The sequence below is a fragment of the Lentzea sp. NPDC059081 genome, from assembly GCF_042738015.1.
Lineage (GTDB): Bacteria > Actinomycetota > Actinomycetes > Mycobacteriales > Pseudonocardiaceae > Lentzea.
This window is the reverse complement of the sequence record NZ_JBHYGW010000014.1, coordinates 56,538-114,208: the sequence shown is the minus strand read 5'-3', so window position 1 is coordinate 114,208 and position 57,671 is coordinate 56,538. Positions and strand designations below refer to the sequence as shown.

Genomic DNA, 57,671 nt, shown 5'->3' with positions numbered 1-57,671 from the left:
GGTTGATGACGGATCCCACCGGCCCGACCCGGTCCGCCGCGCCGAGCAGCTCGAACCAGTAGCGCCACGAGTCCGCCGGCGACGCCAGGAACCCGAGCGCCACGGTGACCGCGAAGCCCGCCACCGACCAGGCCGCCGCGGCGAACCGGCGGGTGGCGAGGAAGTACAACGCGGAGATCGCCGGGGTCAGCTTGAGCCCGGCGCCGACGCCCACACCCAGTCCGGCCACGGACTGCCGGGTCGCGACCACCGCCGCGAACACCCCGGCGACCAGCGGCAGGTTGACCTGTCCGAAGTCGAGGGTCTTGCGCACCGGTTCGGCCCAGACGAACAGCGCCGTCCACAGCAGAGCGCGCCGCGACCACGTGACGTCGAACGGCTGCTCCAGCCTGGCCGCGACGAGCTTCAGCGCCGTGCGCACCAACCACCACAGGCACGCGAGGGACAGCACCTGCCAGACGATCTTCGCGGCCACCCAGGGCAGTGCGGAGAGGGGAAGGACCACCAGCGCGCCGAAGGGCGGGTAGGTGAACGGCAGCGGGAAGTCCGCCGTGAACGGCATGCTGATCGAGTAGAGCTGGTCCGTCAGCAGGTTCGGCGCGAGGCTCCAGTAGACCTTGAGGTCGATCATCTGCCAGTCCGCCGGGTTGCCGAGCACCCGGAGGTGGATGCCGATCGACAGCACCAGCAGCACCGGCGCGAACCTCAGCGCCCGCTCCTCGACCACGCGTTCTTCCCCCACGAAGGAGCAACAGCGAGCCCCAACCTACAGGGGTCACTGACTGCTGATGCTCGCGACCAGGTTGATCGTCGTGGCGAGGACGCCGGTGCCGAAGAGGTACGACAGCAAGGAGTGCTTCAGGGCCGTGCGCCGCATCTCCCTGCCCGAGAGACTGGTGTCGGACACCTGGAACGTCATGCCGATGCTGAAGGCGACGTAGGCGAAGTCGCCGTAGTCGGGCGGTTCGGGCTGGTTGAAGTCGATGCCGCCGTCCGCGCCGTAGTAGTAGAGGCGGGCGTAGCGCAGGGTGAAGATCGTGTGCACGACCGTCCACGACAGCACCACGGACAGCACACCGAGCCCGACGCGCAGCAGTTCGGACGCGCCCGTGGTGTGCGCGGCGCGGGCGAGCACGAACCCGACGGACACGAGGCTCGCGAGGGCGGCGACGATCAGCAGCACCTCGGCGACCCGGCGCGTGGGGTCGTTGCGGACGGCGTGCTGGGCGGTCTCCTCGGCGTCCATCGGCCAGATGACCAGCCACGCCCGGACGAGGTAGACCAGGGTCGCGACGTCCCAGCCGGCCAGCACGCCGAACTCGGCCTGGCCGGCGGCGGTGACGGCGATCCCGCACACGAGCCCCGCCACGACGGCGACCACGACCAGCGTCCGGTCGAGCACGAACCGGTCGGTCGGCGGGCGGGACGGCAGATCATCCGGCATGACCGGCGAAGCTACCGCAGCCGCCCGCCCTGGACCTCTTTAGACGTCGCCGCCCCACGGCACGAGCACCGCTCGGCCCAGCGTGTGGCCGAGGATCGAGAACGACAGCATGGCCGGCGTCGACTCGGGCCCGACGCCCAGCGGGACGACGGACTCGACGTCGAGCGCGTGCACCGCGAGGACGTACCGGTGCTTCGTCCCGGCGGGCGGCGCGGCGCCCAGGTAGCCCTGCACGCGGGCGTCGTTGGCGACGGCGAACGCGGGGCTCGGCGGGGTCGCGCCGGACTCCAGCGACGTGACGCCGACCGGCACGTCGGCCAGCACCCAGTGCCAGAAGCCGGACGGCGTGGGCGCGTCCGGGTCGTACATCGTGACGACGAAGCTCTTCGTCCCGTCCGGGAAGCCGGACCACGACAGCTGCGGCGACACGTCGGCGGCGCCGGGACGGCCGCTCATCGCCGCGTACTGCCCGGCGGGCAGCGGGCTGTCCGCGGCCACGTCCGTGCTGGTCAGCTCGAAGCTCGGGACGGGCGGCAGCGACGCGAAGGGATCGTGCACAACTCACTCCAACTTTTGATCGGCCTTTGTACTTTTAAAAGTTAGCAGCGTTGTCAACTGTCGTATGATCACCTCGTGACCGCCTCCGCCACCCGCAGCGCCAACGTCCAGGCGCTCATCCGCTCCGACATCCTCGGCGGACGTCTGCGGCCCGGTGAGCGGCTGAAGTTCCCGCAGCTGTCCGAGCGCTACGGCGTGAGCACGGGCGCGGTCCGCGAGGCGCTGCTGCGGCTGTCGGCGTTGCGCCTGGTCACGTCCGAGCCGCACCTCGGCTTCCAGGTGCGGAACATCTCCCAGGAGGGGCTCGCGCTGGTCTGCGACGCGCGTGCCGAGCTGGAGTCGCTGGCGCTGCGCAGGGCGATCTCCGACGGCGGCCTGGGCTGGCAGTCGCGGCTGATCGCCGCGCACCACACGTTCCGGCACACCCCGTACGACCAGGAGAGCCAGGACTGGCTCGACGCGCACACCGAGCTGCACCACGTGCTGCTCGCCGGGTGCGCGAACCCGTTGCTGCGCGAGGCGGCCGAGGCGCTGCGCGACGAGGCGGAGCTGTACCGGCGCTGGGCCCGCCCGGTTCCCGGCGATCCGGACCTGCCGGACCCCGAAGGCATGGCGCGGATCCACCAGGAGCTGGTCACGGCCGCGGTCGACGGCGACGCGGACGCCGCCGAGGCCCACCTCCGTTCGATGATCGCGCTCACGGCCCGGCTGAAAGTCGTGCTCGACGACCTCATCTCATCCTGAAGTCTGGTTTAGACCGTCCGGCGCAACGTCCGCGCCCGGCGGCACGTCACCTGATCATGAGCTGGAAAGCACTGAGCACGACCGGTGTGGTCATCGGCGCGGTTCTCGTGGCGGCGACGCCCGCCCACGCGGCCGGCCAGGTCGTCACGCAGGTCCCGGAGACCGACAGGGCCGCGGCGCTCGCCCACTGGACGCCGGAACGGATGAAGGCGACCGGCGAGGGCGACGTGCCGCCGGCCGAGACGATCTCGCAGCCGTACGCCGGACCAGCGCCCGCGGGCGTCGGCAGGCTGTTCGCGTCGACGTCGAAGGGCCAGGACCTCTCGTGTTCGGCGACGGTCGTGCCGAGCGCCACCAAGGACGTGGCGCTGACGGCGGGCCACTGCGTCAACGGCGGCCTGGACCGGTGGGACAACCCGATCAAGATCGTGAACGTCGTGTTCGTGCCGGGCTACGACCACGGCAACGCACCGCACGGCGTGTTCGCGGCACGGGCGTTCGCCTGGTCGGACACCTACACGGGCCCGACCAGCGGCAAGGACGACGACGCGGTGATCGCGCTCGACCCCGCCGACGGCAGGCACGTCGAGGACGCGGCCGGTGCGCAGGACATCTCGTTCGACGAGGTGTCGTCCCCGGCCGCCACGACCACGCTCGGCTACCCCGTGTCACAGCTGAACCGCGGCGAGGCCCTGGTCTCGTGCGGGCAGCCGGCCACGCTGAAGGTCAACTCGGTCGTGTCGTCCTGGCAGACCGGCTGCGACCTGGCAGGCGGGTCGAGCGGCGGCCCGTGGCTGCGCGGCTTCGACCAGGCCACCGGCCGGGGAACGATCTTCTCCGTCACCAGCCGCGGAACGATGAACGAGGACCTCGTGACGACCGACCTGACCGGGTCCGCGTTCACCGACGCCGTGCGGGCGCTCTACGACAGCGCCGACCGGCTCTGAAGTTCACCTACGAGGGAGGGCAAGAGATGAACAGCAAGACCAAGGCAGTGACCGGTGCGGCCGCGTTGTTGGCCGCGGCCGCGCTCCCGCTCGCGGCCGGCGTCGCGTCGGCCAACCCGTCCGACACCCCGTGCGGCCCCGCCGACCTCACCGTCTCGGTGACGGCCGACCCGTCGTCCTCGGCGGGCCAGGAGGCCTACGTGATCCGCTACGACGCCGCCGGCCAGAACACCAACTGCCGGCTGGAGGGCGTGCCGACGGCCGTGACGTTCACGAAGGGCAGCGGGCACGGCGAGGGTGACGGCAGCGGCATCGAGGTCGTGCCGGACGCGCCGCAGGCAGACCCGGTGCCGGTCAACGTGCGGCCGGGGCACTCCGCTCAGTCGCGGATCCTGATGTCCTCGCAGGACCCGGTCACGTTCGTGCCGGATGTGGTCAACCTCAACCTGCCGACGACCGACGGGTACACGGTGACCGTGCCGTGGCCGGCCGGTGGGCCGCTGAAGGGTGAGTCCGTCGAGGTGACGGCCGTGTCCGCGGTCTGAGATCCTCATCCGGTGCCGTGGAGGAAGTTCCCGTGCGGGGACTTCCTCCACGGCACCAGCGCGCTGAACGGCCAATACGAAACACCATCGGACACGAAAAGAATTCCGCCCACTTCCCCGTCCAGTCCAATTCGGACGGTTGATGGCACTCCCCCGCGCCCGCCGTTCGATTCGCGCGGGCACCTGTCCGAATTCCGGACGTCAACGCGCGCAGTAGGCCGCACATACCCCGCACCAGGGCCATCGGACCCGTGTTGGGCAGGTCCAGACAGCCCAGAACATCTTTTTATTACATCAACTTCGTATGCGTGGATTGTTCGTGTTGACTACTCTCGATAGGGTCCGCGTATCACTGCGGGCATGACGTGAGGCGGCATTCTTTGATCGGGCAGCGACCGCCCTCGGACTCGGATCTGATCGACGCCGTTCGTGAAGGCAAGGTAGAGGCCTACGGCAAGCTTTACGAACGCCACGTGCGATCAGCGAACATCCTCGCGATGCAACTGTCGACGTCGTCCGCCGACGCAGACGACCTGGTCGCCGACGCGTTCGCCAAGGTCCTCGCCGCGCTGCGGTCGGGCGGGGGGCCGGGAACCGCTTTCCGGCCGTACCTGCTGACAGCGGTGCGGCACGCGGCGTACGACAAGACGCGCAAGGAGAAGCGGCTCGAGCTGGCCGGCGACGTCGAGGAGGTGCCCGGCGCCACCAAGGCGACCAGCGTGCCGTTCCGCGACAAGGCGGTCGAGGACCTCGACCAGGCGCTGGCCGCCAGCGCGTTCGCCACGCTCCCCGAGCGGTGGCAGACCGTGCTGTGGCACACCGCGATCGAGGGCCAGTCGCCCGGCGAGATCGCGCCGCTGCTCGGGCTGACGCCCAACGGCGTCTCCGCGATGGCGTTCCGTGCGCGCGAGGGTCTGCGCAAGGCGTTCCTGCAGGCGCACGTGCAGCAGGAACCCGCGGAGAGCTGCCGCGCCACCGTGACCAAGCTCGGTTCGTGGACGCGCGGTGGCCTCAAGGGACGCGAGGCCGTGCAGCTCGACGCGCACATGGACGAGTGCGCCGAGTGCCGCAAGCTGGCCAGCGAACTGGCCGATGTCAACGGCGCGTTGCGCGGTCTCGTCGCGCCCATCGTGCTCGGCACCGGCACCACCGGCTACCTGGCCGCGGCCGCCACGGCGACCAAGGGCGCGGCGATCACCCTCAGCGCGTCCTCCTGGCTGGGCGTCGCCGCCTCGGCCGCCGCCGTCGTGGTCGTCGCCGCCTCGGGCGTGGTCTCCTCCGACGACTCCGGCGCGTCGACCCCCGGCGCCGCCCCGCAGCTCACGTCGAGCACCGTCGCGGGTTCCGCGCAGCAGGAACCCGGCCAGCCGGGCACCACCAAGAACGCGAGCAACGCCCCCACCGCGGGCTCGAACGGCTCCGCGGCACCGGGCACCGAGTCGAACGCGAACGGCGGCACGGACACGGCGGTCGTGGTGGTCACGACGACCACGACCGCCGTGTTCGTGCCCGCCAACAACGCCCCGCTGTCGGGCAGCGCGCCGGAGAGCATCTCGATGACGACCGAGGGTCCCGCCAACGAGATGAACATCAGCATCACCAACAACGGCTCCGCCCCCACGACGCTGCCGACGCTGACGCTCACCATGCCGGACAAGATCAAGACGGTCGGGCCGGGCAAGGTGAACGCGGGCTTCGTCGGCTGCCCGGCCGGCAAGGGCACGGTGGTCTGCGACGGCGGCGGCCAGACGCTCGCGCCGGGCCAGACGCTCACGTACCGGGCGCGGCTGCAGGCGGGTCCGAAAGCCGGCAACGGGGTCATCAACGGGGTCGCGGGCCCCGTGACGGTGAGCATCCCCATCACGATCAGCTAGCGGCGCAGGAGGGTGCCGGCGAGAAGCGGCTGCCGTCGTCGGCCGCGGACTGCTGCAACGAGGGGATCCTGACGCTGACCACTTCCTGCGTGGTCAGCGGTCCACTACCAATGTCGTGTGGAGCACCTCTACTGGGATCTCGGATCATTCGCAGGCGGCGCTCGCTTTGAGGTGACGTTGCGCGGCTCTGCGGCGCGAGTTTGCCTCATGGACGTCGACCACTACCAGGCGTACCTCGACGGTGACGAGTACGAGTACCACGGCGACTTCTGCAACGTCAGCCCCGTGGTGCTGGAGGTGCCCTACGACGACCGCTGGTACCTCGTCGTCGACAGCTACAGCAGTCGGATCAAAGTCGAGGTTGACCAACTCTTCGATTGATCCGGCACGCCCATCGTGACGCAGCCTCGCACCAGCCGTCGCGGAGCTGTGCCCCGTCGGGCGCCCGCCGCGCCGCCAGTCCACTTCGGACAGCGGGAAACGCCTGCACACCGCACCATGGGCGGGTGGAAGAGCTGACGGCGGCACTCACCGGCCTGGAGGCGCCCTTCCGCACGCTCGTCGACGACTCGGAGTGGGCGCACGCGAGCGTCGAGGGCCTGGTCCTCGACCTCGGCACGTGGTGGACCGCCGACGCCGCGACGCGCCTGCAACCGCAGGTGACGTTCAGCGACGCGTTCAGCGAGGCCGCACGGCACCAGGACGGCGTGTACGTCGAGGGCTACGTCTGGCTGGACGGCGCACCGACGCCCGCCGCGTGGTGCGGAAGAGACGGCCGGATCATCTACGGACCGCGTGCCGACGCCCACCTCGGTGTGCCGCTGTCGCCCCACTTCTGCCGCCGCGTCCAGCAGCGCAACGGCACCGCGGCGGTGCTGATGAGCAAGCACCCCAGGCTGTTGCCGTTGTTGCGGGACGGGCTGCCGCGCGGTGCCGTTCTTCCCGGCGGCAGGCCCGGTCCCCGGTCAGGTGCCTAGCGCGGCGAAGCGGGCGTCGGCCTCCTGCTGGTGGCGGGCGGCCTCGGCCGGGTCGGCGACGGCGCGGGCGAGGTGCTTGTGCGCGTTCGCCGCCTCGCGCGGGTCGTCGATGCGTTCGGCCAGCTCCAACGCCTCGCGCAACGGCCCCACTGCCTCCGCCGGGCGTCCGGCTGCCGTGAGCACGTCGCCGAGGTAGTTGAGCACCACCGTCTCCGTCGTGACGTCACCGATCGCGCGCACCGCCGCCAGTGCCGACGTCAACGCCTCCAACGCCTCGGTGTGCCGGCCCATGGCGTGCAGGATCATGCCCAGCGCGCTCTGCGTGTCCGCCTCGTCGCGACGGCTACCCATTTCGCGCATCAGCGCCAACGCCGACGTGCACGCCCGCAGCGCCTCGTCGTAGCGGCCGGCGGCGCTGTAGATGTTGCTGACGTTGCTCATCGCCTGCGACTCGAGATGCCGGTCGCCGAGCTCGCGGGCCACCGCGATCGCCTGTTCGAGCAGCTCGGCGGCCTCGGCGTTGCGGCCGATGCTGCGGTAGACCAGCGACAGGTTGTTCAGCGTGCCCGCCACGCCCTGGAGATCGCCCAGCTCGCGGAGCATCTCGATCGCGCGCTCGTTGTAGTGGATCGCCTTCGGGTACTGGGCGGTCTGCCAGAACACCATCGCGTAGTTCTTCGTGGTGATCGCGAGCGCCGCAGGGTTGCCCTCCGCCGCCTTGAGCCCCAGCTCGTTGATCGTGGCCCAGTCACGCGTGTGCCCGCGCACCATGCAGAAGAACGTCAACGCGCGCGCGAGCTGCCATGTGTGCGTGTGCCACCCACCTTCGAGTGACAACGCTGCCGCTGCGACGAGCGTCTGCCGTTCGGTCTCCAGCCACTCCACCGCGTGGTCGTAGTCGCGCAGCACGAGCCGCGACGCCGGGCGGTAGGTGATGTCGACCTCGTACCGGCGGGCGGCGGGCGACATCAGCCGCGTCGCCTGGTTCGCGGTGTCCAGGAAGTGGTCGAGCAGCCGGGTCAGCGGCTCGCGTGACGAGTCCACCTGCGACTGCGCGTACTGCCGCAGCAGGTCGTGCATCCGGTAGCGGCCGAGGGTGGTCGTCTCCAGCAGGTGCACGTCGACGAGGTCCTCGAGCATCCCGTCGCACTCCAGCAGGTCGAGCGCGCCGAGCGCGGCCGCCTGGTCGACGTCGAAGTCCGTGCCGTGGTGCAGTCCCAGCAGGCCGAAGAGCGCCTGGTGTTCCGCGGGGAGCTGACCGAACGACAGCGCGAACACCGCGTCCAGCTCGGATAATCGTCCCTCGCGCAACCGCGTCGCGAGGTGGGCGGTCGTCCAAGTCGGACGGCTGCGCAACCGTCCCGCGGCCAGGCGCACGGCCAGCGGCAGCCGGCCGCACAGCTCCACGACCTCGCGGGCCGCCTCGTCCGTGCCGCGGTCGTCGCCGACGATCGTGGCGAACAGCTGCAACGCCTCCGCCTCGGACAGCACGTCCAGCGTGAGCGTGGACGTGCCCTCCAGCTCGACCAGCCGCGCCCGTGACGTGACCAGCACCAACGACCCCGGCACACCCGGTAGCAGCGGCCGCACCTGGTCGGCGCTCGCCGCGTTGTCCAGCACCACGAGCAGCCGTCGGCGCGACAGCTCCGCACGCCACATGGCCGCGCGTTCGTCGAGGCTGACCGGGATGTCCTCCAGACCGAGCGCGCGCAGCAGCACGTCGAGCGCGTCCGTCGGTTCGATGGGCGCGCGTCCGGCCGTGTGTGCGTGCAGGTCGATGAACAGCTGACCGTCCGGATATTCCAACCGGTGCGCGAGGTGCACGGCCAGCGTCGTCTTGCCGACGCCGGGCATGCCGTCGATCGCGGAGATCACGACCGCCGACTTGCCCGTGACGGCCCTGGTCAGCCGGTCGATCTCGGCCGTGCGCCCGGTGAAGTCGGCGACGTCGCGCGGCAGCGTGTTGAGCGTCGGCCGGGGTTCGTCACCGCGCAGCAGCCGCTCGTGCAGCTCCCGCAGGTCGGCGCCCGGATCGGTGCCCAGCTCCTCGGCCAGCAGCACGCGCACGTCCTCGAACGCCTGCAACGCCTCGGCCGGCCGGCCCGTCCGGTGCAGCGCGTGCATCAGCTGCAGCCACAGCTGTTCGCGCAACGGGAACTGCTTGGTGAGCCGCCGCAGCTCGGCGATCAGCCGGTCGCCCTGGCCCAGCTCGATCGCCAGGCGCGCGTGCTGCTCGGCTACGGTGAGCCGCCGTTCCTGCAGCAGCGTGAGCTCCGCGACCAGGCGCGGCCCGACCGCGAGACCGTCGAGCGCCGGGCCACGCCACAACGCCAGCGCATCCCCGTACTTCGCGACCGCCGTGCGGTGGTCCCCCTCCTTCACCGCGGCGTCGGCGGCCGCGCGCAGCTGCTCGAAGACGCCGACGTCGATGTCGTCGGCCGGCACCTTCAGCCGGTACCCGCCGGGCACCGTCACGAGGTCGTCCCCCACGAGCTTGCGCAGGGCCGCCACGTAGGTGCGGATGTTGGAGTCCGGTGCCGCGGGTGGGGACTCCCACACCGCCTCACTCAGGTGTTCGACGCTGACCGTCTCGTTGGCGTGCAGTGCCAACGCCGCCAGCAGTGCTCTTTGCCGGGGTCCGCCCAGCCGCAGTTCCACGCCCCCGCGCCAGATCTGCAGCGGCCCCAGAAGCCGATACCGCAACTGACCCTCCTCGGGGACGCATGGTGCCAGAACTGGGCCAAGCTGTGCGGAATTTGTGCGGACGATCTTCGAAACTTGTGCGACGCCGCTGTGAAGAGGGGGAACCGAGATGAACCGCCGCCGTGTTGCGAGATCGTGGACGGGCCAAGCGGCCTAGGATGACCGCATGACCGAGACGGCGAAACGACGTCCCGGCCCGCGGATCGAGGAAGTCGCGCGGGTCGCGGGAGTGTCCAAGTCGACCGTCTCGCGCGTGATCAACGACGAGCAGTACGTCAGTGCCAAGTCCCGCGAGGCCGTGCACGCGGCGATCGCCCAGCTGGGCTACTCCCCCAACCAGGCCGCGCGGGCGCTGGCCGGCAACCGCGCCAACGCGATCGCCCTCGTGGTCTCCGAGCCGACCGGGCGCGTGCTGAACGACCCGTTCTTCGCGGGCGTCCTGCGCGGCGTCCACTCGGAACTCGCCGGGCGCCACGTGCAGCTGCTGCTCATGATGAGCCAGCCGACCGACACCGAGGACCTGGTCTCGTACCTGAGCAGCGGCCACGTCGACGGCGCGCTGCTGGTGAGCCTGCACGGCGAGGACCCGCTGGTGCCCATGCTGGCCGAGATCGGCCTGCCCGTCGTCTCGGGTGGACGGCCGCTCGGCAGGACCGTGCCGTTCGTCGACGCCGACAACTTCAGCGGCGCGCTCGAAGCCGCGCGCCACCTGATCTCGTTGGGGCGCAAGCGCATCGCCACCGTCGCGGGCCCGAAGGACATGGCCGTCGGCGCCGACCGGCTGAGCGGCTTCCGGCGCGGCCTGAGCGAGGGCAAGGTCGCCGGCGACCTGGTGGCCCACGGCGACTTCACGCCGGAGAGCGGCGCGCGGGCCATGGAACGCCTGCTGCGCAAGGCACCCGACCTCGACGCGGTGTTCGTCGCGGCGGACATCATGGCCCTGGGCGCGCTCCAGGTCCTGCACGCCCAGGGCAAGCGCATTCCGGAGGACGTGGCCGTGGTCGGCTTCGACGACTCGGTGTTCGCCGCGACCGCGACGCCGCCGCTCACGACGATCCGCCAGGACGTCGAGGAGCTCGGCCGCACGATGACGTGGCGCCTGCTGGCCGAGCTCGCGGGCGAGGCGGGCCTGCCGCCGTCGCTGCTGCTGCCGACGTCCCTGGTCCGGCGGGCGAGCGCCTGACCTCCTGGCCGGGTGCGGCCTTCGGTGCATCGGCGCCCTCTGTAACGCGGTGAGCGCTCCCTCGATGGAACTGGCCGTACCCGTTCACGCCAGAGGGAGCTGCGACAGTGATCGAGAACTCGGCCGCCGGTCTCGTGATGGTGCCCGGCGAGGTGCCGGTGACCGTCACCGGCGAGGAGCACCACCAGCTGACGCTCGCCCGCTACGCCGTGCCGTCCGGGGTCACGCGGCAGGTCGCCGTGCACCTGACGTGGTGCGCGATCTCCGGCGGGAAGTACCGGGGCAACCGGGGCATCGAGGTGCGGCTGGACGGGCAGCGGGTCGGTGAGCTGACTTTCCTGATGTCGCAACGGTATGCGCCGCTGCTCATGCAGGTGGAGTCCGGTGGCGGGTCGGTGGGCTGCACGGCACTGGTCCAGCGCGGGGCGAACGGCGTGCTGCAGGTCGTGCTGCGGATGCCCCGCGAGGTGCCGCGGGGTGCCGTGGTGCCGGTGTCGAGCTCGCCGTCGTGGGTGGCGCCGGTGGCGATCGGCGCGGCGAGCCTGTTCGGGTTCTTCCTCGTGATGGCCCTCATCGGGGCCGTGGCGGGTGGCGGTGCTCCGAACGTGGACAAGGCGGCGGCGCTGACTTCTACGGCCGCGCCCACCACCACTACGACGACCACAACCACCAGTGCGCCGACGAGCACCACGACGTCGACCACGACTTCCACCACCACGACCGCGCCCACCACGACGACAACCGTCGCGCCTCCGGTGGCTCCGCAGCCGAAGCCGCAACCACAGCCGCAACCACAGCCCCAGCCACAACCCCAGCCCCAGCCCCAGCCGCAACCTCAGCCGAACCCCCAACCGGCGCCGCAGACGGGCTGTCACGCGAGCTACAGCCCGTGCGTCCCGATCGCGTCCGACGTCGACTGCGCGGGCGGCAGCGGCAACGGACCCGTCTACGTGACGGGCCCGATCCGCGTCATCGGCCCTGACGTCTACAAGCTGGACAGCGACGGCGACGGCGTCGGCTGCGAGAACTAGTTCTCGCCGCGCTCGTAAGGGATCTTCTCGCCGGCCTCGACGCCGAACGACAGGTGGTTGCCGGCCGGCGGCAGCGGGCAGGTGGCGAAGTCGGTGAAGGCGCACGGCAGGTTGGTCGCGCGGTTGAAGTCGAGCAGCACCTTGCCGTCGACCGAGGCCGCCGCCAGCGACCGGTTGGCCGCGTAGGTCGTGACGCCGCTGGTCTCGTCGGTGAAGAGGATGTTCAGGTCGCCGTTGCGCCCGTTGAAGGCCGTCAGCGTGTGCTCGGTGCCGTTGTGCGTGAACCGCACACGGCCCGGTGCCTCGTACACGTGGCTGAGACCTTCGACGACCGCACCGACGGTCGTGGGCACGGGGGCGTCGAACGGTTCGTAGACGCCTTCGAGCACCCACTTCTCCTGCGGCTCGTACGACGGCACGCCGTGGAAGTTCTTGAGCACCTCGGCCTTCGGGTCGTGCACGCGGATCAGGTACCCACCGCGGCGGGCGACCTCGACCTCGACCTCACCGGCCGCGATCCGCGTGCCGGAGCCACTCTGCACGAGCTCGAACCGCTGCGGCTCCTTGCCGTCTTCCTGCCAGTACGCCGCGTCGTCGTCCTGCCACCACACGCCCGGAAGGCCGTCATAGGCGCGAGGGGTCGTCTCCAGCCAGTCGAGCGACACCAACGCCAGCCAGCCGTACGGGTCGGCCAGCGCGTTCTCCCGGTCCGTCTTCCAGGTCTGCCAGTCCTCCGCGAATCCGCTCATGTCCCTGTCAACGACGGGCCGGGCGCGGTGCTTCCCCGTTCCACTGCATGGGACACGAGGGCGTCGCCGAGCTCGGACCGCGCGTAGACGACGCTGCGGCCGTGCCGTTGCGAGACCAGCAGCCCGGCCGCGTGCAACGCCCTGAGGTGCTGGTTCACCGCGGACGTCGTCACGCCGGCGCGGCGCGCGATGTCGGTCGACGACCGCGGCTCCCCCAGCCCGGCGAGGAGGTCGGCCCGCACCTGGCCCAGCACACCCGCCAGTGCGGCGGGTCCCGGCACGCGGCCCGTCTCCCACACCGTGCCCGCTCCACGGGCGGCGTAGATCAGCAACGGCGGCGCGCCGCGGTCGACGGGCACCGCCGTGCGCCGGGCGAAGACGCTCGGCACCAGGGTGAGCCCGTGCCCGGCGGCCTCCGTGCGCCGCGGTTCGGCCCCCGCGATCCGCACCCGCACGACCGGGCCGGCGAACGTGATCCGTCCGGAGATGCCGGACAGCATCGCGCCGAGTCCGCCCCTGGCAGTCTCGCGGCCCCGGTGGGCGATGTCGGCCTCCAGCACCGCGCGCATCCGCTCCCAGCGGGGTGCGAGCGCGACGTCCCAGTACGTCCGCAGCGCCTCGATCACCCGGTGGCGGTCGCGCAGGACCGCCGGCACGTCCCCGAGCACCGCGCGGAGGTCGCGGCGCATCGTGCGGGTGGACACCTCGGCGAGCGCGGCGAGCTCGTCCTCGATCCGCGTGAACGGCGTCCGCGGGCGCGGGCTCAGGAAGTCGGGCGTCCAGCCGCGGTCGTCGGACAGGGCGAGCAGGACCTCGGCGTCGACACCGGAGACCCGGCGCGCCCACGGCAGGTGCAGCGGGTACTTCGCGGGGTCCTTCAGCACGCGCAGGCTGAGCGTGAGCTCGTTCAGCGGGGACACGGCGAACCGCACGTCCGCCAGGTCGCCCTCGCCGAGCACGAACTCGATCATGTAGCACAACGCTACATCAGTTACGGGCGAGCGGGGCCGCCGACAGGCTGGACGACATGTGGACCGACATGTGCCTGGCGCTGCGGATCGTCCGCGAGGCGGCGGAGCTCACGCTCGTCGCGGGCGTGCCGGAGGTGCGGTACAAGGACGACGGCAGCGAGGTCACGCCGACCGACCTCGCGGTGGAGGACCTGATCCGCGCACGACTGGCGGAGGCGGTGCCCGACGACGGCGTGCACGGTGAGGAGAGGCCCGGCAGGATCGGGACATCGGGCAGGCGCTGGCTCGTCGACCCGATCAGCGGCACCGCCGACTTCGTGCGCGGACGGCCGACCTACTCGGTCGACCTGGCCCTGGAGGGTGCGCTGGCGGTCTCCGCGATGCCGGCGCTGGGCATCACGATGGCGGCGGGGCGGGGCATGGGGTGCCGTGTCTTCCGCGCCGGGCACGAGGAAATCGCCAGAGTGTCCACACAGGACTCACTCGACCTCGCACGCGTGTGCCTGCACGGCAGGAGGAAGCCGGCGCTGGAACGCGGCGAGGTGGCGGACAACGCGCAGTCCTTGCTGCACCTGATCACCGGCGAGGTGGACGCGGTCATCGCGGCGGGTACGGGTCTCGACGAGTTCGACCTGGCGTGCCTGCCGGTGCTCGTGGAGGAGGCCGGCGGCCGGGTGACGATGGTCGAGGAGGACGTCGTACTGGCGTCCAACGCCGTGCTGCACAACGCCTTCCTCGACCTGCTGGTCGCGCGTCCTGGTGTCGAACCAGGCACCTCGGGCTCATGAGGCCCGGGTGATCGCCGGATCCCGCGCGTGGGGTGACCGACCGGACTCGCACCGGCTTCGACCAGGACCACGGCCTGGCGCCTCGACTGCTTCGGCTTCGGTCACAGCTGCCCGTCGAGGACTCGAACCTCGATCTCCGCGTCCAGAGCGCGGCGTCCGTGCCGATTGGACCAACGGGCATCAAAAAAGCCGCCTCGTCGCGACGGCGACGGGACGGCTCCCCGGGGCATGAGGTCAGCTCATGCCGAGGAGCACCAGTCGTGCTGATGGCGCATGGGGTGCTGCATCACGGCTGGCTCCTTCCTCCGGTTCGGCGAGATCCACTCTGACGGATGACGTCAGGCGTCCGCAACGCATTATCGAGCGTTGCAAAAGTTTGCAGATATTCGTGTCGATCTCCACCAAATCTCAAGCCGACTTGCGGAAAACTTTTGCAACGTCTTTCCTGGACCGCTGACACACCCCACCCGGAAGGCATGGACATGTCCCAGGACTGGTGGCGACACGCCGTCATCTACCAGGTCTACGTGCGCAGCTTCGCCGACTCGGACGGCGACGGCGTCGGCGACCTGCCCGGCATCCGCTCACGCCTGCCCCACCTGCGCGACCTGGGTGTCGACGCGGTCTGGATCACGCCGTTCTACGCCTCGCCGATGGCCGACGGCGGGTACGACGTGGCCGACTACCGCGCGGTCGACCCGCGGTTCGGCGACCTCGACGACGTGCGCGCGCTGGTCGCCGACGCGCACGCGCTCGGCATCAGGGTGATCGTCGACATCGTGCCGAACCACAGCTCCGACCGGCACGCGTGGTTCCAGGAGGCGCTCGCCGGGCACGGCCGCGAGCGCTACCTCTTCCGCGAAGGCGTCGGCGACCAGCCGCCGAACGACTGGGAGTCGGTGTTCGGCGGACCGGCGTGGACGCGGGTCGCCGACGGGTCCTGGTACCTGCACCTGTTCGCGCCGGAGCAGCCGGACCTCAACTGGGAGCTGCCGGAGGTGCGCGCGGAGTTCCGGGACGTGCTGCGGTTCTGGCTGGACCTCGGCGTCGACGGGTTCCGCGTCGACGTGGCGCACGGCATGGTCAAGGCGCCCGGCCTGCCCGACATCGGGCACGCCGACCAGCTCAAGCTGCTGGGCACGGAACCGTTGCCGTTCTTCGACCAGGACGGCGTGCACGAGATCCACCGCGAGTGGCGCGCCGTGGTCGACTCCTACCCCGGCGAGCGCGTGCTGGTCGCCGAGGCGTGGACGCCCTCCGCCGAGCGCACGGCCCTGTACCTGCGTCCCGACGAGATGCACCAGGCGTTCAACTTCCACTACCTCACGGCGTCGTGGGACTTCGACGCGCTGCGCTCGGTCATCGACTCGTCACTCGCGGCCGTCGCCCCTGTCGGCGCGCCTACGACGTGGGTGCTGTCGAACCACGACGTGCAACGGCACGTGACGCGCTACGGCGGTGGAGAGACCGGTGTACGCCGTGCGCGCGCCGCACTGGCGTTGATGCTGGCGCTTCCGGGGTCGGTGTACCTCTATCAGGGCGAGGAACTCGGTCTGCCCGAGGTGCTCGACCTGCCGGACGCGGTGCTGCAGGACCCGATGTGGGAACGCTCCGGCCACACCGAACGGGGCCGCGACGGCTGCCGGGTCCCGCTGCCGTGGACGAGCACCGGCCCGTCGCTCGGCTTCGGCACCGGCGGCTCGTGGCTGCCGCAGCCGGCGGACTGGGCCAAGCTCAGCGTCGAGGCGCAGGCGGGCGACCAGGACTCGATGTTGTCCTTCTACCGCACCGCCTTGCGCGTGCGCCGCGAGAACCCGGCCACGGGCGCCGGCCTCACCTGGGTCGACGGCCCCGCGGACGTCCTGTGGTTCGAACGGGACGGCGTCGCCTGCGCGGTGAACCTCTCCGACGCGGTGGTGGAGCTGCCCGACCCCGGCTCGGTCCTGCTGGCCTCGTCCTACTACGGCGTGCGCGGCGACCGGCTGCTCCTCCCGCCGGACACCGCCCTGTGGTGGAGGCTCTGACCAGCGGGTTCGCTTGATCGACAAAAACTGTCAGACCCCCTGGGTACGGTCCACGGACATCAGTTCCCGATCGGATCCAGGGGGTTTCGCGGTGCGCAGGTGGGAGCTCGTCGCCGAGGGGTCGGCCAAGTACTGGGAAGTGGGCCAGGACGGGGCCGCGGTGACCGTCCGGTTCGGACGTCTGGGCACGGCGGGCCAGACCAAGACCAAGGACCTGGCGTCGGAGGACGCGGCACGGGCGCACGTCGCGAAACTGGTGGCGGAGAAGGAGAAGAAGGGCTACCAGGCCACAACGGACGCCGCAGCGGACGAGGCCCGGTCCTCCACCGCCACGGCTTCGGCCGACACCGCGTCACCCGCTCCCGCTTCGGCCGCACCGGGCCTCCCGCAGGCCACCACGGCACCGGCGACCGCCGCCACGCCGAGCCCGGCTTCCGTCGCCGCTTCGCCCACCCCCTCCTCCCCTGCTCCTGTCCACGACGAGGACACCTGGGTGATGCCCGAGGAGTGGCTGGCCAAGGCCATGCGCCGCCGCGACGTCACCCCGCTGCCCGAGTTCACCACCGACCCCGCCCTGGCCCAGGACCTCCGCGACCAGATCGCCAAGCACCAGGACAAGCTCGCGGAAGTCCTCGGCAACCCGGCATCGAAGGACACCCTCGTCCAGGCGCTGCGAGCGCACCTCGACGGCACTCCCGACCCGCTCGGCGCCGCCGCGCTCGCCAGGGTCGCCACCACCGAGACCTCGCCGGTGCACTGGTGGATCGAGGAGTTCGGCCTGCCGTTCGCGGCGGCCGCCGCCGTGCACCACCCGTCGATCCAGGTGTACAACCACCGGGACGGGCGGACCGGCGAGTGGTCCGGCAACACCCTGCTCTGGGCACCGCAACGCCACTACGGCGACGACGTCCACAAGTCCGCCGCACTGGTCGAGGTGCGCACGGCACTGGCGGTCGCGGACCAGGAGACGTACGACGAGGCCGTGGCGGAGCTGGAGAAGCTCGGCGCCGACGCGTTCAGCCTCGCGGCGCGGGCCTTCCTGGTGCCGACCCGCCACGACTGGTTCGAGGAGGCCAACGCCGCCGAGTGGGCACCGTTCTGGATGGTGCTGTGCTCGGCGAGCACCTTGGAGCACCTGGACGACCTGCGCGTCGGGCACGTCATCTGGTCGCCGGTCGGCACGTACACCGCGCTGCACGTGCACGGGCCCGCTCTCGCGCGGCGGCTGGACGCGGACCTGCGCGCCAAGGTCGAGTGGGGCGCGGACAGCCGCAAGCTCGGCCTGAACGCGCTCGCGGCGCTGCCGTCCGACGAGGCGTTCCTGTTGCTGCTGAACAGGATTCGGGAGCGGTACGTGCGGCCGGCGCTGCTGTCCGCGATGGCGGCCTTCCCCGCGCGGGCGGCCCGGTTGCTGGCACCGCGGGCCGCCGACGACGCGGACGCGCGCAACCTGCTCCGGCTGCACCTGCTGACGCATCCGGAGCTCGACGGGTACGCGCCGCCCGTCACGGTGCCGGACGCGCCCGCCGAGGCGTTGCCGCGGGTGCTCGCCGAGCCGCCGTGGGAGCACCGCCGCCCGCAGCCCCAAGCCGTGGTGCTGAAGAACCTCCCGGTCCCCGCCTCACACGTCACGTGGCTGCCGGGCGAACGCGGGGAGTGGGCGGCGCTGACCGGGTGGTGGGCCAGGCAGGACTTCACCTGGGAGGCGATGGCCGCCCGCGGCCGTGCCAAGCACGACTACGACCACCGGCTGTTCCTGGCGGGCCCGGAGGAGCTCGTGCGCCCGCTGCTCGCGGAGTGGGTGCCCGGCGACAGCTGGCAGGGCGAGGACTGGGGCCGGCGCATCGCGGCCCGCTTCGAGCTGGCCGCCCAAGCTCCCCTGACGCGGCTGGTCGCGAACAACCCGCACGTGTCCGGCGGCGTCCTGCTGCCGTACGCCACTCCCGAGGTCGCCGCGCTGATGGCCGACTGGTTCGTGCGCCTCAAGACCGCCCGCGGGTTCGCCGTGTCCTGGCTCTCCCGCCACCGGGAGGCGGCGGCCAGGCTGCTGCTCGCCCCAGCTCTCGGTGCGGCGGGCCCGGAGCGCCGCAACGCCGAGTCCGCCCTGCGACACCTGCACCTGGAGACCGGCGTCGACGTCATCGCCGTCGCCGCGGCGGTCTCCGCCGAGGCGGGCGCGGCCGTCCGCACGCTGCTCGACGTCGACCCGCTCGACGTGCTGCCCGCGAAGCTCTCGGTGATCGGCGACTGGGCCGACCCGCGGCTGCTCCCCCAGGTCCTGCTGGCGAACGGTGCCGGCGCGCTGTCCGCCCAGGCCGCGCACAACCTGCTGATGACCGCCGCACTGTCCAAACCGGACGCGACCTACCCCGGCCTGCCGCTCGCCGTCGAAGCGTGCGACCGGGCGTCACTCGCGGAGTTCGGCTGGGCGGTCTTCGGCCGCTGGCAGGACGTGGAGGCGCCGGCGAAGGACGGCTGGGCCCTCACGGCGCTCGGCTGGTTCGGCGACGACGAGACGGTGCGCCGCCTCGCGCCCCTGCTCCGCGCCTGGCCGGGCGAGAACCAGCACGCCCGCGCCGTCACGGGTCTCGACGTGCTCGCCCAGATCGGCAGCGAGGTGGCGCTGACCCACCTGAACGGCATCGCCGAGCGGGTGAGGTTCAAGGGCCTGCAGGCCCGCGCCAGGGAGAAGGTGGCCGACATCGCCGCCTCGCTCGGCCTGAGCCGCGACCAGCTCTCCGACCGCCTGGTCCCCCGCCTGGGCCTCGACGAGGCGGGGACGTCGGTGATCGACTACGGCCCGCGGCAGTTCACCGTCGGCTTCGACGAGCAGCTCAAGCCCTACGTCCTCGACCAGGACGGCAAGCGCCGCAAGGACCTCCCGAAACCCGGCGCGCACGACGACCAGGACCTGGCACCGGCGGAGCACAAGCGCTTCGCCGCGCTGAAGAAGGAGGTCCGCGGCATCGCCACCACGCAGATCCACCGCCTGGAGCGCGCGATGGTCGACCAGCGCACCTGGACCGCCGAGGAGTTCCACGCGGTCCTGGCCGCGCACCCGCTGCTGTGGCACCTGGTGCGCCGCCTCGTCTGGATCACCGACACCGGCCTGTCGTTCCGCCTGGCCGAGGACCGCACCCTGGCCGACGCCCACGACGACGAGGTGACCCTCCCGGCGGACGCCACCGTCCGCGTCGCCCACCCGGTCCACCTGGCGGAGCCCCTGCGGTCGTGGGGCGACGTGTTCGCGGACTACGAGATCCTGCAGCCCTTCCCGCAGCTGGGCCGCCCCACCCACGCCTTCGCCCCCGGCGAGGACGTCGTCCCCCAGCTGCAGAAGTACGTGAAGCGGACCATGCCGGTGGGCAGGCTCCTCGGCCTCACCGCACGCGGCTGGGAGCGGTGCCAGCCCCAGGACAACGGCGTCGAGCCGTGGATGACCCGCCCACTGCCGTCCGGTGGCGCGCTGGTGGCCTGTGTGGACCCCGGCATCACCGTGGGCGTGGTCGACATGGTCCCGGAGATGGAGTTCAGCTCGCTGTGGTTCTCCCCCAGCGGCGAGGGCGCCTGGTTCGCCCCGAACGGCGGTGGTCCCGCCACGTTCGACGTCGACCCGATCACCGCCTCCGAGCTGCTGTCCGAACTGGAGTCATTGCACGCGTGACACCGGGAACGGCCGGCTTCCCGGCGACGTCAGACCGGCACGGAACACCTTCAAGGTCAACACAGTCACGGATCGAACGCAGGGAGTAGTCAGTGCGCAGGTGGGAGCTCGTCTCCGGCAGTTCGGCCAAGTTCTGGGAGATCAGCAGGGACGGCGCCGCGGTGACCGTCCGCTTCGGACGGCTGGACACGCACGGCCAGACCCAGACCAAGGACCTGGCGTCGGAGGAGGCGGCCGAGGCGCACGTGGCGAAACTGGTGGCGGAGAAGGAGAAGAAGGGCTACCGGGCCGTCGCGGACGCCGCCGCGCCCGCTCTCCCGCCGACCACCGCCGCGCCGGCGACGGACGCCGCGCCCGCGGTTGCGCCGAGCCCCACTGCACCCGAGTCGGCGCCCGAGGCCGTCGCAGCGGACGACGACCCGGCCGCCACGGTGAACCCGGCGGCCACCGGATCCGGTCAGGACGGTGCCGCGGGCACGCCCACCGTCTCCCGACCGGACGCGACCACACCGACCGGCACCGCGGACACCAAGCCGCTCCCCGCCGACGAGGACACCTGGGTCATGCCCAAGGTCTGGCTGCGCGACGTCGTCCGCCAGCGCGGCGTCGACCCCGCCCCGGTGTTCACCGTGGACCAGGGGCTCGCCGAGGAGGCCCGGCGGCGCCTCGGCGAGCAGGCAGGCACCACCGTCGAACGGATCCTGTCCGAGCCGAAGTCCGAGCCCGACCTGGTGCGGGCAGCACGCGAGCACCTGGCCGGCCGGCACAACCCGGTCGGCGCGGCGGCGCTCGCGGCCGTCGTCGCCACCGCCGAGCAGTCCGTGCACGCCTGGATCGCCGACCACGGCGTGGTGTTCGCGACGGAGGCCACGATCGCCTTCATGCGGCTGGTCTCCACACGGGAATGGCTCCCGCAGCAGCGCACCTACGGCGCGGAGTGCCTGCAGTCGCGCGGGGGCTACTTCCACATCATCCTCGACCGGCCGGAGGGGAAGATGCTCCTGGCGCTGCGCTACGCGCTGGCGGTCGCGGACGACGCCGAGCGGGCGGGCGCGGAGGCCGTGCTGGAGCGGCTCGACGCGCTGGACGTGGCGCGAGAGCACACCATCATGCTGGTGCGGCCGTTCCTGATGCCGGGGCGCGCCGACTGGTTCGCGGAGGCCGCCAAGACGTCGTACTCGGGCACGCGCTGGTGGATGCTGCCGTGCAGCGCCACCACGGCCGAGGAGTTCGACGACGCCCAGTCGTCCATCACCAACTCGGCGTTCGTGCTGCACACCGCGCTCCACGTGCTGGGCCCGGCCGTCGCGCCGCTGCTCGCCCACTCGCTCGACCACAGGTACCAGCGCTCGGACAGCCGCAAGCAGGTGCTGAAGGTGCTCGCGACGCTGCCCACGGACGAGGCGTTCACGATCCTGCTCGACCGGATCGAGACCAAGTACGCCCGCCCGGCGCTGTTGTCGGCGATGGCGGCGTTCCCGGCACGGGCGGCGCGGCTGCTCGGCGAACGCGCGGAGGGCGACGCCGGGCTGCGGCAGCTGCTCAGCGTGCACCTGAGGACGTACCCGCAGCTGGAGGCGCCGGAGGGCTTCGTCGAGGTCGAGTCCGCGTCGGTGCCGGAGGCGGCCGTGGACGAGCTGCCACCGATCCTCGCCTCACCGCCGTGGCGCAACCGCAAGCCCGCCGTCAAGGCGGTCGTGATCGAGGACCTCCCGGTGCCGCGGCCGTCGCTCGTGTGGCAGCCGGGCGAGCGGGAGCAGTGGCTGAACCTGGAGCGCTACACGCACCAGCGGGTGACGTGGCAGGAGCTGATGAAGGAGTTCCACGGCGACCGCATCGGCTACCGCATGCGGGACCTGTTCGCGCTCGCTCCCGAGGAGGAGGTGCGCCCGCTGCTCGCGGACTGGCAGCCGAAGCTGGGCTGGAGCGCCGAGGCGACCGGCAAGATGCTGGGCGCGCGGTTCGGGTTCGACGCGCTGCCGCCGCTGCTGCGGATCGTCGAGGGCAGCGCGGGCTCGGCCGTGGTCGTGCTGCCCTTCGCCACGCCCGAGGTGGCCGCGCTGATGGCCGGCTGGCTGGTGCGGCTCAAGCAGGTCCGCAAGGTCGCGCTGGAGTGGCTGGCCCGGCACCGCGAGATGGCGGCCCGGTTCCTCATCCCGCCGGCGCTGGGCAAGGCGGGTGCCGACCGCCGCAACGCCGAGACCGCCCTCCGGCACCTGCACGGCATGGGCGTCGACGTCGTGGCCCTCGCCCCCACCCCGGAGGCGGCCGCCGCGCTGGAGGCGTTCCTGGCCGTCGACCCCGTCGACGTGCTGCCCGCGCGGCTGCCGACGATCGGTGACTGGGCGGACACCCGGCTGCTGCCGCAGGTGCTGCTCGCCGACCGCAAGCACGCGCTCTCATCGGAGGCCACGCGCAACCTCCTGATGACGGCGGCGCTGTCCAAGCCGGGTGACGTCTACGCGGGTCTGCCCCTCGCCGAGGAGGCCCTGGACCGCGACTCGCTGGCGGAGTTCGCGTGGGCCGTGTTCCAGCGCTGGCAGGAGGTCGGCGCGCCGTCGAAGGAGAGCTGGGCGCTGTCGGCGCTCGGCTGGTTCGGCGACGACTCGACGGTGCGCGCGCTGTCGCCGCTGATCCGGGTGTGGCCGGGCGAGAGCCAGCACACCAGGGCCGTGTCCGCGCTCGACGTGCTGGCGGACATCGGCACCGAGGTGGCGCTGTCGCACCTGAACAGCATCGCGGAGAAGGTGAAGTTCAAGGGCCTCAAGACGAAGGCGCAGGAGAAGGTCTCCCAGATCGCCGTCGAGCTGGGCCTGAGCCGCGACCAGCTCGCCGACCGCCTGGTGCCGCGCCTCGGCCTCGACGACGAGGCCTCGCTGGTGATCGACTACGGCCCGCGGCAGTTCACCGTCGGGTTCGACGAGCAGCTCAAGCCGTTCGTCCTCGACCAGGACGGCAAGCGCCGCAAGGACCTGCCCAAGCCCGGCGCCAAGGACGACCAGGACCAGGCGCCGCTGGAGCACAAGCGGTTCGCCGGGCTCAAGAAGGACGTCCGCGCCGTCGCCTCCGACCAGATCCACCGCCTGGAACGGGCGATGGTCGACCAGCGCACCTGGACCACCGAGGAGTTCCACACCGTCCTCGCCGGCCACCCGCTGCTCTGGCACATCGTCCGGCGGCTCGTCTTCATCACCGACGGCGGGCAGTCGTTCCGGCTCGCCGAGGACCGCACGCTCGCCGACGCGCACGACGACGAGCTCACCCTGCCGGAGGGCGCCACGGTCCGGGTGGCGCACCCGGTGGACCTGCGCGACGAGCTGGAGTCGTGGGGCGAGGTGTTCGCCGACTACGAGATCCTCCAGCCGTTCCCGCAGCTCGGCCGGCCGCTGCACGTGCTGCCGTCCGGCGGCGACCTGCTGCCCCAGCTCAAGAAGTACTGCGACGTGGACATGCCGGTGGGCAAGATCCTCAGCCTCACCAAGAAGGGCTGGGTCCGCGGCGAGCCGCAGGACGGCGGTGTCGAGTGCTGGATCACCCGCCCGCTGCCCTCCGGCGGCGCCCTCGTCGCGTCGCTCGACCCCGGCATCGCGGCCGGTGCCATCGAGATCTTCCCGGAGCTCAAGATCACCGAGCTGTGGTTCTCCGCCGACGGCCAGGGCTACTGGTCGTCGCAGCGGAGTGCGCCGGGCACCTTCACGACCGACCGCGTGACGGTGTCGGAGCTGGTGTCCGAACTGGAGTCCCTGCGCGCCTGAGCGCGACCGTCCACCCACTCGGCAAGACCAGGAGGTACAGCACGTGCGCAGGTGGGAACTCGTCGCGGACAGCTCCGCGAAGTTCTGGGAGATCGGCAGGGAGGGCACCACGGTCGTCGTCCGGTTCGGGCGGCTGCTGACGAACGGCCAGACCCAGACGAAGGAGCTGGCGTCGGAGGAGGCAGCCGAGGCCCACGTCGCGAAGCTGGTGGCGGAGAAGGAGAAGAAGGGCTACCGGGCCGTCGGCATGGCCGAGGTGTCCGACAGCCCCGCCACCGCGCCGCTCACCCGGCAGTCCGCGCAGGGGGTGCCCGGCACCGCACCGCGCGCCGAGAAGCCCGCGCCGGAGCAGACCGTCGTCGACGAGGACACGTGGGTCATGCCCAAGGCGTGGCTGCGCGACGTCGTCCGGCAGCGCGGGTTCGACCCGGCGCCGGAGTTCGCGCTCGACACCGCGAAGGCCGCCGAGGTCCGGCAGGCGCTGGCCGAGCAGGCCGGGGAGATCGAGAAGGCGCTGTCGGCGGAGCACTCGAGCGAGGAGCTGGTGGGCGCGGCCCGCGAGCACCTGGCCGGGCGCGCGAACCCCGCCGGCGCCGCGGCGGTCGCGACCGTCACGAGGACGGGCGTGCCGGCCGTGCACGCGTGGATCGCCGACCACGGACTCGTCTTCGCCGCTGTCGCGGTCGTGGAGCGCATGCGCATGGTCTTCACCGACCAGTACGACCACCGCCGGAGCACGTGGACGGGCACCTGCCTGCAGGAGGTCCAGACGCAGTTCCAGACGTCGGTGAACGAGCCGGAAGGCCAGATGCTCACGGCCGTCCGGTACGCACTGGCGGTCGCGGACGACACCGAGCGCGCGGCCGCCGAGGCCGCGCTGGAGGAGCTCGGCTCCTCGCCGCGGGAGAAGGAGGTGCGGTCGTACCTGCTGCCCGAACGGGCCGACTGGTTCGCCGAGGCGTGTGCGCAGCCCCGCACCTCGAACCGGTGGTGGATGCTGCCGTGCAGCGCCCGCACGGCCGAGGACCTCGAGAAGGCCGACGAGACGCTGAACGACTCGGCGTTCCTGCTGTCCACCGCGCTGTACGCGCTGGGGCCGGCGATGGCGCCCCGGCTCGCGCAGGAGCTCGAGCACGACAGCTACTACCGGCGCGTGGACGGGCGCAAGCAGGTGCTGAAGATGCTCGCCGCGCTGCCGACCGACGAGGCGTTCACGATCCTGCTCGACCGGCTGGACCAGAAGTTCGTGCGCGCGGCCGTGCTGTCCGCGATGGCGGCGTTCCCGGCGCGCGCGGCCCGGCTGCTGGCGCAGCGGGCGACCTCCGACGCGGAGGCGCGGCGGCTGCTGCACGCGCACCTGCAGTCGAACCCGGACCTCGCGGTCCCCGACGAGGTCGCCGCGGCGCTCGCCGAGGCGGAGGGCGCGGTCGTGCCGGAGGCGGGCGCGGACGCGCTGCCGCCGCTGCTCGCGAACCCGCCGTGGCTGAGCCGCAAGAAGGCGGTCAAGCCCGTCGTGCTGGACGGGATCGAGTCCGGCGGTTCCTCGGTGGTGTGGCTGCCCGGTGAGCAGGAGCAGTGGCTCGACGCGGCCGAGGAGTGGAAGCACGACCACCACGACTGGAAGAAGCTGCTCGCGGACTACCACGCCGGCACGATCGGCTACTACGACAACGACCTGTTCCTCCTCGCCCCCGACGACGAGCTCCGGCCCCTGCTGGCGGACTGGAAGCCGAACTACAACTACGGCGGCGACGAGTGGGGCAGGAACATCGCCGCCCGCTTCGGCCTCGACGCGGTGCCCGCGCTCGTGCGGCTCGTCCAGTCCGGCGGCACGGCGGCCGGGGTGGTGCTGCTGCCGTTCGCCACGCCCGAGGTGGCGCCGGTGATGGCCGACTGGTTCGCGCGGACCAAGCAGGCGCGGCGCTGGGGTGTCGACTGGCTGTCCCGGCACCGCGACGAGGCGGCGCGGCTGCTCGTCCCGGCGGCCTCGGGCAAGGCGGGCACCGCACGTCGCAACGCCGAGACCGCGCTGCGGTACCTGAACGGCATCGGTGTGGACGTGGCGGGCATCGCGAAGGAGTGCGGCGCGGAGGCCGCGATCGACGTCGTGCTGGCGGTCGACCCGGTCGACGTGCTGCCCGCGAAGCTGCCGGTGATCGGTGACTGGGCGGACACCCGGCTGCTGCCCCAGGTGCTGCTCGCCGGCCGGAAGCACGCGCTGTCCCCCGAGGCCGCGAGCCACCTGCTGATGACCGCGGCGCTGTCCAAGCCCGGCGAGCTGTACGCCGGACTGGTGGTCGTGCGTGAGGCGCTGGACCGCGACTCGCTGGCGGAGTTCGCGTGGGCCGTTTTCCAAGCGTGGCAGCAGGCGGGCGCGCCGTCGAAGGAGAACTGGGCGCTGTCGGCACTCGGCTGGTTCGGCGACGACTCCACCGTGCGGGCGCTGTCGCCGCTCGTCCGCACCTGGCCGGGCGAGAGCCAGCACGCCAGGGCCGTCGCGGGCCTGGACGTGCTCGCGGACATCGGCACCGAGGTGGCGCTGTCGCACCTGAACAGCATCGCGGAGAAGGTGCCGTTCAAGGGGCTCAAGTCCAGGGCGCAGGAGAAGGTCGCGCAGATCGCGGCCGAGCTGGGGCTGTCCCGCGACCAGCTGTCCGACCGCCTGGTGCCGCGCCTCGGGCTCGACGACGCCGCGACGCTGGTGATCGACTACGGCGCGCGGCAGTTCACCGTCGGGTTCGACGAGCAGCTCAAGCCCTTCGTCCTCGACCAGGACGGCAAGCGCCGCAAGGACCTCCCGAAGCCCGGCGCGAAGGACGACCAGGACCGGGCACCGTTGGAGCACAAGCGGTTCACGGCGCTGAAGAAGGACGTGCGGACCATCGCGTCCGACCAGATCCAGCGCCTCGAACGCGCCATGGTCGACCAGCGCACGTGGACCGCCGAGGAGTTCCACACCGTGCTCGCCGGCCACCCGCTGCTCTGGCACGTCGTCCGGCGCCTGGTCTGGCTCACCGACGACGGCCGGTCGTTCCGGCTCGCCGAGGACCGCACGCTCGCCGACGCGCAGGACGACGAGTTCACGCTGCCCGCCGAGGCCGTCGTCCGCGTCGCGCACCCGGTCGACCTCCGCGACGAGGCCGCCGCCTGGGGCGAGGTCTTCGCCGACTACGAGATCCTGCAGCCGTTCCCGCAGCTCGGCCGCCCGGTCCACCTCGCGGAGCCCGGCGCTCTCCTGCCGCGGCTCAAGACGTACTGCGACACCCCGCACCCGATCGGCAGGCTCCTCGGCCTCACCAAGAAGGGCTGGGTCCGCGGCGCGCCGCAGGACGCCGGCGTCGAGTGCTGGATGACCCGCCCGTTCCCCGGCGGTGGCGCTCTCGTCGTGTCACTGGAACCCGGCATCGCGGTCGGCGCCATGGACGTCTTCCCCGAGGTCGCGTTCAGCGACGTGTGGTTCTCCCCCAGCGGCCGCGGCGAGTGGTCCGCGCCGCGCAACGCTCCCGCCACCTTCGACGTCGACCCGATCACCCTCTCCGAGCTCCTCTCCGAACTGGAGTCCTTGCGGTCATGACCAGCACCCAGACGATGCAGCGCCCGCCGGCCGAGGTCCGCTTCGCCGGCGAGCTCGCGCGGTTGCGCGACACCGACACCGCCCCGAAGCCACCGGGGTGGGCGCTGAGCCTCGCCGCCGCGCGGCGGTTCGTGGTGGGCGACGAGAAGCGCGGCGTCACCAAGAAGTTCGTCGGCGACCCGTCCCTGGTGGACCGCGCGCTGGTCACGCTCGCCACGAGCCGCGGCCTGATGCTCGTCGGCGAGCCGGGCACGGCGAAGTCGCTGCTGTCCGAGCTGATCGCGGCGGCGGTGTGCGGCGAGTCGACGCTCACCATCCAGGGCGGCGCGGCCACCACCGAGGACCAGATCAAGTACTCCTGGAACTACGCGCTGCTGGTGGCCGAGGGGCCGTCACCTCGCTCGCTCGTGCCCGCGCCGATGCTGCGCGGCATGGCCGAGGGCAAGATCGTGCGGTTCGAGGAGATCACCCGCTGCCCGCTGGAGGTCCAGGACTGCATGCTGTCGATGCTGTCCGACCGCGTGATGGCGATCGGTGAGCTCAACGGCCCGGACGGCATGGTGTTCGCGCAGGACGGGTTCAACGTGATCGCCACGGCGAACACGCGGGACCGGGGCGTCAACGAGATGAGCGCCGCGCTCAAGCGCCGGTTCAACTTCGAGACGGTGTTCCCGATCGCCGACTTCGACACCGAGCTGGCGCTCGTCGAGCAGGAGGCGGCGAAGCTGCTGGAGAAGTCCGGTGTGGAGCTGGCGCCGAAGCGGGACGTGCTGGAGGTCCTCGTCAGGACGTTCCGCGACCTGCGCGAGGGCAGCGACCGGCTCACCACCGTCATGAGCACGGCCGAGGCGGTGTCGGTGGCGCACGCGGTGGGGCTGCGCGGCTGGTTCCTGCGCGGCGAGACGGGGTCGGCCGCGGACGTCGTCGAGTGCCTGGCCGGCACGGCGGCGAAGGACAACGCGGAGGACCTGGCCCGGCTGCGGCGCTACCTGGAGCAGCACGCGTCGCGGCGCACGGGCAAGCAGTGGCAGGCGCTGCACCAGGCTCGCCACCTGCTCCCCGGCTGATGGGGGCCGTGTTCGTCGGCGTCCGGCACCACAGTCCCGCCTGTGCCCGCCGGGTCGCCGCCGTCATCGAGGAGCAGCGGCCCGCGTACGTGCTGATCGAGGGTCCCGCCGACTTCAACGAGCGCATGGACGAGCTGCTGCTGGGCCACGAGCTGCCGGTCGCGTTGTTCAGCTACTCGGACGCGCACGCGTCGTGGTCGCCGTTCTGCGACTACTCGCCGGAGTGGATCGCGATCACCGAGGGACGCCGGCACGGCGCGGAGGTCAGGTTCATCGACCTGCCCGCGTGGCACGAGGCGTTCCGCGACGTGAGCAACCGCTACGCCGACGCGGAGCTGCGCTACACGGAGGTGGTCGACCGGCTGTGCGCGGAGTTCGCGGTCGACAACGTCGACGTGCTGTGGGACCACCTCTTCGAGTCCGAGGACGAGCCGAGGGGCCTGGACGAGTACTTCGACCTGCTGCGCGGCACGGCCACGGCCGACGCCGGCGACTCGGCGCGCGAGGAGTACATGGCGCGCTGGGTGCGGGCGGCGGTCGAGGACGCGGGCGACCGGCCGGTCGTGGTCGTCACCGGCGGGTTCCACACGGCGGCGCTCAAGGCCCGGCTCGACGGCGGCCAGAACGACGGCGGCGAGAACGACGGGGCCGGGTGGCCGGAGGTGCCGGAACGGGAGAAGGGGGCGAGCTACCTCGTGCCGTACTCGCACGCGCGGCTGGACGCCTTCACCGGCTACCAGTCGGGCATGCCGTCGCCCGGCTACTACCAGCAGGTGTGGGAGAACGGGTCGCGGCAGGCGGCGGACTGGCTGGTCGAGTCCGTGGCGACGCGGCTGCGCCGCAAGCAGCAGCCGGTGTCCACGGCGGACCTGATCGCCGCGCACACCCAGGCCGGCGCGCTGGCCAGGTTGCGCGGCCACGCGAACCCGGCGCGCACCGACGTGCTGGACGGGCTGACCAGCGCGTTGATCTCCGAGGACCTCACGCAGCCACCGCCGTGGACGCGCCGCGGCACGCTGCAGCCCGGCGCCCACCCGGCGCTGGTCGAGATGCTGGGAGCCCTGAGCGGGGACAAGGTCGGCAGGCTGCACGCGAGCACGCCCGCGCCGCCGTTGGTCAACGCCGTGCAGGAGCTGTTGCGCACGCACGGTCTCGACCGCGAGGGCAAGGTCGCGCTCGACCTCACGGACGCGGAGGCGTTGGAGCGCAGCAGGATCCTTCACCGCCTGCGGGTGCTGCGGATCCCCGGCTTCGAGCGCACGAGCGGCCCGTCGGCGGGCGGGCAGCCGAAGATGGACGAGCAGTGGACGCTGCGGCCGGTCGACGAGCGGCTGGCGGCGTTGATCGAGGCCGCCGAGAACGGTGCCACGCTGGTGGAGGCGGCCGGGGTGGCGCTCGAACGCCGGTCGCGGAACGCGGGGCTGGACGAGCTCTCCGCGGTGCTGTTCGACGCGGTGCTGTGCGGGATCTCCTCGTTGTCCGGCGAGGTGCAGGAGTCGCTGCGCTCCGGTGTCCGGGAGACCGGCGACCTGGGCGCGCTGGGCGAGGTGCTCAGCGGGGTGCTCGGGCTCTGGCGGCACGACCGGTTGTTCGGCACCCGGCGCGACCCGTTGCTGGGCAAAGTGATCGACGCGGGCACGAGCAGGGTGCTGTGGCTGGTCGAGGGCCTGCACGGCGGACCGGCGCCCGCCGATCCGCAGCGGCTCAAGGCGATGGCCGCGACGCGGGACGCCGTGCTGCACGCGCGGACCGCGCTGTCGCTGGACCCGGCGGACGTCGCCGGGGTCGCGATCCGGGTGAGCAACGACGCGCAGGCGCCACCGGACCTGCGCGGTGCGGCGCTCGGGCTGGCCTGGGCGCTCGGCACCGAGCCGGACGTGCGCAGGGTCCGCGGCGTCGAGGCGCTCGGCGACTGGCTCGCCGGGTTGTTCGCCGTGGCGCGGGAGGAGGTGCTGGCGAGCCCCGGCCTGGTCGGCGTGCTCGACGAGCTGGTGAGCGCGATGACCGAGGACGAGTTCCTGGTCGCGTTGCCCGCCCTGCGGCTCGCGTTCAGCTACTTCCCGCCCAGGGAACGGGAGACGATCGCGGCGACCGTGCTCGCCCACCGCGGGGTCGAGGGCAGCGTCCGCGGCGTCACGAAGCTCGGCGTGGACCCGATGGTCGTCGCGGAGGCGATGGCGGTGGAACGGCGCGTCGACGCGCTGCTGGTGAAGGGCGGCCTGGCATGACGGACCTGGAACGCTGGCGGCTGATCCTCGGTGAACCCGCCTCCCGCTGCACCGGAGGGCTGGGGAACGTGGCCTCGCGCCAGGACGCCGCGATGGAGTGGCTCTACGGCCGCGATCCCGAGCTGGCCGACCGCGGCGTGCGCAAGGGCGGCAACGAGGACTCGCTGCTGCAGACCGTCGACTGGCTGGACGAGGTCCACGCGTTGTTCCCGCGGGAGACGGTCGAGCGGCTGGAACGCGACGCCGTCGAGCGCTACGAGATCACCGACGTGGTCACGGATCCCGATGTGCTGCAACGGATCGAGCCCAACCCGGCGTTGCTGCGCGCGGTGCTGCGGACCAAGCACCTGATGAACCCCGCCGTGCTCGCGATGGCGCGCAAGATCGTCGAGGCCGTGGTGCGGCAGCTGATGGAGAAGCTGAGGACCGAGGTGCGCACGGCGTTCAGCGGCACGAAGTCCCGCCGCCCGAGCATCCACAAGAACTCGCGCAACTTCGACTTCCGTTCCACGATCAAGGCGAACCTCCAGCGCTACCAGCCCGACGAGCGCAAGCTCGCGATCGAGCACCCGAAGTTCGTGTCGCGCACCCGGCGGCACGTCGAGCAGTGGCAGATGATCCTGCTCGTGGACCAGTCGGGGTCGATGACCAGCTCGGTGATCCACTCGGCGGTCACGGCGGCGTGCCTGTGGGGGCTGCCGGGGCTGCGGACGCACCTCGTCGCGTTCGACACCAACGTGGTCGACCTGACCTCGGACGTCACGGACCCGGTGGAGCTGCTGATGAAGGTGCAGCTCGGCGGCGGCACGGACATCGCGCGGGCCGTGGCGTACGGGGCCGGGCTGGTCGACAGCCCGCGCCGGTCGATCGTCGCGATCATCAGCGACTTCTACGAGGGAGGCAGCGAGGCGCACCTGGTCCGCACCGTGAAGGACCTGTGCGAGCAGGGCACCCACGTGCTGTGCCTCGCGGCGCTCGACGAGGAGGCCAACCCGGACTACGACCGGGCACTCGGGCAACGACTCGCGAACGTCGGCGCCCACGTCGGCGCGATGACCCCGGGACAGCTCGCCGAATTCGTCGCGGAGAAGCTCAGATGACCCGATCCGACCTGCTGGCGCTGACGCCGGACGCGCTCGCGGCGCTGGCCAACCGCGGCCTGGTGAAGCGCGCCGTGAAGGAGCTCGACGCGGGTGTCGTCCCGGCGCTCGAGGCCGACGCGGCCGGTGCCGTCCAGGCCGAGTTCCCGGACGGCACCACCACGACGCTGCCACCGGGCGTGGCGCTCGACGCGGCGGGGTGCAGCTGCGGCGCGTCCGGTGTGTGCCGGCACCGCATCGCCGTCGTGCTCGCCTACCAGCGCACCCAGGAGTCGAGCGGGCCCGCCGAGCTGTGGTCGCCGGGCGTGGTGACGGACGACGACCTGGTGGCGTTGATGGGCGAACGCACGCTGCGGCGCGTCCGCCGGGTCTTCCAGGCCGGCTACCGGGCGAAGCTCCGGCGGCCCACCGAGCAGGACCAGACCGCCCAAGCCGAGCTGCCGACCTGCACCGTCACGTTCCTCGTCCCCGGTGACCTGTCCTACGTCCACACGGACGCGGTCAACAAAGACGAGGCGACGGCGCTCGCGATCTGGGCGTTCCGGGAGGCCGACGCCCAGGGCACCGACACCGTCGACGTGGGCGGTTCTCCCACCACCGCAACGGATCTGAGCGCGGTGGCGGACCTGCTCGACCAGCTGCTGCTCGACGGCGCCACCAACGCGAGCGAGGTGCTGGACGTCGCGTGGCAACGCCTGCACCGCGACCTCACGGCCCAGCGCCTGCACTGGCCGGCCGCGGTGATCACGGACGTGCTCGCCCAGCTGGCCGCGTACCGGCGCCGCGGTGCCGACTACGAGGCCGAGCGGTTCGCCGCGCTGCTCACCGAGCTGCACGCGCGGATCACCGCGACCGGGCCGCGCGCCGAGGTGCTCGGCCCGGACGAACCCGCGGAGACCCCGTTGCGCCGGGTCCGGCTCACGGCTCTCGGCGCGCGCGTGCGCACGGAGACCACGGCGGACGTGTACTTCGCGTCGGGCGACGTGGTGCTGGTGCAACGCGGCACTCCCCTGCGCACCGGCCGAAGCCTCGCGGCGTCGAACGTCGTCTCGGAGTCGGCCGCCCGCAGTGCGAGCCGGGTGGTGTCGTTGAAGACGAGCAGGGTCGCGAAGACGTCGATCACGCCGGTCGGCACGGCGTGGGACCACCTGCCGCGGGCGCTGGTGGTCGACGACTACGAGGCCACGGCCGCGCACCTCGCCGAGCTGCCGCCGCGGCAGGTCCGCGCGCGGGTCGAGGCGGAGCTGGTGCGCGTCGTCCGCGTCGCCGAGGTGTCCGACCTGGTCTACGACCCGGCGGCACAGCGCCTCACCGCCACCCTGCACGGGCCCGCCGGCGGCACGTGCCTGCTCGAAGCGACCCACCGGGCGGTGGCTCCCGGCTCGCTCGACGCGCTGGCGGCGGCGTTGCGCGCGGACCCGACGACCATCACGGGCTCGGTGCGCCGGCACCGGGGCGCGCTGGTCGTCGACCCGCTGGCCGTCCGCACCGGGGCGGGCGTGGTGGTGCTGGACCTGGCGGCGGACACGGCACCGCAGCCGCTGCAGCCGGGCATCACGGCGTCCGACCCGCTGAGCGCGAGCGTGGACAGCGCGCTGGCCGTCCTAGCCGAGGCCGCGCATCGAGGCCTCGACCACCTGACGGACGGCCTGCTCGCCCGCGTGCGCGAGGTCGGCGCCCACCTGCGCCGCACGGGTCTGGGCACGGCGGCGGACCGGGTCGCGGCGTTCGCCGACGCCCCGGCCGCGGACACCTGGTTCCGCGCGCACCTGCGGTTGCTGGTCACCGCGGACGCCCGCTGAAGCGGATCGGACCGGAGAGGACTGGACCGAGAACGTCGGGTCGACGCGCTGCGCCAGCACGTACGACTCGGCGGCCTCGGTTACCCGCCCGAGCCGTTCCAGCACGAACCCGCGGAGGTAGGCCGCGCGCGCCGCACCCCAGCCGCCCAGGGCCACGCCCCGGTCGTAGGCCTCGACCGCCTCGTCGAGCAGTCCGCACGCGGCCAGGGCGTCGCCGCGCAACGCCCACGTCCGGTCGTCGCCGGGGCTGAGCTCGGCCAGCTCGCCCGTGTACCCGACGGCGCGCTGCGCGAGGCCGACCGCGAGGTGGGTCCTGACGAGGAAGCCGTACAGGGCGTAGGCCTCGTCCGCCCAGGCGAGCCGGTCGATCTCGCTCGCGCCCGGCGTGTGCGAGATCAGGCTCTCCAGCGCGCGGCCGAGCAGGCGGTGGGTCTCGCTGATGTCGTGCCGCACGAACGGCACCGCGGCGATCGCGCGGTGCAGCCGCGCCTGGTGCAGTGCGCCGGTGAACCCCTTGCGCGGCAACTCGGACGACGCCTTCGAGGCGAGCGCGGCGGCCGCGCGCAGGGACGTCGAGTCGGCGCCCCGCGCGGCGCTGCGGAACACCACGTGCAGCGCGAGGTCGAGCCGGGTGGCGGCGGGAAGGCCGGAACGGGCGCCCGTCAGCGCCATCGCCTCGACGGCCGACGCCGGGAGGTGGCACCGCAGCACGGCGAGCTGTTCCAGCGCCAGGTCGGGCGACAGCACGTGCGTGCGCGCGTCGATCACGCTGAGCCCGATCACCGAGGCCGCGCGCCGCGGATATCCCAGGCGCAGCAACAGGTCGCAGGCGACGCGGCGCTCCGCCGGGCGCAACGACCCGAGCGTGCGCTCGTGCACCCGCCACCACAGTTCGGAGGCGAGGTCGACCGGGAACGTCGTCATGTCGGAGCCGACGCCGTCGAGCCGCCCCCAGCTGGCGGCCGTGAGCAGCCGCAGCGGGCCCGCCGGCGGCGGTTCGAAGCGCGGCAGGGCGGCCGACGCGCCGGCGACGAACGCCAGCGCCATCGCGTGGGTGATCCGCGCGTGCAGCGCGGAGGTGGGAACGGGAGCGGACAGACCTGCGTAGACACCGCAGGCGACGGGGACGCCGGCGGTGCGCAGGGCACGCAGCCGGTCGGCCAGCGCACGAGGACTCGGGTCGGTGCGGTACCGCGGCATCGCGGTCATGCGTGCCTCCCTCAGTTCAGCAGTTCCCAGCCACGCCGGGTCAGGCGGTGGCGGACCGACCGGCCGTTGCGGTGGGTGGAGACGAACCCGGCGGTGCGCAGGGCCGTCGCGTGCTGCGACGCCGTCGGCAGGCTGATGCCCACGTGCTTCGCGAGCTCGGTGGTGGTGCGTTCGGACGTCAGCGCGCGCAGCACGAGCGTCCGCGTGCGCCCGAGGGCGAGCTCGAGGCTGCCGCCGCTCGGCTGCGGTGCCGTCACGGGGTAGAAGAGCAGCGGCTGCGGTTCGGCGAACATCGACACGGCGGGCCGGCTCAGGCCGTTCAGCACCGGCACGACCAGCATCCCGGTGCCGTGCAACGAGATCTCGGACTCCCACGCCAGCTCGACGTGCAGCGCGGGCGGGAGCCACGTGATCGACGGGTGCAGGTGGCCGAGCAGGTCCCCCAGCCCGTGCGCGACCGCCTGCGACGACCGCAGCCGCACCTCCGCGTCGAACGCCTGGCGCGTCTGCCCCCACTGCGGCCAGAGCAGCTCGCGGAACGCCGTGGTGAGCGCCGCCTTGAGGTCCTGCCGCGAGGCCGCCGTCCCCGCCGCGTACGACCGCAACCACGGCGACGTCGTGCCCAGCATGCTCGCGATCTGGTCGCGCACCCGCGTCGCGGGCACGTCGAGCACCTCGCGCACGGCCTCGTCGAAGTCGGGGCGCGCGGAGTCGAAGAAGTCCGGGATGAACCGCCCCGGCCGCACCAGCTCGGCGAGCGGGCGGATCCGCGGCAGCAGCAGGCGGTCCCAGTCGCCGCTGTGCATCGTGAACACCAGCTCGTACATCGGCAGCGGCGCCGGCGCGAACCGCGTGCGCGCGAGGTCTTCCACCTCGAACAGAATCGTCAGCCCACGTCCCTTGGGCGCGGGTCCGGACAACACCATCGGCATGTGCTTTCCCCCCGGAAGTACAACCCCGCTTCCGACGGTACGCAGATTTCGTTGTCCGGTGTCAGGGCGTCCGCGGTTGACAACGATCGGTGGACAACGCGGGCTTTCTTCCGCGCAAGCTTCAGCCGCTGGTCACGGGCCCGTGGCGAGTCACGGACGCGGTCGGGGAGATCAACCGGCATCACTCGGTCGAGTGCATCGGAAATGAGATCGGCACGCTCCGCGCACAAACCTTCTGAACCGGTGCGCCGGCATTGTCACGACGGACGCGGAAGAACGCGAGAAGCGTCAGCTCGCCCGGTCCGCCTCGGCCAGCCGCGCGTGCAGGCGTTCCCTCACCTGGTCCGGCGTGTACGCCTCCCGGCGGCGCTGGTTGCGGGCCACGACCACACCGCTCGCCGCGACACCCGCGAACGCGGCGATGCCGAGCAGCTTCCAGAGCTTCATGTGCATAGGGTACGGGGCTATGCCGACAACTCTGGACCAAGCCGTCGAGATGACCCGCACCGGTGACGTGTGGGTGTTCCGCGGGCGCAGTGCGGCGGACCGGGCGATCCAGGCCATGACGAACAGCCCGGTCAACCACGTGGGCATGGCGATCGTCGTCGACGACCTGCCGCCGTTGATGTGGCACGCCGAGCTCGGCAAGTCGCTCAAGGACATGTGGAGCGGCACGCACCAGCGCGGGGCGCAGCTGCACGACCTGCGCGACGCTGTCGTCACGTGGCACGACAAGTACGGGCAGCGGGCCTGGTTGCGGCAGCTCGACCACGAGGTCACGCGGGAGATGGAGGACGCGGCGCTGAAGACCGTGGCGCGTCTCGACGGCACGCCGTTCCCCTCCACGGCCAAGCTCGCCTCGCGGTGGCTGCGCGGACGGGTTCCGGTGGGGCCCAAGGCCGACGCGTCGCTGGAGAGCGCTTTCTGCGCGGAGATCGTGGCGGTGACGTACGAGGAGATGGGGCTGCTCCCCCAGCGCCGGCCCAACTGGTACGACCCGGGCCGCTTCTGGAGCGGTGACGACCTCGACCTCCTCAACGGTGCGAAGCTCGGCAGGGAGATCGAGATCGTCGTCATGTGACCGGTCTGTCCGCAAGAGGACTGATAACCATCAGCCACTTGACCGGTGCGGAACGGCCCCAACACGATGGGAGCGGTCTCACCACCGGGAGCTGACAACGATGTCGCGACTGCTCGTCCTCGTGCTCGCCCTGCTGTTGCCCGCCGCACCCGCCGTCGCCGCGCCGACCGGCTGGACCGTCACCGGACCGGGCCAGGTCACCGCGGAAGTGGCACTGACCAGCGGAAGACTGACTCTCGCCGTCAAGCGGCAAGGCAGAACCGTCCTGCAGCCCGCCGCCGTCGGGCTCACCACGACCGCGGCCGACCTCAGCCAGGGTCTGACCTTCACCGGCCGGTCCGACCGCGTCGTCACCGACCGGTACGCCATGACGACCGGCAAACGGGTGCAGCGCACCACCCGCATGACCGAGACGACGCTGGGCTTCCGCGCCGCGAACGGCAGCTTCGACCTGGTCGTGCGCGCCGCGCAGGACGGCATCGCCTACCGGTACGTCCTGGCGCCGGCCACCATCACCGCGGAGGCGTCGAGCTTCACCGTCGCGCCGGACGCCAAGGCGTGGCTGCTGCCCTACAACGCCTGGTACGAGGCCAACCGCGTGCGCACGACCGCGGGTGAGGCGAGCGGCGACTTCGGCTACCCGTCGCTCTTCCAGGCGGGCCAGGACTTCGCCCTGCTCACCGAGTCCGATGTGGACGGACGGTACGCGGGCAGCCGGCTGCGCAAGAGCGGCAGCGGGTTCCAGGTCGTGCTGGCCGACGCGCAGGTCCAGTCGACGGGCGGCACGCCGTGGCGCACCGCGATCGTCGGCGACCTCGCCACCGTCAGCACCTCGACGCTCGTCGACGACCTCGCCACGCCCGCGAAGTACACCGACACGTCGTGGATCAAGCCGGGCAAGGTCGCGTGGTCGTGGCTCAGCGAGCACGCCAGCCCGAGCGACTTCGCGCGGCAGAAGCAGTACGTCGACTTCGCCGCCCGCAACGGGTGGGAGTACACCCTGGTCGACGAGGGCTGGAGCGCCGCGTGGGTGCCCGAGCTGATCCGCTACGCGCGGGCCAGGGGCGTGGAGATCCTGCTCTGGATGCGCTGGAGCGACCTCGACACGCAGCAGGAACGCGACACCGTGCTGCCCAGGGTGAAGCAGTGGGGCGCCAAGGGCGTGAAGCTCGACTTCATGGAGTCCGACTCGCAGGACCGCTACCGCTGGTACGACGCGGTGCTGCAGAAGACGGCCGAGCTGAAGCTGATGGTCAACTTCCACGGCTCCACGATCCCGCACGGTCTCGCCCGCACCTGGCCGCACGTGCTCTCGATGGAGGCCGTGCGCGGCGCCGAGAACTCCCCGCCCGCCGCCAACAACCCCGTGCAGTTCTTCACCCGCAACGTCGCGGGCTCGATGGACTACACGCCGGTGTCGCTGGAGACCGGCACCAAGGAGGCCACGATCGCGCACGAGGTCGCGCTGCCGGTCGTGTACGAGTCGGGCTGGACGCACTTCGCGGACGGGCCCGAGGCCTACGAACGGCACCCGCAGGCGTTGCGCTACCTCGACCAGCTCCCGACGGTCTGGGACGAGACCCGGCTGCTCGACGGCGACCCCGACTCGCACGCCGTAGTCGCCCGCCGCAGCGGCGACAGGTGGTTCATCGGCGGGATCGCGACGCGGGAACGCACCCTCAGGGCACCACTCAGCTTCCTCGGCAGCGGCCAGTGGCTGGTCGAGACCGTCCGCGACCCCGCGACCAGGGCCGACGTCGTGCGCGACCGCCAGGTCCTGAGGAGCACCGACACCCTCGCCGTCCCGGCCAGGGCCAACGGCGGCTTCGCGGCGGTGATCTGCCGGTACAGCACCGGCCTGCAGACGTGCGACCAGCCGATCCGCCAGGTCCCGCGCACCACGCTGACCGTCACCCCCACGACCACCACCGACACCCCGCCCGGCTCGCGGCTCCAGGTCGCGGGCACGTTCACCAACGGCGACAGGGAGATCCGCGACGTCAGCCTCACCGCCGTCGCACCGGAGGGCTGGACCGTCAGCGGACCGGCCGTCACCCGCACCGCGCTCGCACCGGGGGAGTCGGTCAGCGGCAGCTGGCAGCTCACGGCCGGTACCGAGATCGGCCCGGTGGACGTACCGGTCGTCGCCACCTTCGGCGACGGCGTGCACGTCGAGCAGGCGGTCAAGGCCTTCGTACCACCCCCGGTCCCCGCGAACGGAGCGCAGGTCGGCGATCTGCCGTTCATGAGCGAGTCCAACGGCTGGGGCCCGGTCGAACGCGACCGCTCCAACGGCGAGAGCGACGGCGGTGACGGCAAGGCGTTGAGCATCGGCGGCGTCACCTACGCCAAGGGGATCGGCGTGCACGCCTCGTCCGAGGTCTCGGTCTACCTCGGCCGCGGCTGCGAGCACCTGACCGCGCGGATCGGCCTCGACGACGAGACCGAGCAGCCGGGGTCGGTCGCGTTCCAGGTGTACGGCGACGACACACCGTTGTACGACAGCGGGACCATCACCGGGAAGGGCGCGGCGCGGCCGATCGACGTGGACGTGACCGGCGTCCGGATGCTCAGCCTGCGCGTCACCGACGGCGGCGACGGCAAGAACTTCGACCACGCCGACTGGGCGGAGCCGACGCTCACATGCTGATCAACCGCAGGACCTTCCTGGCCGCCACCGGACTCCTGACCTTGGCACCGAAGGTGGAGCTCGCCCAGCTCAAGGACACCTACTACGAGGTGCTGCTCCGGCACACGCGGTGGGCAGAGACGCAGTACGACGCGACGGCGGGCCGGTACCGGCGCACGGACTTCGGGTTCGCGGTCGTGCTCGGCAACGCCGTCCTGCTCACCAGGGGCAGCTACGACGCGGCGCTCGCGGGCGTCGAGAAGGACATGCTGCGGCAGCACACGCTCGCCACGATCCGGCACTTCGCGGCGAGCAACGTCCTCGCGGGCGGCACCGAGTGGGGCAAGACCCTGTTCTGGGACACCACGTTCCAGTCGTACTTCGTGCTGGCCGCCCGGCTCCTCTGGCCGGACCTCGACGCATCGACGCGCACGAACGTCGAGACGATCGCCCGCGGCCAGGCCGACTACACCACGTCGCTCGGCACCGGTGACGACCCGCGCTCCGGCAGCTGGACGCCGAACGGCGAGGAGGGCGGCCACCGCGGCGACACGAAGCTGGAGGAGATGGGCGTCTACGCCCAGTCCCTCGCCCCCGGACTCGCCTGGCACGGCGACGGGCCGGGGTGGCGCGAGGCGTTCACCCGCTGGAGCCGCAACGAGGCGGGGCTGCCGGCGGCCGACCTCGCCAATCCCTCCACAGTGGACGGTGTGCCGATCTCGGCCAACACCGCCACGAACCTGCACGACACGTTCCTCGTCGAGAACCACGGCTCGTTCGGCCCGCACTACCAGGAAGAGCTGTGGCGCACCTCCGGCCGCAACGCCGTGCACTTCCTGCTCGCGGGCAGGCCGTTGCCCGAGGTGCTGACCAAGCAACCCAACGGGGAACTGTTGTGGCGCACCATCCTGGCGACGATGAGCGACGCCGGCGAGCCGTTGATGCCGATGGTGAACGACCGCGAGCACCTCTACGGCCGTGACGTCATCCCGCTCGCGTTCCGCTCCACCGTGCTGCGCGACCCGATGGCCGCCCGCGCCGAGGCCGCGCTCGCGTCCCGGCTGCTCGCCTACCAGGCCCACCCGCCGGTGCACCGGCTGGCGAAGTTCTCCGGCGAGCCGAAGTACGAGCCGGAGGCCCGCGCCGAGCTCGCGATCAGCTACCTGCTGCACGAGCTGCGCCCACCCGTGCCACCGGTGCCGGACCAGGACTTCTTCGCGCGGGCGGCGATCACGATCGACCACGGCGACGACCCCGGCCTGCTGACCCACCAGTCGGAACGGGCGTGGGCCGGCACGGTCACCAAGCCGGGCTTCACCAAGCTGGCCTGGCAACCGCACCACGACGACTGGCTGTTCAAGATCAGCGGCGCGACGCCGATGCTGTTGCCGCCCAAAGCGGTCACCGGCCGCGCCACCGTCGTCCACCGCGAGGTCCGCGACGGGTTCGACGCCACGGCGAGCGTGCTGCGGTTCGCGGACGGGTTCGCCGGCACCGCCACGCTGCCCACCGGCACGATCGTGTGCGCGCTCCCCCAGCCCGGACGCGTGGACGTGCACAACCTCGCGATGGCAGGGATGCCCGGCCTCACCGGCTCCCGCACCTACACCGGGTCGGCGGGCAAGGTGACCGTCCCCGCACGGGAAGGGTTCCGCGTCGACGAGCTGACGTTCCCGGCGACGACGGCGCGACACGTCCGCATGGCCGGCGTCACGCCGCACCCGACCTACGGCTACTCGTTGTTCGACTTCGAAGTGGACTCACGGCAAGGGTTTCCCACCACGGCGTCGTCGTTCGACCCCGGCTGCGAACCGGCGAAGGCGACCGATGGCGACCCGGCCACGCGCTGGGCGGTCGCGCGCGCCGACCGCGGCCGGGCCGACAGCTGGATCGCCGTCGACCTGGGCGTACCCACGAGCGTCCAGCGCGTGCGGTTGCGCTGGGAGACGGCGGCCGCGGGCGCCTACCGGATCGAGACGTCGGTGAACGGCACCGAGTGGACGACGGCCGTCCAGTACCCGAGGCCCGATCTCAGCACGCCGGGGTGGCTCGACGTCGACGGACGGGCGGGCTTCGTCACGCGGTCGGGCGCGATCACCGTGCAGGGCGACACCATCACGCTCCCGGCCGGTCTGGTCGAGGGTTACGTCCGCGCCGACCTGCGGGCGATCGCGGCCGCACCGGCACCGGAGTGCCCCGCGGCCGTCCAGGCGAGCACCGCGGACGGGTTCTTGACGCTCTTCAACCTCTCGCACGCCGACGTCACCGGAACCGTCCGCCTGCACGGCACCCGCCTCTACCGGGGCACGCAGGTCACGACGGCGACCGGTACCGAGTACGCCCTCGCACTGCCCGCCGCCACCGCACGGGTCGAGGCTCCGTGGTTCACCGCCCGCGGCATCCCGCCGGGCATCACCGCGATCGTGCACGACGCCCGCCGGGTCACGTTCCGCGGCGGTCCCGCCCGGTTCGCCCTGACCCACCGCGACGGCGTCACGCTGCAGGTCGTGCTCGGACGGGGAGAGCGCACGGTGACCGTGCCCGGCGCGCAGCCGTTCCCGTTCGACGACCTCGCACTGGGCCGCGTGACGTTCCCGGGCTCGGTCCTGCCGCCCGGCATGAGCGACCCGGCCAACGCGGTCGACGGGTCCGGCCGCACCGCGTGGACTCCCGGCCGGGACGGGCGCATGGTCGTCGACCTGGGCGCGCCGCACGCCATTGGTGCGGTGAGTCTGAAGTGGACCGACGGGCTTCCACCACCGCACACCGTCACGTACAGCCTCGACGGCAAGGCCTACGGCACGTCCAAGACCGCACGGTACGTGGCGATTTCGACGAGTTGGCGACCAGAACACGCATCGCTGCGAAGTCTCGGTTTAGGTCCCGCTTAGACGGCAAACCAGAGGCATGTTCGACGGAGTGCGTTCTGCGGCGCGGGAAAGCGCGCTCAGGGCGTTGTGGGACATACCGCGACTGCGGCGTCACCCGGTGTGGCGCACCGCCGATCCCGATCGGGGCGGCGGTCTCGGTGTGGTCCTCGTGCCCGGTTTCGGGGCGGGCGGCGTGAGCCTCTCGCCGGCCGGTTCGTGGCTGCGTGCGCGCGGCTACCGACCGGTTCTCGCCGGGGTCGGGTTCACCGTCGGATGCACCGCGGACCTGCTGGCGAAGGTCCTGCGCAGCACCGAAGAGCACGCCGAGCGCACGAGTCGCCCCGTGGTGCTGCTCGGCCAGAGCCGTGGCGGCGGCCTCGCGCGTCTCGCCGCCGCCCGGCGGCCCGACCTGGTCCGCGGACTCGTCATGATCGGCAGCCCCGTCCTGGACCCGCTCGGCGCCCACCCGGACGTCATGCGCATCGCGCGGTTCCTCACCCGCCTCGCCGCCGCCGGTGTGCCAGGCCTGCTCGACGACGACTGCATGCGCGGACCGTGCTTCGAGGAACACGTGCGCACGCTCGCGGAACCGTTGCGGGTGCCCGCGATCTCCATCTTCTCGCGTTCGGACGGCGTGGTGCCGTGGCAGCTGTGCCAGGACCCGTGCGCCGAGTGCGTCGAGGTGCACAGCACGCACACCGGCATGGCCTTCGACCCGAAGGTCTACGAGCTGCTCGGTCCCCGGCTCGCCGGGTGGGTCACCGGCACGACCCGCGCGTCGAGCAGCTGTCCGTCGACCACGTCGAGCAGCCCGATCGTGCCGTGCGGCTGACGCCGCTTGTCCGTGGGCGAACCGGGGTTGAACACGCGCAGCCCGTCCCGCTCCTCGTCCCACGGGATGTGCGAGTGTCCGAAGACGACCAGCCGCGCCGCCGGGAACCTGCGGCGCATCCTGGCCCACCGCCCGGTCTTCTGACCGCTGTCGTGGATCATCGCGACCGGCAGCCCGTCGATGTCGAGCTCGACGGTCTCGGGCGCTCCCCACGCCACCACGTCCGGCCCGTCGTTGTTGCCGCACACGGCCACGACCGGCGCGTACTGCGCCAGCTCGTCGAGCACGGGAGCCACGCAGACGTCGCCGCCGTGCAGGATCAGGTCGGCGGACCGCAGGTGCGCCGCCACGGCCGGTGGGCACCGCTTCCAGAACCGCGGCGCGTGGGTGTCGGACAGCACGACCACTCTCACGTCGCCGACGGTAGCCGGACCGGCGCGGCGGCGCCGGTCCGGCCGGGTGTCACAGCCCGCCGCAGTCGTTCTCGTACGGCAGGTTCGCGCGATTGTCACCCACGAAGAAGATGGCGCTGGCCAGGTAGCGGCCGCCGTCCATGCTGCTCACCTTGATCCAGACGTCGTTCCAGATGCCGTACGCCTGGACGTTCTCGCCGCGGGTCCAGCAGATGCCGTTCGCGATCGTGCCCGCCTTCATCACCCACGCGACCGGGCAGGCGGTGGACTCGCAGGTGCGGACGTTCACGTCGGCCCACGTCGTCACCTGCGGGTACGGCGGCAGCGGCACGTCCGCCTGCGCCGCCGCGGTTCCCCCGACGAGCGCGAGCACCGCGAGAAGGCTCCCCAGTAGCAACCTCATGCATGTCCTCCCAGTGGAATCAGTCGATCACCAGCAGGAAACGCGGAGCACACGTTTGGGGTTGCACGAGGCGGGTACCTGTCCTCAATGGCACGAGCTGTCTGGAGCGGGTCGATCAGTTTCGGCCTGGTGAGCATCCCGGTGGAGCTGTACAGCGCCACCGAGGACCACACGGTCCACTTCAACCAGTTCCAGCGCGGGACGTCCGACCGCATCCGGTACAAGCGGGTCAACGAGCGCACCGGCCGCGAGGTGCCCTACGACAAGATCGTGAAGGGACACGAGGTCGAGAGCGGCGAGTACGTGGTCGTCGAGCCGGAGGAGCTGGACGAGATCGCGCCGGGCCGGTCGCGCACGCTCGACATCGAGGCGTTCGTCGACCTCGACGAGATCGACCCCGTGCACTTCCAGAAGACCTACTGGCTCGGCCCGGCGAAGGCCGAGTTCTCCCGGCCGTACCTGCTTCTCGCGCAGGCGATGAAGAAGACCAACCGCGCGGGCATCGCGATGTTCGTCATGCGCGGCAAGCAGTACCTGACGGCGATGAAGGAGGACAAGGGCGTCCTCGCCGTCCACACGCTCTACTTCGCCGACGAGATCCGCCAGCCGAAGGACGTGCTCGACGTGGCGCCGGAGGGCAGGGCACCCCGCGGCAAGGAGCTCGACATGGCGGTGTCGCTGGTCGAGTCCATGGCGGACGACTGGCGGCCGAAGGCCTACCGCGACACCTACACCGAGCGCGTCACCAAGCTGATCAAGGCGAAGCAGAAGGGCAGCAAGATCGTCGTCGAGGACGAGCCCGCGGCCGCCACGGACGTCGTGGACCTCATGGAGGCGTTGCAGCGCAGCGTCGAGGCGAGCAAGAAGAAGCGCGCGGGCAAGAAGAAGGTCAGCTGACGACGAGCGCGGTAGCGTTGTCCGTGCCGCCCGCGTGCAGGGCCGCCCGCACCAGCCGCGCCGACGACGCCCCGCCGGCCATGATCGCCTCGATCCCCCTGTGCCCCAACGGCCCGTACACCCCGTCGGACACCAGAGCGAGCCGCCGCGCCCGCGTCATCGCCCGCCCGATGTTCTCGGTGGTCGCGTGGCGGACGGTGTTGGTGACGACGTGGTCCATCCTCGGCTCCGCCTTGATCCCGCGCTCGCGGAAGTACTCGCCCACCGTGTGGTCCGTCGTGAGCTGGACCAGGTCCTCACCGTCCGACGCGTACGCACGGGCGTCACCGGCCCACGCCACGTCGAAGCCGCCGTCCGGACGAGCCGCGGCGACGACGATCACCGCGTCACCCCGGTGGACCTGCAGCGCGTCGCGGGCCGCGAGGATCGCGGCGACCGGGTCGGTGAGCAGGGCCGCGGCTTGAGCGGCGGCGTGCGCGGCCTCGGCGGCGGCCGTGGAGTCACCCACGCCGTCGGCGACGACGAACGTGCGGCGGCCGTAGGCGTACGCGTCGGCGTTGTACGTGCGCGGCCCTCGGTCCGTCGCGTAGGTGACGGTGAGCGCGGTGCCCAATGGCATGGTGCGATCGATCAGCATGGCGGACCTCCCTGACCTCCACTAAGCCCTGCTCGCCTAGGAGTCTGCTGTCAGCAACCTGAGAAAAGCTCTAGAGTTCCGCCGCCCCGCGAAACCGCGGTCCGCGTCAACCGGATCGGCTCCTCGCGCGTTCACAGAGGAGACCGCCGGCACTGCGGCCGACGCGGGGCAGCGAACTGCGAGAGGTGCTTCTTTTGTGAGGTTCTCTCGGGAACGGTTACGGTGATCGTCGTGCGCTTCACGGTCTTCGGCGGGATCTCGGCGCGGACGAACGGCCGTCTGACCGAGTTCGGCCCGACGCGGCTCGCGGCCCTGCTGGGCGTGCTGCTCGTGGACGCGGGCCGCGTCGTCGGCACGGACGAGCTGGTCGAACGCGTCCTGGGCGACGCGCCGCCGCCCCGTGCCCGCGCGATGACCCAGACGTGGCTGACCCGGTTGCGGCACACGCTGCCCGGCCTGATCGAGCGCGGCGCGGCGGGGTACGCGCTGCGGGTCGATCCACTGGAGATCGACCTGCACCTGTTCCGGCACCTCGTGCGGACCGGCAGGCCGGCCGAGGCGCTGGCCCTCGCGAGAGAGGACCTGCTGTCCACGCTGGACACGCCGTGGGCCCGGCAGTGCCGCGCGGACTTCGCGGCCGAGCTGGTCGCCGCCCGGCTCGACCACGTGGACGTGCGGCTGGCCGGGGGCGAGCACGGCGCGCTGGTGCCCGAGCTGCGGACGCTCGCCGAGCGGTCCCCGATGAACGAACGCGTGGCCGCCCAGCTGATCGAGGCGTTGCACGGCAGCGGCCGCACGGCCGAGGCGCTCCAGCACTTCGAGTGCGTGCGCGTGCGGCTGGCCGAGGAGCTCGGCGCCGAACCGTCGCGGAGCCTCATGCTCCTGCACCGGCGGCTGCAGTCCGCCTCGGCGCCGCGGCAGCTGCCCGCGCCGCCCAAGCCGTTCACCGGCCGGGCGGTGGAGCTGGCCGCCCTCGACCAGGCGCCCCACGGCGTCGTGGTGATCACCGGCACCGGCGGTGTCGGCAAGACCTCGCTCGCCGTGCACTGGGCGCACCGGGTGGCGGAGCGGTTCCCGGACGGCCAGCTCTACGTGAACCTGCACGGGTTCGGGCCGAGCGGCGCGGCGGTGAGCCCCGGCGACGCGCTGCTGCGGTTCCTCGCCGCGCTCGACGTGCCGCGCGCGCAGGTGCCGCACGACCTCGCCGGGCAGTCGGAGCTGCTGCGGGACGCGTTGGCGGACAAGCGGATGCTGATGGTGCTGGACAACGCCACCGACACCGACCAGATCGAGCCGTTGCTGCCGCGCACATCCACCACCCACGTCGTGATCACCAGCCGGACGGCGCTCAAGCCGGCGCACGCGCACTCGTTGCCGCTGGGGCTGCTGCCTCCGGACGACGCCCGTGAGCTGCTGGCCGCTCGCATCGGCCACGACCGCGCCGAGGCCGAACCCGAGGCCGTCGACACGGTGGTGCGCCGCTGCGCCCGTCTCCCGCTGGCGCTCGCGGTGGCCGGGGCACGGGCGGCGACGCAGCCGGAGTTCCCGCTGGCGGCACTGGCGGACGAGCTGGCCGACCTCGACGCGTTCGCCGACGACGATGACGTCACGGCGGACCTGCGGTCGGTGTTCTCGCACTCCTGCCGGGCGTTGAGCCCGCCCGCGCTGCGCCTGTTCCGGTTGCTGGGCCTGATGCCGGGCTCGGACATCAGCCTCGCGGGCGCCGCTTCCCTCACCGGGCAACCGATGCGCGAGACCGGGGCGCTGCTCGCGGAGCTGGCGCGGGCCAACCTGCTCGACGAGTCCGAGCCCGGCCGGTTCACCTGCCACGACCTGCTGCGCGACTACGCCGCCGAGCTGGCCCTGGAGGGCGAACGCGACGAGGCGCTGCACCGGCTGCTAGACCACCTGGCGCTGACGAGCGTCGAGGCGGGCGTCGCGTTCACCCCCACCCGCCACCGCCCGGCCACCCCGGACCCGGTCGCGGGCGTGGTCGTGCAGGAGTTCGGGACGCCGGAGGAGGCACTGGCGTGGCTGATGTCCGAGCACCCGGCGCTGATGGCGGCGATGCCCCACGGCACCCCGGCGCAGACGTGGCTCATGGGCTGGTCGCTCGCCGACGTCCTGGACCGGCAGGCGCGCTACCGCGACCTGCTGACCTCCCAGCAACTCGCGGTCGCCGCGCTGGAACAGCTCGACGACACCGACGGCCTGGGCCGCACCCTGATCAACCTCGGCCGCGCGTTCAGCCGGGTTCACCGGCTCGCGGAGGCGACGGCCGCGCTGGAGCGCGCGTTCGACGTCTACCAGGGCAACCCGGCGGGCCAGGCGGGAGTGCTGCTGAACCTCGCGATGCTGCACCCGGACGACCGGATCGCGGAGGCGATGGAGCACACGCGCCGCGGGCTCGCGTTGTTCGAGGAGTGCGGCGACGAGTACGGGCAGGCCAACGCGCTGACCGGTCTGGCGTGGGGCTACGCCAAGCTGGGCGAGTACGCGAGGTCCGTCGAGTACGCCGAGCGCGTGATGCCGATGTGGCGGGCGCTGGACCACGTCTTCGGCCAGGCCGAGACCTGGGACAACCTCGGCGCCGCCTACCTGGGCCTGGGCGACCACGACCGGGCGGCCCACGCGTTCGCCGAGTCGGCCGAGCACTTCCGGCGCAGCGGCGACCTCGCGCTCGAGGCCCGCTCCTACGAGGAGCTCGGCGACACCCACGAGGCCGCGGGTGACGCCGAGCTGGCCCGGCGGGCGTGGCGGCGGTCGGTGGAGCTGTGCACGGAGGCGGGGCTGCCGGCCGATCTGGTGCTCGCCAAGCTGACGGGGTGAGACCGGGGCGGCGGGCGCCACCCCGGCTCCCCGCTACAGGCCGAACGCCAGCAGCACCGGCCCGTTCGCGTTGCCGGTGAACTCCGGGTAGTAGCCGGACTGGACGAACACCATCCCGTTCGACACCACCGCACCGGTCCCCGGCCCGGCCATCAGGCCGCCACGCCCGGTCAGCCCGTTGACCCCGCGCACGTCCTGAACGGTGTCGTAGGTCCAGATGATCCGCCCGGTCCGGGCGTCGTACGCGCGGAACTTGCCGTCCCCCGCGCCGAGCCACACCACGCCCGGCGAGCTCGACACCGGCACGCCGTGTGCCCGCGCGCAGGCCGCCTGGCCGGCCGCCCCGCCCGTGCTGCAGCCGTCCTCGGGTGCCGGGGTCTCCCACAGCACGCGACCGGTGGCCGGGTCGACCGCGAACAACTTGCCGGGGTCGGCGTAGTAGGTCGCGATGTAGAGCCGTTCGCCGTCGTAGCTCGACCCCCACTGGATGCCGGAGATGCCACCGCTGGGCAGCGGCACGCCGAGCTGCCGGCGCCACACGACCTGCCCCGTCGTGGCGTCGAACACGTGGTACACACCGGACTTCTGCCCGACGCCGACGAGCTGCCTGCCGCCGACCGTGAACAGGTTCGGCGTGGCACCGATGTCGTAGTCGAGGTTGGTGCCGTCCTCGAGCCCCGGGCAGTAGCCCTCGGCGTCCGGGGTGTTGCAGGCGTCGCGCCACGTGTCGGCGTTCGTGACCTGGTTGGTCCACCTCACCGCGCCGGTGCGGGCGTTCAGCGCCAGCAGCGAGTCGAACTCGCCGCCCTTGCCGGTGTAGTTCTGGCCCGTGCCGACGTAGAGCGTGCCGGTCCTGCGGTCGATCACCGGCGAGCTCCACACCCCGGCGCCCGACGGCTCGAACCGCTTGGCGCCGTTGGGCCACGTCCCGGCCTCGACCGGTTCCGGCACCGTGTAGTGGCGCCAGACCAACGCCCCGTTGTCGACGTCGTAGGCGTCGACGTGGCCGCGGAACGTGCAGCAGGCGTACGTGATCGGCAACGTGTTCTCGCCGCTCGACGTGCCCACGTACACCAGTCCGTTGTGGACGATCGGCGAGCTGGTGGTCGTCGAGGCGACGCCGTCGTCGAGCTGCACCTGCCACCGGAGGCGGCCGGTGCGCTGGTCGAGCGCGAAGAGCCGGCTCGTGCTGTCACCGAAGAACACCTTGCCGCCGGCCACGGTCGGACCGTCGGAGTTGTACGCGTACCGGCTCGCCGGCGGGAGCGTGAACTCCCACTTGGCGTCGCCGTTGCGCGCGTTGCGGGCGTGGAACTTCCCGTCGGGGCCGCCGAAGTACACGGTGTCGCCCACGACGGCGGGCTGGCTGCGGACCCCGTTGAAGTCACCCCTGGGATGCGCGAACGCCCACTTCAGCTTGAGCTTGCCCGCGTTGTTCCTGTCGATGCGCCACTCGGCGGCGTTGTGCCTCGACCCGGCGAGGTCCTTCTGCCACCCCGCCCAGTCGCCGCCGGCGTGGGCCGTGGCGGGTGACGAGGTCAGCACTACTAGCGCGGCCGTGAGCAGCGCTGTGGTTCTGAGCATGGAAATCTCCCCCTTCCGCCGCCCACTCTGGCAGCGGCGGAAGGGGGACGCGTCGGCTGAAAGTCTCGTCGAGGCTTAACCGATCGGTTGATGCGGCACAGCCGCCACGTCCCGGCCCTGGACCGGCCGACGGCCTCGCGCGGGCAGCACCGGTGGGCCTTGCGCGTCGTGCCGGGCGGGCATCGCACGGACGCGGCCACCTCGTGCGGGCCGGACGCGCGGGGGGTCGCCGAGATCACCGGCGCGGTCAGCGCCATCGCGCACGCGAGCACCAGTACGACTTTCCCGATCACCATGCGCAGATCTCACCGCGTGTTCGTGGGAGACCGGTGAGGATCGTGTCACGGTTCTGCCACAACGACGTGGCCGACGAACCCGCTGAACCGCTCCACCAGCGGACCACCACCGCGGGCGAGCTCGCGCCACAGGTCGCGGTGCCCGTCCAGCGCCAGGCGGTCGTCCACCAGCACGACCACGAACCCCTGCCGTGCCAGCTCCTCCGCGTACGCGTCGCCGCCCCGGAAGCTCAGCACCAGCTTCCGCTCGCCGACGAGGGTGCGCGGCGCGTGAACCGCCGCTGTCAGGCCGTTCTCCCGGTACTCCATCCGCATCACCGCGGGAACGTCGTCGGCGTGCGGCGGCGTCGTGGCCGCGGTGCTCTGCGCCGTCAGCACCATCGCGAACACGACGAGCGCGAGAAGTCCCCCGATTCGTCCGGGCCCGATTGCCATGGACCCGATCTCATCGAGCCCATGTGCCGCGAACGTCCGCGCTTTGTCACGGTTCTGCCACAGCCGCCTCGATGCCGTCGAGGAGCACGCGCAGCCCGCCGCGGAAGTTCTCGACGGCGTCGTTCTCCAGGTACGGCAGCTCCGGGTCGACGGGCTCGCGGTCGCTCTCCAGGACGTGGAGCATGGGGTACTTCTCCGCCAGCCCTGGCTCGATCTCCAGGAGCACCGCGGACCGCGCGTACCACCACTCCTCGTCGGCCTCCCCCGTCGCGCCGCTCGCCGCCCGCGCCTCGGCGACGGTCTGGGCCGCTCCGCGCACGAAGTAGTTGATCGCGCCCGCGATGCCGCGCAGCCGACGGCCGGGCAGGCCGGTCGAGACCAGGATCGCCGCCAGCGACTCCGTCACGCCGAACTCGTGCGGCCCCAGCACCGGGCGTGCCTGCGACACCTGCAACACCCACGGGTGGCGGCCGTAGCACTCCCACATGTCGTGCGCCCACCGCGTGACCGCCGGGCGCCAGCCGTCCTCCAGCGGGTAGGAGGTGGGCAGCTCGGCCATCGTGCGGTCGTACATGAGGTCGACGAGCTCGTTCTTGCCGGGCACGTACGTGTAGAGCGCCATGGCCGTGCGTCCCAGCCGCTCCCCCACCGCGCGCATCGAGAACGCCATGCCCTGCTCGTCGGCGACGGCGATGCCCGCGTCGACGATCACGTCCACGCCCAAGCCCGGCTTCGGGCCGGGCCGCTTCTCCGCGACCGGCCCGCGCCAGAGGAGCTCGATGGACCGGCGCGGGTCGCCCTGACCTGCGTAGACGACCACGGTTGCGACTCCTTACAACGTAAAGTAATCTCGTCGATCGATACTTTACGCCATAAAGAATCATCATGGGGGAACAGCTGTGAACGCTGTCGCAGACAGCCACGACGTGATCCAGGTCCGCGGGGCGAGAGAGAACAACCTCGCGGACGTGTCGCTCGACGTCCCCAAACGCCGGCTGACCGTCTTCACCGGCGTGTCCGGCTCCGGCAAGTCCTCGCTGGTCTTCGGCACGATCGCGGCCGAGTCGCAGCGCATGATCAACGAGACCTACACCGCGTTCCTGCAGTCGTTCATGCCGGCGATCGGGCGGCCGGACGTGGACGCGCTGCACAACCTGAGCGCGGCGATCATCGTCGACCAGGAGCGGATGGGCGCGAACTCGCGGTCCACCGTCGGCACCGCCACCGACGCCCACACGATGCTGCGGATCGTGTTCAGCCGCCTCGGCGAACCGCACGTCGGCACGTCCGGCGCGTTCAGCTTCAACCTGCCGGAGGGCATGTGCCCGGCCTGCGAGGGCCTGGGCAAGGTCACCACCATCGACGTGGACGCGATCGTCGACCGGTCCAGGTCGCTGAACGACGGCGCGATCGACGCCCCGAACTACGGCGTCGGCACCTGGTACTGGCAGGTGCTCGCGAACTCCGGCCTCTACCCCGCGGACAAACCGATCTCCGAGTTCACCGAGCAGCAGCTCGACGACTTCCTCCACAAGCCCACGACGAAGCTGAACATCGGCGGCACGAACGTCACCTACGACGGCCTGATCTCCAAGCTGCAGCGGACGATCCTGGCCAAGGACCGCGACTCGATGCAGCCGCACGTCCGGGCGTTCGTCGACCGCGCGGTCACGTTCGCGACCTGCGGGAGCTGCCGGGGCGCCCGCCTGAACGAGGCGGCGCTGGCCTCGAAGATCCGCGGCGTGACCATCGCCGACTGCTGCGCCATGCAGATCAGCGACCTCGCGAAGTTCGCGCACTCGATCGACGACCCGTCGGTGGCGCCGCTGCTGGCGACCTTGCGCGACACCCTCGACTCCCTCGTCGAGATCGGCCTCGGCTACCTGTCGCTCGACCGCGAGTCCGGCACGTTGTCCGGCGGCGAGTCGCAGCGCGTCAAGATGGTGCGGCACCTGGGATCGTCGCTCACCGACATCACCTACGTGTTCGACGAACCGACCGTCGGCCTGCACCCGCACGACATCCAGCGCATGAACAACCTGCTCTTGAGGTTGCGCGACAAGGGGAACACGGTCCTCGTCGTCGAGCACAAGCCCGAGACGATCGCCATCGCCGACCACGTGGTCGACCTCGGTCCCGGAGCGGGCGTCCACGGCGGACATGTCTGCTACACCGGCGACGTGGCGGGCCTGCGCACGTCCGGCACGCTGACCGGACGGCACCTCGACCACCGCGCCAAGATCCGGCCGCAGTTCCGCTCCCCCCGTGGTTTCCTGACGATCGAGGGTGCCCGGCTCAACAACCTCAAGGACGTCTCGGTCGACCTCCCGCTCGGCGTGCTGACCGTCGTCACCGGCGTCGCGGGCTCCGGCAAGTCGTCCCTGATCCACGGGTCGCTGCGCGGGCGCCAGGACGTCGTGACGGTCGACCAGTCCGCGATCCGCGGCTCGCGCCGGTCCAACCCCGCCACCTACACCGGCCTGCTCGACTCGGTCAGGACCGCGTTCGCCAAGGCCAACGGCGTGAAGGCGGCGTTGTTCAGCGCGAACTCCGCGGGCGCCTGCGAGAACTGCAAGGGCATCGGCCTCGTCTACACCGATCTGGCGATGATGGCGGGCGTCGCGACCGTGTGCGAGAAGTGCGAGGGCAAGCGGTTCACGCCGGAGGTGCTGCGCTACACGTTGCGGGGCAAGAACATCAGCGAGGTGCTCGCCATGTCCGTGGCCGAGGCCCGCGAGTTCTTCCCGTCCGGCCAGGCGCGCTCCGTGCTGAGCCGCCTGCACGACGTCGGCCTGGCGTACCTGTCGCTCGGCCAGCCGCTCACCACGCTCTCCGGCGGCGAACGCCAGCGGCTCAAGCTCGCGATCCACCTGGCGGAGAAGGCCTCGACGTACGTCCTGGACGAACCGACGTCCGGCCTGCACCTCGCCGACGTCGACCAGCTGCTGGGCCTGCTCGACCAGATGGTCGACGCCGGCAACACCGTGATCGTGATCGAGCACCACCAGGCCGTGATGGCGCACGCCGACTGGATCGTCGACCTGGGTCCCGGCGCGGGCCACGACGGCGGCCGGGTCGTGTTCTCCGGCACCCCCGGCGACCTCGTGTCCACTTCGGACACCCTGACCGCCCGGCACCTGAAGGAGTACCTGTCGTGAGCACGCTGACGGTGACCTCCGTGGCACCCCTCACCCCGCGGATGACCCGCGTGACCTTCACCGGCGACGGGCTGGCGGACGTCAGGACGTGGCCCGACCAGCAGCTGAAGCTGTTGTTCCCCAAGCCCGGCTGCTCCGCGTCCGTCTCGGACTCCCCCGACGTCGGCGTCTGGTACCAGGCCTACCTGGCGGTGCCCGAGGCCGAACGGCCGTGGATGCGCAGCTTCACCGTCCGGTCGCTGGCCGGCGGGGTGCTGACCGTCGACTTCGTGCTGCACGGCGACCACGGACCCGCGTCGGCGTGGGCCGCGAGGGCTCAGCCGGGCGACGTGATCGGCCGGTTCGGGCCGTCCCCCGACTACGCCCGTCCGGTGGGAACCGCGGACCTGCTGGTGTTCGCGGGCGACGAGACGGCGTTGCCCGCGATCGCCTCCCTGCTGGAACTCCTGCCGTCCGGGCAGCGGTTCGCCGCCATCATCGAGGTCGCGGACCCGCTGGAAGAACAGGACGTCCCCGGCGTGCGGTGGGTCCACCGCAGCGCGGGAGAGGACCTGGTCTCGGCCGTGAGGGCGGTCGAGGTGCCGGCGTCGACGTGGGTCTGGCTCGGCGGCGAGGCCTCCGCGGTGCGGACCCTGCGGCGGCACTTCGTCGCGCTCGGGGTGCCCAAGGAGGAGATCGAGTTCGCCGGCTACTGGCGGCGGTCGCTGACCCAGGACGACGCGCCCACTGCCGACGACCTGGCCGAGGCCCAGGAGCGGATCGCCGCTCTCGGCGAGTGACCCGACCGCGGCGAACGTTGGTCTCCCACCTGCACGCGAACATTTATTTCACTCAACACTGAAGTAATAGCGCTGAACACTTCTCACGTTGTGGACGTGGGAGACGGCTTCACCGGAACGGCCTACCGTGCGCCACGACAGATCAATCCGATGAAGCAGGTCAACGTTGTCCACTCCCGTCGCGCGGTCGGTGCCCGCCGCGATCCGGTCGGTGCTCGCGAGGGACCGCTGGGCGCTGACCGGCACCGTCACCGTCGTGGTGATCGCACTGGTCGCGATCTTCGCGGACCTCCTGACCGCCCTCGAGGGCCACGACCCGTACACCTACGACGCGACCGCGCTCGACCCCGCCACCGGCCTGCCGGCGGGGTCGCTCGGCGGGGTGAGCGGTGAGCACTGGTTCGGCGTCGAGCCGCTGACCGGCCGCGACCTGTTCGCGATCGTGGTGCACGGCGCGCGCACGTCGTTCCTCATCGGCCTCGCCGCCACGCTGGTGTCCATCGGGCTGGGCGTGCTCATCGGTGCCGCCGCCGGGTACCTCGGCGGCTGGGTCGACCGGGTGATCACGTGGAGCGCCGACGTGTTCCTCGGCTTCCCGTACCTGGTGTTCATGATCGCGCTCGGCGCGGTGGTGCCCGCCGAGTTCCCGCGGACGCTGCTGCTGGTCGTGGTGATCGGGTTCTTCGGCTGGCCGTCGACGGCGCGGATCGTGCGGGCCCAGGTGCTCACGCTCAAGGAGCGCAACTTCGTGAAGGCCGCGCGAACGCTGGGCGCCTCGCCGTGGCAGGTGTTCCGCTCCGAGCTGCTGCCGAACCTCTGGGGCCCGGTGCTGGTGATGGCAACGTTGTCGGTGCCCGGCAAGATCGGTCTGGAGGCCGCGCTGTCGTTCCTCGGCGTCGGCGTGCTGCCGCCCACGCCGAGCTGGGGGCGCTCGATCAGCGCCGCGATCGACTGGGTGGCCGTGGACCCCGCGTACCTGTTCTTCCCAGGACTGGCGCTCTTCGCCGTCACCTGGGGCTTCAACGCGCTGGGTGACGGCCTGCGGGACGCGCTCGACCCCCGGTCGGTGACCCGGTGATCCGGCTCGCCCTGACGCGGCTCGGCGGCATGGTGCTCGTGCTGCTGATCGTCGCCTTCTGCACGTTCGTCGTGTTCTACCTCGTTCCGTCGGATCCCGCGCTGCTGGCGTGCGGCAAGCCGTGCACGCCGGAGAACCTCGCGCTGGCGCGGGAGTTCATGGGCTTCGACGCACCGTGGTGGCAGCAGTTCCTGACGTTCGTCGGCGGCATCTTCACCGGCAGGACGTTCGGCACCGGCGCGACCGCGATCCACTGCGCCGCACCGTGCTTCGGCTACTCGTTCCGGCAGAACACCGACGTGCTGGAGCTGATCGGCGGCCGGTTGCCGGTCACGTTCTCGCTCGCCGTCGGCGCCGCCGTGCTGTGGGTCGGCGTGGGGGTGGCGATCGGCGTGTACGCCGCGCTGCGCAAGGACTCCTGGTTCGACCGGGCGGCGCTGGCCGGGTCGGTGATCGGGGTGTCCGCGCCCGTCTACCTCGTGGGCCTGCTCGGCATCCTCGTGCTCGGGTTCCAGCTGAACGTGGTACCGGTCGGCAACTACACGCCGTTCGCCGAGGACCCGGTGCGGTGGGCGTGGGGCCTGGTCCTGCCGTGGTGCGTGCTGGCGTTCGCGCACGGCGCCCACTACGTGAAGCTCACCCGCTCGCAGATGCTGGAGACGATGAGCGAGGACTTCATCCGCACCGCCCGCGCCAAGGGCGTGAAGGAACGGACCGTCGTCGGCAAACACGCGCTGCGCAACGTGTTGCTACCCGTCGTGACGCTGACCGGCATCGAGTTCGGCTCGCTGCTCGGCGGCGCGGTGATCACCGAGCGGGTGTTCAGCCTGCCGGGGCTGGGCGGCCTGCTGATCGACGCCGTCCACAACCGCGACCTGCCGACGCTGCTCGGCTGCACGTTGTTCGCCGGTTTTCTCGTAGTCGTCGCCAACGCCGTCGTCGACCTGTCCTACGGCCTGCTCGACCCGCGAGCACGGCTCACCTGAGGGAGGAAAGTCCGTTGTACAGCAAGAGGATTCTTGCCGTGGCGCTGGTCGGGGCCCTGGGGGTGGCCGCGTGTGCCGCGAACGACCAGAAGGCTCCCGGTGACGCCGCGGCCAAACCGGACAAGGGCGGCACGCTGCGCATCCTGTCCGAGTCGCGCACGATCAACTTCGACCCGGCCAAGTCGTCGAGCCTCGCGATCACCACGCTCGGCCTCGTCCACCGCAGGCTGACCGGGTGGCAGAACGCCGTGGGCCAGCCCGCGAAGGTCGTCCCCGACCTCGGCGACACCGGCAAGACGACCGACGGCGGCAAGACCTGGACGTTCGTGCTGCAGGACGGCCTGAAGTTCAGCGACGGCACGCCGATCACGTCCGCGGACGTGAAGTGGGGCGTCGAGCGGTCGTTTGCGCCGGCGTTCGGCGGCGGCCTCGGCTACCACAAGGACCTGCTGGGCGGCGCCGGCTACCAGGGCCCGTTCGAGGGCAAGGAGCTCGACTCGATCGAGACCCCCGACGCCAGGACGATCACGTTCAAGCTGACCCGCCCGTACGGCGACTGGCCGTGGATCGCCTCCACGCCCGCGTTCGCGCCGGTGCCGAAGGGCAAGGGCGCCGAGCCCGACTACCAGGAGCACGCCATCGCGTCGGGCCCCTACCAGATCGCGACGTACTCGAAGGGCGTCGAGGTCAAGCTCTCGCGCAACCAGAACTGGGACGGCTCCAAGGACCAGGTCCGCGCCGGCCTGCCCGACGACATCGTGATCCAGCTCGGCCAGGACGCCTCGGTCGTCTCGCAGCGCCTCGCCGCGGACTCCGGTGACGACAGGTTCGCGTTCGGCGCCTCGTTCGCCTCCCCCGCCCAGCTCGCGCAGCTGCAGGCCAACGCCTCCGCCAA

Annotated in this window: 44 protein-coding genes and 2 tRNA genes (2 of these 46 cut by a window edge); 29 read left to right on the top strand and 17 right to left on the bottom strand. The window is 71.9% G+C overall.

The window, feature by feature from the left end:
- The 3 genes in view from ACFWV3_RS27925 to ACFWV3_RS27915 are tightly spaced (at most 48 nt apart) and all read right to left on the bottom strand, a layout consistent with a single transcriptional unit that may run on beyond the window.
- On the bottom strand, window positions 1-727 hold the 5' portion of the coding sequence (locus ACFWV3_RS27925; protein WP_382415250.1) for a glycosyltransferase 87 family protein. The gene continues 455 nt to the left of window position 1, outside the view; 727 of the gene's 1,182 nt are visible here — the first part of the coding sequence; it begins with the start codon at window positions 725-727; its stop codon lies off the left edge, out of view.
- 48 nt (window positions 728-775) lie between these two features.
- Window positions 776-1,444: a DUF1345 domain-containing protein gene (locus tag ACFWV3_RS27920; protein WP_382415248.1), complete on the bottom strand. Its 669-nt coding sequence runs from the start codon at window positions 1,442-1,444 to the stop codon at window positions 776-778.
- A 39-nt stretch (window positions 1,445-1,483) separates the two neighbouring features.
- Window positions 1,484-2,002 (bottom strand): YbhB/YbcL family Raf kinase inhibitor-like protein, encoded by a 519-nt coding sequence (locus tag ACFWV3_RS27915; RefSeq protein ID WP_382415246.1) that lies wholly within the window; start codon window positions 2,000-2,002, stop codon window positions 1,484-1,486.
- A gap of 75 nt (window positions 2,003-2,077) precedes the next feature.
- On the opposite strand from ACFWV3_RS27915, the gene ACFWV3_RS27910 reads away from it, so the two are divergent.
- From ACFWV3_RS27910 to ACFWV3_RS27885, 6 genes are all read left to right on the top strand, one after another.
- Complete coding sequence (locus ACFWV3_RS27910) at window positions 2,078-2,746, top strand: GntR family transcriptional regulator (protein ID WP_382415244.1); 669 nt, start codon at window positions 2,078-2,080, stop codon at window positions 2,744-2,746.
- A 56-nt stretch (window positions 2,747-2,802) separates the two neighbouring features.
- A complete protein-coding gene (locus ACFWV3_RS27905) occupies window positions 2,803-3,693 on the top strand; it encodes a trypsin-like serine peptidase (protein ID WP_382415242.1) in 891 nt (296 codons plus the stop codon).
- 26 nt (window positions 3,694-3,719) lie between these two features.
- Window positions 3,720-4,238 carry a DUF4232 domain-containing protein gene (locus ACFWV3_RS27900; protein WP_382415241.1) on the top strand — a complete coding sequence of 173 codons (519 nt, stop codon included), beginning with the start codon at window positions 3,720-3,722 and terminating at the stop codon, window positions 4,236-4,238.
- Between the two features lie 365 nt (window positions 4,239-4,603).
- Complete coding sequence (locus ACFWV3_RS27895) at window positions 4,604-6,112, top strand: sigma-70 family RNA polymerase sigma factor (protein ID WP_382415240.1); 1,509 nt, start codon at window positions 4,604-4,606, stop codon at window positions 6,110-6,112.
- Window positions 6,113-6,229: 117 nt separating this feature from the next.
- Window positions 6,230-6,493 (top strand): DUF1883 domain-containing protein, encoded by a 264-nt coding sequence (locus ACFWV3_RS27890; protein WP_382415238.1) that lies wholly within the window; start codon window positions 6,230-6,232, stop codon window positions 6,491-6,493.
- A gap of 125 nt (window positions 6,494-6,618) precedes the next feature.
- Entirely contained in the window at window positions 6,619-7,089 is a 471-nt protein-coding gene (locus ACFWV3_RS27885) for a hypothetical protein (protein ID WP_382415237.1), read from the top strand.
- On the opposite strand, the gene ACFWV3_RS27880 is transcribed toward ACFWV3_RS27885, so the two are convergent.
- Window positions 7,078-9,792: a tetratricopeptide repeat protein gene (locus tag ACFWV3_RS27880; RefSeq protein WP_382415235.1), complete on the bottom strand. Its 2,715-nt coding sequence runs from the start codon at window positions 9,790-9,792 to the stop codon at window positions 7,078-7,080. The two genes, ACFWV3_RS27885 and ACFWV3_RS27880, sit on opposite strands and share 12 nt — an antisense overlap.
- 166 nt (window positions 9,793-9,958) lie before the next feature.
- Here ACFWV3_RS27880 and ACFWV3_RS27875 point away from each other — a divergent pair, with 166 nt between their 5' ends.
- Both ACFWV3_RS27875 and ACFWV3_RS27870 read left to right on the top strand, forming a co-directional pair.
- Entirely contained in the window at window positions 9,959-10,975 is a 1,017-nt protein-coding gene (locus ACFWV3_RS27875) for a LacI family DNA-binding transcriptional regulator (RefSeq protein ID WP_382415233.1), read from the top strand.
- 107 nt (window positions 10,976-11,082) lie between these two features.
- Window positions 11,083-12,006: a hypothetical protein gene (locus ACFWV3_RS27870; RefSeq protein WP_382415231.1), complete on the top strand. Its 924-nt coding sequence runs from the start codon at window positions 11,083-11,085 to the stop codon at window positions 12,004-12,006.
- Here ACFWV3_RS27870 and ACFWV3_RS27865 read toward each other — a convergent pair.
- Genes ACFWV3_RS27865 through ACFWV3_RS27855 form a run of 3 tightly spaced genes read right to left on the bottom strand, consistent with a single transcriptional unit; the run spans window position 12,003 to window position 14,033 of the window.
- Window positions 12,003-12,755 carry a DUF1684 domain-containing protein gene (locus tag ACFWV3_RS27865; protein WP_382415229.1) on the bottom strand — a complete coding sequence of 251 codons (753 nt, stop codon included), beginning with the start codon at window positions 12,753-12,755 and terminating at the stop codon, window positions 12,003-12,005. The genes ACFWV3_RS27870 and ACFWV3_RS27865 overlap by 4 nt on opposite strands.
- On the bottom strand, window positions 12,752-13,726 hold the full coding sequence (locus ACFWV3_RS27860) for a DUF5937 family protein (protein WP_382415227.1): 975 nt from the start codon (window positions 13,724-13,726) through the stop codon (window positions 12,752-12,754). Before ACFWV3_RS27860 ends, ACFWV3_RS27865 begins: the two co-directional genes overlap by 4 nt.
- A gap of 16 nt (window positions 13,727-13,742) precedes the next feature.
- Window positions 13,743-14,033: a hypothetical protein gene (locus ACFWV3_RS27855; protein WP_382415225.1), complete on the bottom strand. Its 291-nt coding sequence runs from the start codon at window positions 14,031-14,033 to the stop codon at window positions 13,743-13,745.
- Between ACFWV3_RS27855 and ACFWV3_RS27850 the strand changes: the two genes are divergently transcribed.
- Complete coding sequence (locus ACFWV3_RS27850; RefSeq protein ID WP_382415373.1) at window positions 13,918-14,514, top strand: inositol monophosphatase family protein; 597 nt, start codon at window positions 13,918-13,920, stop codon at window positions 14,512-14,514. The two genes, ACFWV3_RS27855 and ACFWV3_RS27850, sit on opposite strands and share 116 nt — an antisense overlap.
- Here the strand turns inward: ACFWV3_RS27850 and ACFWV3_RS27845 are convergent.
- Both ACFWV3_RS27845 and ACFWV3_RS27840 read right to left on the bottom strand, forming a co-directional pair.
- Window positions 14,471-14,542: transfer RNA gene (locus ACFWV3_RS27845), tRNA-Ile, on the bottom strand. The two genes, ACFWV3_RS27850 and ACFWV3_RS27845, sit on opposite strands and share 44 nt — an antisense overlap.
- A 79-nt stretch (window positions 14,543-14,621) precedes the next feature.
- Window positions 14,622-14,694 (bottom strand) — tRNA-Gln (locus ACFWV3_RS27840).
- Window positions 14,695-14,996: 302 nt separating this feature from the next.
- On the opposite strand from ACFWV3_RS27840, the gene ACFWV3_RS27835 reads away from it, so the two are divergent.
- The 8 genes from ACFWV3_RS27835 (at window position 14,997) to ACFWV3_RS27800 (ending at window position 33,728) form a co-directional block, all read left to right on the top strand.
- Window positions 14,997-16,538, top strand: coding sequence for a glycoside hydrolase family 13 protein (locus ACFWV3_RS27835; RefSeq protein ID WP_382415371.1), 1,542 nt, complete (start codon window positions 14,997-14,999; stop codon window positions 16,536-16,538).
- A gap of 91 nt (window positions 16,539-16,629) precedes the next feature.
- A complete protein-coding gene (locus ACFWV3_RS27830) occupies window positions 16,630-20,202 on the top strand; it encodes a DUF4132 domain-containing protein (RefSeq protein WP_382415223.1) in 3,573 nt (1,190 codons plus the stop codon).
- 92 nt (window positions 20,203-20,294) lie between these two features.
- Window positions 20,295-23,957 (top strand): WGR and DUF4132 domain-containing protein, encoded by a 3,663-nt coding sequence (locus tag ACFWV3_RS27825; protein ID WP_382415221.1) that lies wholly within the window; start codon window positions 20,295-20,297, stop codon window positions 23,955-23,957.
- A 43-nt stretch (window positions 23,958-24,000) separates the two neighbouring features.
- The gene (locus ACFWV3_RS27820; protein ID WP_382415219.1) at window positions 24,001-27,531 is read left to right on the top strand and encodes a WGR and DUF4132 domain-containing protein; all 3,531 of its coding nucleotides are present in this window, start codon (window positions 24,001-24,003) and stop codon (window positions 27,529-27,531) included.
- Window positions 27,528-28,598, top strand: coding sequence for an AAA family ATPase (locus tag ACFWV3_RS27815; RefSeq protein ID WP_382415217.1), 1,071 nt, complete (start codon window positions 27,528-27,530; stop codon window positions 28,596-28,598). Before ACFWV3_RS27820 ends, ACFWV3_RS27815 begins: the two co-directional genes overlap by 4 nt.
- A complete protein-coding gene (locus ACFWV3_RS27810) occupies window positions 28,598-30,826 on the top strand; it encodes a DUF5682 family protein (RefSeq protein WP_382415216.1) in 2,229 nt (742 codons plus the stop codon). Before ACFWV3_RS27815 ends, ACFWV3_RS27810 begins: the two co-directional genes overlap by 1 nt.
- On the top strand, window positions 30,823-31,926 hold the full coding sequence (locus ACFWV3_RS27805) for a VWA domain-containing protein (RefSeq protein ID WP_382415214.1): 1,104 nt from the start codon (window positions 30,823-30,825) through the stop codon (window positions 31,924-31,926). Before ACFWV3_RS27810 ends, ACFWV3_RS27805 begins: the two co-directional genes overlap by 4 nt.
- Window positions 31,923-33,728 carry a hypothetical protein gene (locus ACFWV3_RS27800; RefSeq protein WP_382415212.1) on the top strand — a complete coding sequence of 602 codons (1,806 nt, stop codon included), beginning with the start codon at window positions 31,923-31,925 and terminating at the stop codon, window positions 33,726-33,728. Before ACFWV3_RS27805 ends, ACFWV3_RS27800 begins: the two co-directional genes overlap by 4 nt.
- A gap of 1,220 nt (window positions 33,729-34,948) precedes the next feature.
- Here the strand turns inward: ACFWV3_RS27800 and ACFWV3_RS27795 are convergent.
- The gene (locus tag ACFWV3_RS27795) at window positions 34,949-35,869 is read right to left on the bottom strand and encodes an ArsR/SmtB family transcription factor (protein WP_382415210.1); all 921 of its coding nucleotides are present in this window, start codon (window positions 35,867-35,869) and stop codon (window positions 34,949-34,951) included.
- Window positions 35,870-36,157: 288 nt separating this feature from the next.
- Window positions 36,158-36,316 (bottom strand): hypothetical protein, encoded by a 159-nt coding sequence (locus tag ACFWV3_RS27790; RefSeq protein WP_382415208.1) that lies wholly within the window; start codon window positions 36,314-36,316, stop codon window positions 36,158-36,160.
- A gap of 19 nt (window positions 36,317-36,335) precedes the next feature.
- Here ACFWV3_RS27790 and ACFWV3_RS27785 point away from each other — a divergent pair, with 19 nt between their 5' ends.
- From ACFWV3_RS27785 to ACFWV3_RS27770, 4 genes are all read left to right on the top strand, one after another.
- Entirely contained in the window at window positions 36,336-36,950 is a 615-nt protein-coding gene (locus tag ACFWV3_RS27785) for a hypothetical protein (protein WP_382415206.1), read from the top strand.
- 100 nt (window positions 36,951-37,050) lie between these two features.
- Window positions 37,051-39,600: a glycoside hydrolase family 97 catalytic domain-containing protein gene (locus ACFWV3_RS27780; protein ID WP_382415204.1), complete on the top strand. Its 2,550-nt coding sequence runs from the start codon at window positions 37,051-37,053 to the stop codon at window positions 39,598-39,600.
- On the top strand, window positions 39,594-42,470 hold the full coding sequence (locus ACFWV3_RS27775) for a discoidin domain-containing protein (RefSeq protein WP_382415202.1): 2,877 nt from the start codon (window positions 39,594-39,596) through the stop codon (window positions 42,468-42,470). Before ACFWV3_RS27780 ends, ACFWV3_RS27775 begins: the two co-directional genes overlap by 7 nt.
- 16 nt (window positions 42,471-42,486) lie before the next feature.
- Window positions 42,487-43,281 carry an esterase/lipase family protein gene (locus tag ACFWV3_RS27770; protein ID WP_382415200.1) on the top strand — a complete coding sequence of 265 codons (795 nt, stop codon included), beginning with the start codon at window positions 42,487-42,489 and terminating at the stop codon, window positions 43,279-43,281.
- Here the strand turns inward: ACFWV3_RS27770 and ACFWV3_RS27765 are convergent.
- A complete protein-coding gene (locus ACFWV3_RS27765; protein WP_382415198.1) occupies window positions 43,173-43,694 on the bottom strand; it encodes a metallophosphoesterase family protein in 522 nt (173 codons plus the stop codon). The two genes, ACFWV3_RS27770 and ACFWV3_RS27765, sit on opposite strands and share 109 nt — an antisense overlap.
- Window positions 43,695-43,743: 49 nt before the next feature.
- Entirely contained in the window at window positions 43,744-44,097 is a 354-nt protein-coding gene (locus ACFWV3_RS27760) for a hypothetical protein (RefSeq protein WP_382415196.1), read from the bottom strand.
- An 87-nt stretch (window positions 44,098-44,184) separates the two neighbouring features.
- Here ACFWV3_RS27760 and ACFWV3_RS27755 point away from each other — a divergent pair, with 87 nt between their 5' ends.
- A complete protein-coding gene (locus tag ACFWV3_RS27755; protein ID WP_382415194.1) occupies window positions 44,185-44,994 on the top strand; it encodes a Ku protein in 810 nt (269 codons plus the stop codon).
- On the opposite strand, the gene ACFWV3_RS27750 is transcribed toward ACFWV3_RS27755, so the two are convergent.
- Window positions 44,987-45,631, bottom strand: coding sequence for a PP2C family protein-serine/threonine phosphatase (locus tag ACFWV3_RS27750; protein ID WP_382415193.1), 645 nt, complete (start codon window positions 45,629-45,631; stop codon window positions 44,987-44,989). The genes ACFWV3_RS27755 and ACFWV3_RS27750 overlap by 8 nt on opposite strands.
- Before the next feature lie 231 nt (window positions 45,632-45,862).
- On the opposite strand from ACFWV3_RS27750, the gene ACFWV3_RS27745 reads away from it, so the two are divergent.
- On the top strand, window positions 45,863-48,460 hold the full coding sequence (locus ACFWV3_RS27745) for a BTAD domain-containing putative transcriptional regulator (protein ID WP_382415191.1): 2,598 nt from the start codon (window positions 45,863-45,865) through the stop codon (window positions 48,458-48,460).
- A gap of 33 nt (window positions 48,461-48,493) precedes the next feature.
- Here ACFWV3_RS27745 and ACFWV3_RS27740 read toward each other — a convergent pair whose 3' ends face one another.
- On the bottom strand, window positions 48,494-50,044 hold the full coding sequence (locus ACFWV3_RS27740) for a PQQ-binding-like beta-propeller repeat protein (protein ID WP_382415189.1): 1,551 nt from the start codon (window positions 50,042-50,044) through the stop codon (window positions 48,494-48,496).
- Window positions 50,045-50,134: 90 nt separating this feature from the next.
- Here ACFWV3_RS27740 and ACFWV3_RS27735 point away from each other — a divergent pair, with 90 nt between their 5' ends.
- The gene (locus tag ACFWV3_RS27735; RefSeq protein ID WP_382415187.1) at window positions 50,135-50,377 is read left to right on the top strand and encodes a hypothetical protein; all 243 of its coding nucleotides are present in this window, start codon (window positions 50,135-50,137) and stop codon (window positions 50,375-50,377) included.
- Between the two features lie 8 nt (window positions 50,378-50,385).
- Here the strand turns inward: ACFWV3_RS27735 and ACFWV3_RS27730 are convergent, their stop codons facing one another.
- Window positions 50,386-50,775, bottom strand: a complete 390-nt coding sequence (locus ACFWV3_RS27730) for a hypothetical protein (RefSeq protein ID WP_382415185.1) — start codon at window positions 50,773-50,775, stop codon at window positions 50,386-50,388.
- A 46-nt stretch (window positions 50,776-50,821) separates the two neighbouring features.
- The gene (locus ACFWV3_RS27725; RefSeq protein WP_382415183.1) at window positions 50,822-51,595 is read right to left on the bottom strand and encodes a TetR/AcrR family transcriptional regulator; all 774 of its coding nucleotides are present in this window, start codon (window positions 51,593-51,595) and stop codon (window positions 50,822-50,824) included.
- Window positions 51,596-51,674: 79 nt separating this feature from the next.
- Between ACFWV3_RS27725 and ACFWV3_RS27720 the strand changes: the two genes are divergently transcribed.
- From ACFWV3_RS27720 to ACFWV3_RS27700, 5 genes are all read left to right on the top strand, one after another.
- Window positions 51,675-53,933 (top strand): ATP-binding cassette domain-containing protein, encoded by a 2,259-nt coding sequence (locus tag ACFWV3_RS27720; protein ID WP_382415181.1) that lies wholly within the window; start codon window positions 51,675-51,677, stop codon window positions 53,931-53,933.
- Complete coding sequence (locus tag ACFWV3_RS27715) at window positions 53,930-54,712, top strand: siderophore-interacting protein (protein ID WP_382415179.1); 783 nt, start codon at window positions 53,930-53,932, stop codon at window positions 54,710-54,712. Before ACFWV3_RS27720 ends, ACFWV3_RS27715 begins: the two co-directional genes overlap by 4 nt.
- A gap of 166 nt (window positions 54,713-54,878) precedes the next feature.
- Window positions 54,879-55,790: an ABC transporter permease gene (locus tag ACFWV3_RS27710; protein WP_382415178.1), complete on the top strand. Its 912-nt coding sequence runs from the start codon at window positions 54,879-54,881 to the stop codon at window positions 55,788-55,790.
- Entirely contained in the window at window positions 55,787-56,776 is a 990-nt protein-coding gene (locus tag ACFWV3_RS27705) for an ABC transporter permease (protein WP_382415176.1), read from the top strand. Before ACFWV3_RS27710 ends, ACFWV3_RS27705 begins: the two co-directional genes overlap by 4 nt.
- Before the next feature lie 38 nt (window positions 56,777-56,814).
- A protein-coding gene (locus ACFWV3_RS27700; protein WP_382415175.1) for an ABC transporter substrate-binding protein crosses the window boundary here: on the top strand, window positions 56,815-57,671 show its 5' portion. The gene runs 790 nt beyond the window's last position; 857 of the gene's 1,647 nt are visible here — the first part of the coding sequence; its start codon is at window positions 56,815-56,817; its stop codon lies beyond the right edge, outside the window.

Bases quoted from the DNA above. Each gene is read 5' to 3' on its own strand.
- ACFWV3_RS27920 (WP_382415248.1), bottom strand. From the start codon at position 1,444: ATGCCGGATGATCTGCCGTCCCGCCCGCCGACCGACCGGTTCGTGCTC.
- ACFWV3_RS27905 (WP_382415242.1), top strand. From the start codon at position 2,803: ATGAGCTGGAAAGCACTGAGCACGACCGGTGTGGTCATCGGCGCGGTT.
- ACFWV3_RS27900 (WP_382415241.1), top strand. From the start codon at position 3,720: ATGAACAGCAAGACCAAGGCAGTGACCGGTGCGGCCGCGTTGTTGGCC.
- ACFWV3_RS27875 (WP_382415233.1), top strand. From the start codon at position 9,959: ATGACCGAGACGGCGAAACGACGTCCCGGCCCGCGGATCGAGGAAGTC.
- ACFWV3_RS27865 (WP_382415229.1), bottom strand. From the start codon at position 12,755: ATGAGCGGATTCGCGGAGGACTGGCAGACCTGGAAGACGGACCGGGAG.
- ACFWV3_RS27860 (WP_382415227.1), bottom strand. From the start codon at position 13,726: ATGATCGAGTTCGTGCTCGGCGAGGGCGACCTGGCGGACGTGCGGTTC.
- ACFWV3_RS27835 (WP_382415371.1), top strand. From the start codon at position 14,997: ATGTCCCAGGACTGGTGGCGACACGCCGTCATCTACCAGGTCTACGTG.
- ACFWV3_RS27815 (WP_382415217.1), top strand. From the start codon at position 27,528: ATGACCAGCACCCAGACGATGCAGCGCCCGCCGGCCGAGGTCCGCTTC.
- ACFWV3_RS27810 (WP_382415216.1), top strand. From the start codon at position 28,598: ATGGGGGCCGTGTTCGTCGGCGTCCGGCACCACAGTCCCGCCTGTGCC.
- ACFWV3_RS27805 (WP_382415214.1), top strand. From the start codon at position 30,823: ATGACGGACCTGGAACGCTGGCGGCTGATCCTCGGTGAACCCGCCTCC.
- ACFWV3_RS27800 (WP_382415212.1), top strand. From the start codon at position 31,923: ATGACCCGATCCGACCTGCTGGCGCTGACGCCGGACGCGCTCGCGGCG.
- ACFWV3_RS27795 (WP_382415210.1), bottom strand. From the start codon at position 35,869: ATGCCGATGGTGTTGTCCGGACCCGCGCCCAAGGGACGTGGGCTGACG.
- ACFWV3_RS27790 (WP_382415208.1), bottom strand. From the start codon at position 36,316: ATGAAGCTCTGGAAGCTGCTCGGCATCGCCGCGTTCGCGGGTGTCGCG.
- ACFWV3_RS27785 (WP_382415206.1), top strand. From the start codon at position 36,336: ATGCCGACAACTCTGGACCAAGCCGTCGAGATGACCCGCACCGGTGAC.
- ACFWV3_RS27780 (WP_382415204.1), top strand. From the start codon at position 37,051: ATGTCGCGACTGCTCGTCCTCGTGCTCGCCCTGCTGTTGCCCGCCGCA.
- ACFWV3_RS27775 (WP_382415202.1), top strand. From the start codon at position 39,594: ATGCTGATCAACCGCAGGACCTTCCTGGCCGCCACCGGACTCCTGACC.
- ACFWV3_RS27770 (WP_382415200.1), top strand. From the start codon at position 42,487: ATGTTCGACGGAGTGCGTTCTGCGGCGCGGGAAAGCGCGCTCAGGGCG.
- ACFWV3_RS27760 (WP_382415196.1), bottom strand. From the start codon at position 44,097: ATGAGGTTGCTACTGGGGAGCCTTCTCGCGGTGCTCGCGCTCGTCGGG.
- ACFWV3_RS27755 (WP_382415194.1), top strand. From the start codon at position 44,185: ATGGCACGAGCTGTCTGGAGCGGGTCGATCAGTTTCGGCCTGGTGAGC.
- ACFWV3_RS27750 (WP_382415193.1), bottom strand. From the start codon at position 45,631: ATGCTGATCGATCGCACCATGCCATTGGGCACCGCGCTCACCGTCACC.
- ACFWV3_RS27740 (WP_382415189.1), bottom strand. From the start codon at position 50,044: ATGCTCAGAACCACAGCGCTGCTCACGGCCGCGCTAGTAGTGCTGACC.
- ACFWV3_RS27735 (WP_382415187.1), top strand. From the start codon at position 50,135: ATGCGGCACAGCCGCCACGTCCCGGCCCTGGACCGGCCGACGGCCTCG.
- ACFWV3_RS27730 (WP_382415185.1), bottom strand. From the start codon at position 50,775: ATGGCAATCGGGCCCGGACGAATCGGGGGACTTCTCGCGCTCGTCGTG.